This is a genomic window from Halalkalirubrum salinum, assembly GCF_005543295.1.
Classification (GTDB): domain Archaea; phylum Halobacteriota; class Halobacteria; order Halobacteriales; family Haloferacaceae; genus Halalkalirubrum; species Halalkalirubrum salinum.
The window spans coordinates 75,247-130,396 of sequence record NZ_SRSG01000059.1; the positions used below are offsets into that span (position 1 = coordinate 75,247).

62 protein-coding genes (1 of these 62 cut by a window edge) are annotated in these 55,150 nt (G+C 60.5%); 39 read left to right on the top strand and 23 right to left on the bottom strand.

Annotated elements, in window-relative coordinates; genetic code table 11:
- The first annotated feature begins 218 nt into the window (after positions 1–218).
- The gene (locus tag E5K03_RS15735) at positions 219–1,340 is read left to right on the top strand and encodes a putative sulfate/molybdate transporter (RefSeq protein ID WP_138007759.1); all 1,122 of its coding nucleotides are present in this window, start codon (positions 219–221) and stop codon (positions 1,338–1,340) included.
- A 21-nt stretch (positions 1,341–1,361) separates the two neighbouring features.
- Here the strand turns inward: E5K03_RS15735 and samp2 are convergent, their stop codons facing one another.
- A complete protein-coding gene (samp2, locus tag E5K03_RS15740; RefSeq protein WP_138007760.1) occupies positions 1,362–1,562 on the bottom strand; it encodes a ubiquitin-like small modifier protein SAMP2 in 201 nt (66 codons plus the stop codon).
- 87 nt (positions 1,563–1,649) lie between these two features.
- Between samp2 and E5K03_RS15745 the strand changes: the two genes are divergently transcribed.
- From E5K03_RS15745 to E5K03_RS15755, 4 genes are all read left to right on the top strand, one after another.
- Positions 1,650–2,624, top strand: a complete 975-nt coding sequence (locus tag E5K03_RS15745) for a replication factor C small subunit (RefSeq protein ID WP_138007761.1) — start codon at positions 1,650–1,652, stop codon at positions 2,622–2,624.
- A 96-nt stretch (positions 2,625–2,720) separates the two neighbouring features.
- Positions 2,721–3,233: a metallophosphoesterase gene (locus E5K03_RS15750; protein WP_138007762.1), complete on the top strand. Its 513-nt coding sequence runs from the start codon at positions 2,721–2,723 to the stop codon at positions 3,231–3,233.
- Positions 3,234–3,327: 94 nt separating this feature from the next.
- On the top strand, positions 3,328–3,462 hold the full coding sequence (locus tag E5K03_RS17780; protein WP_265338742.1) for a DUF7859 family protein: 135 nt from the start codon (positions 3,328–3,330) through the stop codon (positions 3,460–3,462).
- A 64-nt stretch (positions 3,463–3,526) separates the two neighbouring features.
- A complete protein-coding gene (locus E5K03_RS15755) occupies positions 3,527–4,720 on the top strand; it encodes an inorganic phosphate transporter (protein ID WP_138007763.1) in 1,194 nt (397 codons plus the stop codon).
- Between the two features lie 3 nt (positions 4,721–4,723).
- Here E5K03_RS15755 and E5K03_RS15760 read toward each other — a convergent pair whose 3' ends face one another.
- Positions 4,724–6,118, bottom strand: a complete 1,395-nt coding sequence (locus E5K03_RS15760; protein ID WP_138007764.1) for a hemolysin family protein — start codon at positions 6,116–6,118, stop codon at positions 4,724–4,726.
- 138 nt (positions 6,119–6,256) lie between these two features.
- On the opposite strand from E5K03_RS15760, the gene E5K03_RS15765 reads away from it, so the two are divergent.
- From E5K03_RS15765 to E5K03_RS15775, 3 genes are all read left to right on the top strand, one after another.
- Positions 6,257–6,568, top strand: coding sequence for a glutathione S-transferase N-terminal domain-containing protein (locus E5K03_RS15765; RefSeq protein WP_138007765.1), 312 nt, complete (start codon positions 6,257–6,259; stop codon positions 6,566–6,568).
- On the top strand, positions 6,568–7,083 hold the full coding sequence (locus E5K03_RS15770; RefSeq protein WP_138007766.1) for a redoxin domain-containing protein: 516 nt from the start codon (positions 6,568–6,570) through the stop codon (positions 7,081–7,083). Before E5K03_RS15765 ends, E5K03_RS15770 begins: the two co-directional genes overlap by 1 nt.
- Positions 7,084–7,148: 65 nt before the next feature.
- The gene (locus E5K03_RS15775; protein ID WP_138007767.1) at positions 7,149–7,793 is read left to right on the top strand and encodes an L-threonylcarbamoyladenylate synthase; all 645 of its coding nucleotides are present in this window, start codon (positions 7,149–7,151) and stop codon (positions 7,791–7,793) included.
- Positions 7,794–7,898: 105 nt separating this feature from the next.
- On the opposite strand, the gene E5K03_RS15780 is transcribed toward E5K03_RS15775, so the two are convergent.
- The 3 genes from E5K03_RS15780 to E5K03_RS15790 form a co-directional block, all read right to left on the bottom strand.
- Positions 7,899–8,573 carry a CRISPR-associated protein Cas4 gene (locus E5K03_RS15780; protein WP_138007768.1) on the bottom strand — a complete coding sequence of 225 codons (675 nt, stop codon included), beginning with the start codon at positions 8,571–8,573 and terminating at the stop codon, positions 7,899–7,901.
- A gap of 52 nt (positions 8,574–8,625) precedes the next feature.
- Positions 8,626–9,225: a conditioned medium-induced protein 4 gene (locus E5K03_RS15785; protein WP_138007769.1), complete on the bottom strand. Its 600-nt coding sequence runs from the start codon at positions 9,223–9,225 to the stop codon at positions 8,626–8,628.
- 164 nt (positions 9,226–9,389) lie between these two features.
- The gene (locus E5K03_RS15790; RefSeq protein ID WP_205743020.1) at positions 9,390–9,893 is read right to left on the bottom strand and encodes a DUF4870 domain-containing protein; all 504 of its coding nucleotides are present in this window, start codon (positions 9,891–9,893) and stop codon (positions 9,390–9,392) included.
- A gap of 122 nt (positions 9,894–10,015) precedes the next feature.
- Here E5K03_RS15790 and E5K03_RS15795 point away from each other — a divergent pair, with 122 nt between their 5' ends.
- The 4 genes from E5K03_RS15795 to E5K03_RS15810 all read left to right on the top strand — a co-directional run bounded on the left by E5K03_RS15795 (position 10,016) and on the right by E5K03_RS15810 (position 14,366).
- The gene (locus E5K03_RS15795) at positions 10,016–10,615 is read left to right on the top strand and encodes a biotin transporter BioY (RefSeq protein ID WP_138007770.1); all 600 of its coding nucleotides are present in this window, start codon (positions 10,016–10,018) and stop codon (positions 10,613–10,615) included.
- 9 nt (positions 10,616–10,624) lie between these two features.
- Positions 10,625–11,380 carry an energy-coupling factor ABC transporter ATP-binding protein gene (locus E5K03_RS15800; protein WP_138007771.1) on the top strand — a complete coding sequence of 252 codons (756 nt, stop codon included), beginning with the start codon at positions 10,625–10,627 and terminating at the stop codon, positions 11,378–11,380.
- Positions 11,377–12,084 carry an energy-coupling factor transporter transmembrane component T family protein gene (locus E5K03_RS15805; protein WP_138007772.1) on the top strand — a complete coding sequence of 236 codons (708 nt, stop codon included), beginning with the start codon at positions 11,377–11,379 and terminating at the stop codon, positions 12,082–12,084. Before E5K03_RS15800 ends, E5K03_RS15805 begins: the two co-directional genes overlap by 4 nt.
- 77 nt (positions 12,085–12,161) lie before the next feature.
- Positions 12,162–14,366: a 4Fe-4S dicluster domain-containing protein gene (locus E5K03_RS15810; protein ID WP_138007773.1), complete on the top strand. Its 2,205-nt coding sequence runs from the start codon at positions 12,162–12,164 to the stop codon at positions 14,364–14,366.
- Between the two features lie 143 nt (positions 14,367–14,509).
- Here E5K03_RS15810 and E5K03_RS15815 read toward each other — a convergent pair whose 3' ends face one another.
- Complete coding sequence (locus E5K03_RS15815) at positions 14,510–15,007, bottom strand: Tfx family DNA-binding protein (protein ID WP_138007774.1); 498 nt, start codon at positions 15,005–15,007, stop codon at positions 14,510–14,512.
- 127 nt (positions 15,008–15,134) lie between these two features.
- Positions 15,135–15,581: a TRAM domain-containing protein gene (locus E5K03_RS15820; protein ID WP_138007775.1), complete on the bottom strand. Its 447-nt coding sequence runs from the start codon at positions 15,579–15,581 to the stop codon at positions 15,135–15,137.
- A 125-nt stretch (positions 15,582–15,706) separates the two neighbouring features.
- Between E5K03_RS15820 and E5K03_RS15825 the strand changes: the two genes are divergently transcribed.
- Positions 15,707–16,378, top strand: coding sequence for a hypothetical protein (locus tag E5K03_RS15825; RefSeq protein WP_138007776.1), 672 nt, complete (start codon positions 15,707–15,709; stop codon positions 16,376–16,378).
- Here E5K03_RS15825 and E5K03_RS15830 read toward each other — a convergent pair.
- Positions 16,371–16,718, bottom strand: coding sequence for a hypothetical protein (locus E5K03_RS15830; RefSeq protein WP_138007777.1), 348 nt, complete (start codon positions 16,716–16,718; stop codon positions 16,371–16,373). The two genes, E5K03_RS15825 and E5K03_RS15830, sit on opposite strands and share 8 nt — an antisense overlap.
- A gap of 70 nt (positions 16,719–16,788) precedes the next feature.
- Between E5K03_RS15830 and E5K03_RS15835 the strand changes: the two genes are divergently transcribed.
- From E5K03_RS15835 to E5K03_RS15845, 3 genes are all read left to right on the top strand, one after another.
- On the top strand, positions 16,789–17,916 hold the full coding sequence (locus E5K03_RS15835) for a tRNA (guanine(26)-N(2))-dimethyltransferase (protein ID WP_138007778.1): 1,128 nt from the start codon (positions 16,789–16,791) through the stop codon (positions 17,914–17,916).
- Positions 17,917–18,166: 250 nt separating this feature from the next.
- Positions 18,167–19,501, top strand: coding sequence for a YihY/virulence factor BrkB family protein (locus E5K03_RS15840; protein ID WP_240730056.1), 1,335 nt, complete (start codon positions 18,167–18,169; stop codon positions 19,499–19,501).
- A 64-nt stretch (positions 19,502–19,565) separates the two neighbouring features.
- Complete coding sequence (locus E5K03_RS15845) at positions 19,566–20,477, top strand: phosphatase PAP2 family protein (protein WP_138007779.1); 912 nt, start codon at positions 19,566–19,568, stop codon at positions 20,475–20,477.
- Between the two features lie 37 nt (positions 20,478–20,514).
- Here the strand turns inward: E5K03_RS15845 and glnA are convergent, their stop codons facing one another.
- A complete protein-coding gene (gene glnA / locus E5K03_RS15850; protein WP_138007780.1) occupies positions 20,515–21,885 on the bottom strand; it encodes a type I glutamate--ammonia ligase in 1,371 nt (456 codons plus the stop codon).
- A gap of 125 nt (positions 21,886–22,010) precedes the next feature.
- On the opposite strand from glnA, the gene lrp reads away from it, so the two are divergent.
- Positions 22,011–22,469: an HTH-type transcriptional regulator Lrp gene (gene lrp / locus E5K03_RS15855; protein ID WP_138007781.1), complete on the top strand. Its 459-nt coding sequence runs from the start codon at positions 22,011–22,013 to the stop codon at positions 22,467–22,469.
- Positions 22,470–22,545: 76 nt separating this feature from the next.
- Entirely contained in the window at positions 22,546–22,851 is a 306-nt protein-coding gene (locus E5K03_RS15860) for a hypothetical protein (protein ID WP_138007783.1), read from the top strand.
- A gap of 175 nt (positions 22,852–23,026) precedes the next feature.
- Here the strand turns inward: E5K03_RS15860 and E5K03_RS15865 are convergent, their stop codons facing one another.
- Positions 23,027–24,106, bottom strand: a complete 1,080-nt coding sequence (locus E5K03_RS15865; RefSeq protein ID WP_138007785.1) for an aminopeptidase — start codon at positions 24,104–24,106, stop codon at positions 23,027–23,029.
- An 83-nt stretch (positions 24,107–24,189) separates the two neighbouring features.
- On the opposite strand from E5K03_RS15865, the gene E5K03_RS15870 reads away from it, so the two are divergent.
- Positions 24,190–25,209, top strand: coding sequence for a threonine aldolase family protein (locus E5K03_RS15870; RefSeq protein ID WP_138007786.1), 1,020 nt, complete (start codon positions 24,190–24,192; stop codon positions 25,207–25,209).
- Positions 25,210–25,243: 34 nt separating this feature from the next.
- Here the strand turns inward: E5K03_RS15870 and E5K03_RS15875 are convergent, their stop codons facing one another.
- A complete protein-coding gene (locus tag E5K03_RS15875; RefSeq protein WP_138007788.1) occupies positions 25,244–27,532 on the bottom strand; it encodes a GAF domain-containing protein in 2,289 nt (762 codons plus the stop codon).
- A gap of 160 nt (positions 27,533–27,692) precedes the next feature.
- Between E5K03_RS15875 and alaS the strand changes: the two genes are divergently transcribed.
- Both alaS and E5K03_RS15885 read left to right on the top strand, forming a co-directional pair.
- Positions 27,693–30,461 (top strand): alanine--tRNA ligase, encoded by a 2,769-nt coding sequence (alaS, locus tag E5K03_RS15880; RefSeq protein ID WP_138007789.1) that lies wholly within the window; start codon positions 27,693–27,695, stop codon positions 30,459–30,461.
- 22 nt (positions 30,462–30,483) lie between these two features.
- Positions 30,484–31,281, top strand: coding sequence for an alpha/beta fold hydrolase (locus E5K03_RS15885; RefSeq protein ID WP_138007791.1), 798 nt, complete (start codon positions 30,484–30,486; stop codon positions 31,279–31,281).
- A gap of 25 nt (positions 31,282–31,306) precedes the next feature.
- Here E5K03_RS15885 and E5K03_RS15890 read toward each other — a convergent pair whose 3' ends face one another.
- The 3 genes from E5K03_RS15890 to E5K03_RS15900 all read right to left on the bottom strand — a co-directional run bounded on the left by E5K03_RS15890 (position 31,307) and on the right by E5K03_RS15900 (position 33,637).
- Positions 31,307–31,960, bottom strand: a complete 654-nt coding sequence (locus tag E5K03_RS15890) for a hypothetical protein (protein WP_138007792.1) — start codon at positions 31,958–31,960, stop codon at positions 31,307–31,309.
- Positions 31,957–32,565: a hypothetical protein gene (locus E5K03_RS15895; protein ID WP_138007793.1), complete on the bottom strand. Its 609-nt coding sequence runs from the start codon at positions 32,563–32,565 to the stop codon at positions 31,957–31,959. The genes E5K03_RS15890 and E5K03_RS15895 overlap by 4 nt, the downstream gene beginning before the upstream one ends.
- Before the next feature lie 70 nt (positions 32,566–32,635).
- A complete protein-coding gene (locus tag E5K03_RS15900; RefSeq protein ID WP_138007794.1) occupies positions 32,636–33,637 on the bottom strand; it encodes a metal-dependent hydrolase in 1,002 nt (333 codons plus the stop codon).
- A gap of 243 nt (positions 33,638–33,880) precedes the next feature.
- Here E5K03_RS15900 and E5K03_RS15905 point away from each other — a divergent pair, with 243 nt between their 5' ends.
- Positions 33,881–34,621 (top strand): type 1 glutamine amidotransferase, encoded by a 741-nt coding sequence (locus E5K03_RS15905; protein ID WP_138007795.1) that lies wholly within the window; start codon positions 33,881–33,883, stop codon positions 34,619–34,621.
- Positions 34,622–34,646: 25 nt separating this feature from the next.
- The gene (locus tag E5K03_RS15910; RefSeq protein ID WP_138007796.1) at positions 34,647–35,006 is read left to right on the top strand and encodes a 4Fe-4S dicluster domain-containing protein; all 360 of its coding nucleotides are present in this window, start codon (positions 34,647–34,649) and stop codon (positions 35,004–35,006) included.
- Between the two features lie 34 nt (positions 35,007–35,040).
- Here E5K03_RS15910 and E5K03_RS15915 read toward each other — a convergent pair whose 3' ends face one another.
- Positions 35,041–35,337 (bottom strand): DUF7091 family protein, encoded by a 297-nt coding sequence (locus E5K03_RS15915; RefSeq protein WP_138007797.1) that lies wholly within the window; start codon positions 35,335–35,337, stop codon positions 35,041–35,043.
- A 175-nt stretch (positions 35,338–35,512) separates the two neighbouring features.
- Here E5K03_RS15915 and E5K03_RS15920 point away from each other — a divergent pair, with 175 nt between their 5' ends.
- From E5K03_RS15920 to E5K03_RS15930, 3 genes are all read left to right on the top strand, one after another.
- The gene (locus E5K03_RS15920) at positions 35,513–36,442 is read left to right on the top strand and encodes a replication factor A (RefSeq protein WP_138007798.1); all 930 of its coding nucleotides are present in this window, start codon (positions 35,513–35,515) and stop codon (positions 36,440–36,442) included.
- Positions 36,443–37,069: an RPA family protein gene (locus E5K03_RS15925; RefSeq protein ID WP_138007799.1), complete on the top strand. Its 627-nt coding sequence runs from the start codon at positions 36,443–36,445 to the stop codon at positions 37,067–37,069.
- 64 nt (positions 37,070–37,133) lie between these two features.
- The gene (locus tag E5K03_RS15930; RefSeq protein WP_138007800.1) at positions 37,134–37,547 is read left to right on the top strand and encodes a ribbon-helix-helix protein, CopG family; all 414 of its coding nucleotides are present in this window, start codon (positions 37,134–37,136) and stop codon (positions 37,545–37,547) included.
- Positions 37,548–37,582: 35 nt separating this feature from the next.
- Here the strand turns inward: E5K03_RS15930 and E5K03_RS15935 are convergent, their stop codons facing one another.
- Positions 37,583–38,038, bottom strand: a complete 456-nt coding sequence (locus tag E5K03_RS15935) for a DUF5814 domain-containing protein (RefSeq protein WP_138007801.1) — start codon at positions 38,036–38,038, stop codon at positions 37,583–37,585.
- A gap of 730 nt (positions 38,039–38,768) precedes the next feature.
- Between E5K03_RS15935 and E5K03_RS17645 the strand changes: the two genes are divergently transcribed.
- The 3 genes from E5K03_RS17645 (at position 38,769) to E5K03_RS15950 (ending at position 40,079) form a co-directional block, all read left to right on the top strand.
- Positions 38,769–39,236 carry an HNH endonuclease gene (locus tag E5K03_RS17645; RefSeq protein ID WP_240730057.1) on the top strand — a complete coding sequence of 156 codons (468 nt, stop codon included), beginning with the start codon at positions 38,769–38,771 and terminating at the stop codon, positions 39,234–39,236.
- A 206-nt stretch (positions 39,237–39,442) separates the two neighbouring features.
- Positions 39,443–39,841, top strand: coding sequence for a DUF7344 domain-containing protein (locus E5K03_RS15945; protein WP_138007803.1), 399 nt, complete (start codon positions 39,443–39,445; stop codon positions 39,839–39,841).
- A 13-nt stretch (positions 39,842–39,854) separates the two neighbouring features.
- Complete coding sequence (locus E5K03_RS15950) at positions 39,855–40,079, top strand: HalOD1 output domain-containing protein (RefSeq protein WP_138007804.1); 225 nt, start codon at positions 39,855–39,857, stop codon at positions 40,077–40,079.
- A gap of 252 nt (positions 40,080–40,331) precedes the next feature.
- Here E5K03_RS15950 and E5K03_RS15955 read toward each other — a convergent pair whose 3' ends face one another.
- Positions 40,332–41,510: a CBS domain-containing protein gene (locus tag E5K03_RS15955; RefSeq protein ID WP_138007805.1), complete on the bottom strand. Its 1,179-nt coding sequence runs from the start codon at positions 41,508–41,510 to the stop codon at positions 40,332–40,334.
- 54 nt (positions 41,511–41,564) lie between these two features.
- Between E5K03_RS15955 and E5K03_RS15960 the strand changes: the two genes are divergently transcribed.
- From E5K03_RS15960 to E5K03_RS15970, 3 genes are all read left to right on the top strand, one after another.
- On the top strand, positions 41,565–41,969 hold the full coding sequence (locus E5K03_RS15960; RefSeq protein WP_138007806.1) for a cupin domain-containing protein: 405 nt from the start codon (positions 41,565–41,567) through the stop codon (positions 41,967–41,969).
- Between the two features lie 107 nt (positions 41,970–42,076).
- Positions 42,077–44,134: a DEAD/DEAH box helicase gene (locus E5K03_RS15965; protein ID WP_138007807.1), complete on the top strand. Its 2,058-nt coding sequence runs from the start codon at positions 42,077–42,079 to the stop codon at positions 44,132–44,134.
- A gap of 147 nt (positions 44,135–44,281) precedes the next feature.
- Positions 44,282–44,761 carry a DUF302 domain-containing protein gene (locus E5K03_RS15970; protein ID WP_138007808.1) on the top strand — a complete coding sequence of 160 codons (480 nt, stop codon included), beginning with the start codon at positions 44,282–44,284 and terminating at the stop codon, positions 44,759–44,761.
- Between the two features lie 166 nt (positions 44,762–44,927).
- Here the strand turns inward: E5K03_RS15970 and thsA are convergent, their stop codons facing one another.
- Entirely contained in the window at positions 44,928–46,574 is a 1,647-nt protein-coding gene (thsA, locus tag E5K03_RS15975; RefSeq protein ID WP_138007982.1) for a thermosome subunit alpha, read from the bottom strand.
- Positions 46,575–46,748: 174 nt separating this feature from the next.
- Complete coding sequence (locus E5K03_RS15980) at positions 46,749–47,291, bottom strand: KH domain-containing protein (RefSeq protein WP_138007809.1); 543 nt, start codon at positions 47,289–47,291, stop codon at positions 46,749–46,751.
- A gap of 83 nt (positions 47,292–47,374) precedes the next feature.
- On the opposite strand from E5K03_RS15980, the gene E5K03_RS15985 reads away from it, so the two are divergent.
- The 4 genes from E5K03_RS15985 to E5K03_RS16000 all read left to right on the top strand — a co-directional run bounded on the left by E5K03_RS15985 (position 47,375) and on the right by E5K03_RS16000 (position 51,226).
- Complete coding sequence (locus E5K03_RS15985) at positions 47,375–48,163, top strand: hypothetical protein (protein WP_240730058.1); 789 nt, start codon at positions 47,375–47,377, stop codon at positions 48,161–48,163.
- Between the two features lie 99 nt (positions 48,164–48,262).
- Complete coding sequence (locus E5K03_RS15990) at positions 48,263–49,309, top strand: zinc-dependent alcohol dehydrogenase family protein (protein ID WP_138007811.1); 1,047 nt, start codon at positions 48,263–48,265, stop codon at positions 49,307–49,309.
- 45 nt (positions 49,310–49,354) lie between these two features.
- Complete coding sequence (locus tag E5K03_RS15995) at positions 49,355–50,023, top strand: type 1 glutamine amidotransferase (RefSeq protein WP_138007812.1); 669 nt, start codon at positions 49,355–49,357, stop codon at positions 50,021–50,023.
- 207 nt (positions 50,024–50,230) lie between these two features.
- Complete coding sequence (locus E5K03_RS16000; protein ID WP_138007813.1) at positions 50,231–51,226, top strand: ferritin-like domain-containing protein; 996 nt, start codon at positions 50,231–50,233, stop codon at positions 51,224–51,226.
- 124 nt (positions 51,227–51,350) lie between these two features.
- On the opposite strand, the gene rio1 is transcribed toward E5K03_RS16000, so the two are convergent.
- Positions 51,351–52,208, bottom strand: a complete 858-nt coding sequence (gene rio1, locus E5K03_RS16005) for a serine/threonine-protein kinase Rio1 (RefSeq protein WP_138007814.1) — start codon at positions 52,206–52,208, stop codon at positions 51,351–51,353.
- 130 nt (positions 52,209–52,338) lie between these two features.
- Between rio1 and E5K03_RS16010 the strand changes: the two genes are divergently transcribed.
- A complete protein-coding gene (locus E5K03_RS16010) occupies positions 52,339–52,866 on the top strand; it encodes a winged helix-turn-helix domain-containing protein (protein WP_138007815.1) in 528 nt (175 codons plus the stop codon).
- The gene (locus E5K03_RS16015) at positions 52,867–53,304 is read left to right on the top strand and encodes a hypothetical protein (RefSeq protein WP_138007816.1); all 438 of its coding nucleotides are present in this window, start codon (positions 52,867–52,869) and stop codon (positions 53,302–53,304) included.
- Positions 53,305–53,374: 70 nt separating this feature from the next.
- On the opposite strand, the gene eif1A is transcribed toward E5K03_RS16015, so the two are convergent.
- Positions 53,375–53,659 carry a translation initiation factor eIF-1A gene (gene eif1A, locus E5K03_RS16020; RefSeq protein ID WP_137197891.1) on the bottom strand — a complete coding sequence of 95 codons (285 nt, stop codon included), beginning with the start codon at positions 53,657–53,659 and terminating at the stop codon, positions 53,375–53,377.
- Positions 53,660–53,813: 154 nt separating this feature from the next.
- Here eif1A and E5K03_RS16025 point away from each other — a divergent pair, with 154 nt between their 5' ends.
- Complete coding sequence (locus tag E5K03_RS16025; protein WP_137197890.1) at positions 53,814–53,999, top strand: DUF7470 family protein; 186 nt, start codon at positions 53,814–53,816, stop codon at positions 53,997–53,999.
- Between the two features lie 37 nt (positions 54,000–54,036).
- Here the strand turns inward: E5K03_RS16025 and E5K03_RS16030 are convergent, their stop codons facing one another.
- Both E5K03_RS16030 and E5K03_RS16035 read right to left on the bottom strand, forming a co-directional pair.
- Positions 54,037–55,020 carry a tyrosine--tRNA ligase gene (locus E5K03_RS16030; protein ID WP_138007817.1) on the bottom strand — a complete coding sequence of 328 codons (984 nt, stop codon included), beginning with the start codon at positions 55,018–55,020 and terminating at the stop codon, positions 54,037–54,039.
- Positions 55,021–55,118: 98 nt separating this feature from the next.
- Positions 55,119–55,150, bottom strand: the 3' portion of a protein-coding gene (locus E5K03_RS16035; RefSeq protein ID WP_138007818.1) for a DUF460 domain-containing protein. The gene runs 1,939 nt beyond the window's last position; only the last 32 of its 1,971 coding nucleotides appear in the window; the start codon falls outside the window, past its right edge; the stop codon is at positions 55,119–55,121.

The following is a 55,150-nucleotide window of genomic DNA, read 5'->3' on the forward strand; positions in this document are numbered from 1 at the left end:
GTCGCTCGGTCGGACGATCACGAAGTTCGCGAGCGCCGCCGAACAGACAGACGATCCCCACCGCGCCCGTGATCTGCTCAAAGCTGCCCGTGAGGCGGCCGAGACGCTCAACACGCTTCGGTAGCCATAGTGTAATGTAATTTAGTTTCTTTTTCCGACAATATATTGAATTTTGCTTTCTACGAAACCTAAAGTACACACAGCCACATTACTTCGTAGTGGCTGATCCCGTGTCATCGAACCGATCGATTTCGATCAGCTGGGGTGAACTGACTGGTGCAGTCGGCGACTCGTTAACCGTGTTGCCGATCGTCGTCGCGCTGGCGGTCGTCACCGAAATATCCTTGCCGCACGTGCTCATCGCATTCGGGATCTTTCAGATCGTCTGGGGCGTTCTGTATGGGGTCCCGATGTCCGTCGAGCCAATGAAGGCGCTTGCGGCGCTCGCGATTGCCGGCGCACTCAGCTACGCCGAACTCGCGCTCGCGGGCGTCGTACTGGGTATCGTACTGTTGGCGATCGGTGCGAGCCAAACGCTGTCGCTCGTCGAACGCTGGATCGGCAGGCCGGTCATCCGCGGCGTTCAGTTCGCAGTCGGGCTGGTGTTGCTCGAAACCGCCGTCGATCTGAGTCTCTCCTCGCCAGCACTCGCGGCGATCGCCGTCGTCGTGGCTGCCGTCTTTACGTTCGCTGGCCGCCAGAATGCAGTCGCGATTGTCTTGCTCGCGGCCGGACTCGCGATCGCGTTCGGAGCCACGGGCCTTCCAATGCCCCGATCGCCCGGACTTCCGGCAATCCCAGAACTTACTGCAGGCGTTTCTCGATCGGCCGCTGACGGAATTGTTGCCCAGTTGGCGATGACGATCGGCAATGCGGCGCTGGCGACGTCCCTTCTCGTGTCGGATCTGTTCGATCGAGATATTTCCCCCGATCGGCTCTCGGCCAGTATGGGCGCGATGAACCTGCTTGCGGTGCCGATCGGCGGCATTCCGATGTGTCACGGCTGTGACGGCGTCGCCGGCAAGCACGCCTTCGGCGCACGAACCGGTGGGGCGAACCTCATTCTCGGCGTGCTGTACGTCGCCGCGGCGTTCGCGCTCACCACGGCAGTCCTGACAGCGTTTCCACTTGCGATTCTTGGCGTCCTCTTGGGCGTGGTGTCGGTATCGCTCGCGAGCCACGTCCGCGAGTCCGATCGACTGTGGCTTTCGGTCGCGATCGGCCTCGGTGCGCTCGTGACGAACCTCGGGATCGCCTTCGTGGTCGGGGTGATTGTCGATCGGCTCGTCGACCGCTACCGCGCTGAGAAACCACTAAAGACAGCTGTCACTCCAGAGTGATCGTCGTCGCGATCGCCGGGACTACCCGCCTTTGATTAGCCGAAGCACCGTCACCGAGTCTACGGTCACCGGCTGGTCTTCCGGCACTGGCGAGCCGTCGACGAGGACCGTTACTTCCTGGGGGCTTCGACCGATCGCCCGAACCAGATCCGCATACGTTTCTCCGTCGTCGACAACAACCTCGCGGGTGTCCTCGCCGACGACTTCCACGGTCACGTCCATATCGAGGGTCCGATCGGCCGCGACAAAAGCCGGTCGATCGGCGCGTATCTCGGGGAGTTTATTGGTGATCCGATCCGACCTGTGTCCATGAGCGACGCAGCGGAGACGACCGCGCCCGGGCGGGAGATCTGGATCGAGAAGTACCGCCCCCAGCGGCTCGCGGAGATCTCCGGACAGACAGACATCGTCGAGCGGCTCGAAAGCTACATTTCGCGACGAGAACTCCCACATCTGTTGTTTTCGGGACCCGCGGGCGTGGGCAAGACGACCGCGGCTACCGCGATCGCCCGCGAACTGTACGGCGAGGACTGGCACGGGAACTTCCTCGAGTTGAACGCCTCAGACGAGCGCGGGATCGACGTGGTCCGCGATCGAATCAAAAATTTCGCGCGATCCTCGTTCGGCGGTGCTGATTACCGGATTATATTCCTTGATGAAGCCGACTCACTTACATCTGACGCACAATCTGCACTCCGTCGGACAATGGAGCAGTTTTCGGACAACACCCGGTTCATCCTCTCGTGTAACTACTCTTCGAAAATCATCGATCCGATCCAGTCGCGGTGTGCGGTGTTTCGGTTCTCGCCGCTGTCCGACGAGGCGGTCGGCGAACAGATCGATCGCATCGCCGAGGCCGAAGGAATCGAACTCACCGAAGACGGCCGCGAGGCACTCATTTACGCCGCGGGCGGGGACATGCGCCGTGGAATCAACTCCCTGCAGGCGGCGGCGACGACCGGCGATATCGTCGACGAGGAGGCCGTCTACGCGATCACCTCGACTGCCCGTCCGGAGGTGATCGAGTCAATGATCACCGACGCGATCGACGGCGACTTCTCGAAGTCCCGTTCGACCCTTGACACCCTGTTGACCGAGACCGGCATGGCCGGCGGCGACATCATTGATCAGCTTCACCGATCGGTCTGGGAGTTCGGCCTCACCGAACGCGAGGCGGTCCAACTCATGGAGCGAATCGGCGAGGCCGACTACCGGATCACCGAGGGCGCGAACGAGCAGGTCCAACTTGAGGCGTTGTTGGCCTCGCTCGCGATCGAAGAGTAACCGTCAAAACCACCAGCGACCACCCACAACACCGAAACCACCAATTGCCGCCCACAGCACCGAAACCGCTTACTGCGCGCCGATCGCACCGTGACTATGCTCGTTGTTCTCTCCGATACGCACAGCACCGGGGGGCCGCAGTTGACCGATCACCTCCGCGAGATGATCGAGGCGGCTGATCTCGTGGTCCACGCCGGCGATTTCATGCGTGAACCCGTTCTCGACGCCTTCATTGCTCATGCCGAGACGTTTCGCGGCGTCTACGGCAACAACGACGACGAGGCGATCCGATCACGGCTTCCAGCGGCCCGAACCGTCACCTACGAGGGATTTCGATTCGCCGTGACCCACACCCAACGTGGAGGCCAAACAGCCCTGGCACTTTTTGGCCGCGAGCGCGATGTTGACGCAGTGCTGTTCGGTCACAGCCACAAGCCAACGTTCGAGGCGACGGGACCAATCCCGCTTTTGAATCCCGGGAGTCATGCCCAGCCGCGGGGGTATCGCCCCGGCTACGCGGTACTGGAACCGATCGGCGATCGACTCCGCGGCCGGCTCCGAACCCCAGCCGGCGAGACGTTCGAGACGTTCGAACTCCGACGACAATAGCGCAATAGTGTCATCGCCAAGAACCCGCGACAACTCGTACACTGGCCCACCGCGGTGTCGAAACGCATTTCATCCTTCCCAGTATACCGGTGGTATGGTGCTCGATCGGATCGACCCGATCTTCGTCGGGATTTTGCTGGTCTTAGTGGTGTTTTTCTTTTTTGGCTACCTGCTGGTCCGTCGAACCGTGCTCGGGCTTCGGGAAGGCTACAGAGACGGACAAAAATAACCGTGGCATCTATTGTAGCACACCAGTGCGCCGGTCGTCTCGATCGCAGTGGTGAGAGACACCCATGACAAGTCCCGAAGCGATCGCCACGTTCGCCGTCGCTGCGATCGCCAGCCTGTTTATGGCCTGGGCGATCGGCGCGGGGTCCTCAGGGTCGACCCCGTTCGCCCCCGCGGTCGGCGCAAACGCGATCTCGATCATGCGTGCGGGGCTGGTCGTCGGCGTATTGGGATTTCTCGGGGCGGTGTTGCAGGGGGCAAACGTTACCGAAGCCGTCGGCGCAGAACTCGTCGGCGGGGTGACACTCTCGGCGAGTGCGGCGATCATTGGACTGCTCACCGCTGCGATCCTCGTCGCGATCGGCGTCTTCGCCGGCTACCCGATCGCAACCGCGTTCACGGTCACTGGTGCGGTCGTCGGCGTAGGACTTGCGATGGGTGGCGACCCCGCGTGGGCAAAATATATCGAGATACTAATTCTGTGGATACTGACTCCGTTCGTGGGTGGCGGCGCAGCGTTCGCGACGGCCCGACTCCTCCGCAAAGAGTCGGTTCCTGAACGACTTGTGACTGCTGGGCTCGGGGGGCTGATCGGCGCGATCATCGCTAATATCGGCTTTGCATTCCTCGGACCGCCAGACGGACAGGGTTCAATCGCCGGCACGCTTGGGGCTGGGCTCGGTCTGCCAGCAGTCGCAGATATCGAGGTCGGTCGAATCGTCGTAACTGCTGCGATCGCCGCGATCGCAGCCGTTGTCCTGTGGGCCGATCTCAACCGCGATCGTGCCGTCGGCCAACGACATTTTTTGTTGGTGTTGGGGGCGCTCGTCGCCTTCTCGGCGGGTGGCAGTCAGGTCGGATTAGCGATCGGCCCGCTTGTGCCGATCATGGGTGACACAGGAATTCCGCTGTGGGCGCTTCTCACTGGCGGTGGCTTTGGGTTACTATTGGGCTCGTGGACGGGCGCGCCGCGAATGATCAAAGCGATCGCCCAGGATTACGCCTCGATGGGACCACGCCGCTCGATCGCAGCGCTCATTCCCTCATTTGCGATCGCCCAGATCGCCGTCGCGTTCGGCATCCCTGTCTCGTTCAACGAGATTATTGTCTCTGCGATCGTCGGCAGCGGCCTCGCGGCGGGTAATGCTGGCGTCAGTCGGACGAAGATGGTCTATACCGTTCTCGCGTGGATTGGATCGCTGGTACTGTCGTTCGGGCTGAGTTTTGGGATATACACCGCCGTCGCAGCGATCGTGTGAGACTCACTGAGCGTCGGCTTCTGCGTCTTGGGTATCGTCGATTGTTTCTGCTTGCTGAGCGGGATACTCTTCAGTCACCGTCACGCGGGCTTTCAGAATCCGCGTGTTATCCACCTGTTCGATCCGAATCACAACCCCATCGTACTCGAACTCCTCACCCTCTTCGACGAGTCGACCAGCGCGGTTGAATATAAAGCCTGCAAGCGTCTCGAACTCTTCGCCTTCAGGCAGATCGATCCCCAGAAGCTCGTTGACCTCGTCGATGTTAATTTCTCCGCGGATGATCGTCGTCTGTTCGTCGACCCGTTCGAAGGGCTCTTCTTCGTCGCCTTCGAGGATATCACCGACGATTTCTTCGACCATGTCTTCGAGCGTGATGAGTCCCTCCGTGGTCCCGAACTCGTCGATGACGATCACCATCTGAAGCCGGTTTTCCTGCATTTCGGTCATCAATTCGTCGACGTTCTTCGACTCGGGGACGTGTAGCGTCGGCTTTACCACGTCAGTTAGATCCGCCTCACCTTCCCCGTAGTAGCGCTCACGGACGAGATCACCCACGTTGACAATACCGACGATGTTGTCGAGGTTTCCCTCGTACACGGGGACGCGAACGTGATCGTACGAAACACAGGTCTCGATCGCCTCCTCTAGGGTTGCGGTCTTTTTTACTGCGGTCATGTCCAGCCGTGGGGTCATCACTTCTTTGGCGATCGTCGAGTTGAACCGGAAGATCCGATCGAGCATCTCCCGTTCTTCTTCGTCGATAACACCTTCGCGCTCGCCGGTTTCGATAATATCCTGAATTTCGTCGCGAGTGACGTACGGTGACTCGATCGCCGTATCGCTGCCGGTGAACCGATTGACGAGTCGAGTCAATCGATCGAAGATTACGACAAGGGGAAAGAGGGCGTATTCGGAGTACTTCAGCGGCTTCGCAATCCGTAGCGCCCACGATTCGGTGTGTTCGACCGCGTAGGACTTGGGGGCACTTTCGCCGAACAGTAACACGACTGCGGTGATCCCGAACGTCGCCGCGAGGACTGCCTGTCCTTGGCTGAGGTAGATCGCAAACAGTGTCGTCGCGATTGACGACATCGCGATGTTGACGATGTTATTCCCAACGAGGATCGTCACGAGGAGGCGATGAGGATTCTCTTTGAGCGCTCGTACCGTCTCAGCGTGCGGAATGCCCTCTTCGACCATCGAGTCGATCCGGTGCTGTGGCAGCGAAAAGAACGCAATCTCGGAGGATGAAAAGAACCCAGAGAGCGCAATAAGTACGACGATTGTCACTGCGCCGATGATCGTCAGTGTGCCATCGTCGATCGACGCGTCGAGAGAAGTCTGCAGCGCGATCGCACCCAGGTGAACGACGGTCGAAGACAGCAATAACCCCATATACCCTACATCGTTTTCCGCGGCCGGAATTAAGGATTGCCCTCCATTCTGCCGGAACGACTCGCGACCGACGAACGAAGACTGTCCGGCGTTGCCCAGAGCGAAGCGATTAGGGGGCTCTGTCTCCAATCTGTGGCTATGTCAGCGCCACAGATTACCCTGTACCGACTGCAGGCGTGTCCATTCTGCGAGCGGGTCGTCCGAAAGCTCGAGGAGTACGAGCTGTCGTACCGTTCGCGCTTTGTCGAGCCGATGCATTCGGAGCGGAACGTCGTCAAACGCGTCAGCGGCAAGCGATCGGTGCCGGCGATCGTCGACGAGGCCACCGGCGTCACGATGTCCGAGAGCGGAAATATCGTCGACTACCTCGATCGAACCTACGGCGCACAAACCGACGGGGGTCGCGTCGACGACTCCGATCGCGACGTGACTGATGGGGGTGCGGCCTGATGGTCGACCTCGATTTCGACGTCGTCGAGTTTGAACCGGCGGACCACCCCGCCATTGGCGAGACGGCCCCTGATTTCACCCGCCCGTTCGTTTCTGCAGAGTACTGGGAAGACACCTCGCTGTCGTCGGTCACAGCAGAGGGCCCGACATTGCTCGTTTTCTACTCGATGAACGGCGCGTTTCCGGCGACGTACGTCTGGAACGAGATTCGCGATCGCGGGTGGGCCGACCTGCTCACAGTCGTCGGGGTGACGATCTCGACGCCGTATGACCACAAGACGTTCCTCGACGACCGCGAACTCGACGTGTCGCTGTTTTCGGACCCGTCAAACGAGGTCGCTGAAACGTACGGCATCGCCCACGATCTCGACGGGATGACCGGCGTGAGCGAGCCTCGGCTGTCGTTTTTCCTTCTCGACGCCGATCGAACCGTCGAACACGCCTGGGTCGCCGCCGAGTGGCCAGAGTTCCCTGATTACGACGAACTCGAAGCGGCGATCGAGTCCGCTGTCTGACGGAGGCGCTGCTAGCGACACCCGGGTTTCGCTACGCTTTTTCATCCCGACGCCCACCGGGAGGTATGCAACCGGACGACGGATCGGCACCCGACGAGCGCCCGCAGACGGCTGTTCCTCGACATGAAATCGTCGCCGCAGCCGAGGCGGTAGCAGAGGGCGAGGCGATCGTCTATCCGACCGAGACGGTCTACGGACTGGGTGCGGATGGCAGCGATGCCGACGCCGTTTCACGCGTGTACGAACTCAAGGGCCGATCGGCCGACAAGCCGCTGTCGATCGCCGTCCCAGATATCGAGACTGCCGAGCACTGGGCACACCTGACCGATCGAGATCGATCGTTCATGCGATTGTTCCTCCCCGGCCCGGTGACCGTCGTCGTCAAGCGAAATTCCTCCTTACCACCCCAACTTACCGGCGGCGGCAATCGCGTCGGCATCCGGATTCCCGATCACCCGGTTGCACTCTCCCTCTTGGAAGAAACCGCGCCGACACCCGTGACCGCAACGAGCGCAAACCGAAGCGGTGAGCCGAGCATCAGAAATCCCGAAGATCTCCCAGCGCCAATTCGTGCGGGCGTCGCGGCGATCGTCGACGCCGGCACCACTCCCGGCGGTGTGGGGAGCACTGTTGTCGATATCGAGCGGGCGACGATCCACCGTCGTGGGGCGATCGCCGACGATGTCGAGCGGTGGCTGGCCGAGCGGTAGCTGGACGTTCCAGTAGCTGGCCGAGCGGTAGCTGGTCGAACGGTAGCTGGCCGAGCGGTAGCTGGTCGAGCGGTAACTGGACGTCTCTATTGTCTGTGTGCGCGATCACAGTCCGAGTAGCGACGAGAGCGATCGTGTCCGAACGCCGCAGGTATCCCGATACGAACAGGACGTACAGCGATCGTCGTCGACCCGTGGCGGCGGGCCATCCATCGATCGAACCGCCCGCAGCGTCCGTCTGTACGTTGCCTTCCGGCGGACGGTGAGTCGAACCTCCCGGACGACGCCGTGAGCGGGATACTCAACCAGACACCGGTCGATCGACTGCTCGCGCTCCCAGGACAGTGCCAGCGCGACGGCAACCGCACGGACCGATTGCGGTTCCCAGACGCCCGACTCCGGCGGTGCACCCGGCGTTGCGATCGTCGGCACCGCTGTGTCGCTGGCTGGCAACTGCGTCGGCTCGAGGATTTTCGTTGCTACGCCGTGGCAGTCACGGCCCGAAAGAAAGACCTCGGTCCGATCGGGCTCGGCGATCGCCGGCCACCACGGTCGGTCGCGGAGCGATTCGAGTCGGTGACGATACGTCTCAACGGACACGTCGACCGGCACCTCGGTCACGCGGTTCGGCGCAGCGAGGAGTTCCCGGTAGCGAAACGCGAGTTCGATTCGGGCGGTTGCATCCGCAGGGAGCGATCGATCGTCTGACTTGCGGGCGTAGTAGAGCTGTCTGGGGCAGTACGCGGCGCGGGCGAGGTCGCTGAAGCTGACAGTGTCCACGGGCGGCGTGGAGCCGCCATCGTATTTGAACCGCAGCCGGCAGTAGCCCCGGTTACAACGAGACGTCGGTCTCGATATCTTCGGTGGCGTCTCGTAGTCCGTCTTCGCGGGCGTCCCGCGCGAGCATCCCAGCCAGATCTGCGTCGGTCAAAAGCTCCCGGAAACCGTCGCGGAACCGATCGTTTGCCCGCGTAGACTGGAGGTCTGCCTCGACGACGGGGCTGTAGTGTTCGACTGTGTCGACCGAGGCGTCGAGTTCGGCTGCACAGTCGTCGATCGACTCCCCTGCAACGATGCGCTGTCTGAGCGTGTCGATCTCGAAGGGTGCGTCCCGATCGTCCTCGCGGACGAGGTGGAGATCCAGCCGCGCAGTCCGGATCGATTCGGCCGACACGTCGAGGCGATCGGCGAGGTCTGTGTCGCTGTCCCCATCGTGGAAGCCGTAGACGATCGTCTTGCACGCCTCGTCGTCGAACTCGGTCTGAAAGTCGTAGCGCTCTCGCATGGTTTCGATCAGTTCGGAGACCCGATCGTCGATGTCTGCGGGCTCGTCGGTGAGCGATCCCGGCGACTCCGCCTGTCGTTCTGTCACCTCCTCGGCGCCAGTTGCGTCGACGAAGATGTCCCGTAGCTCCGCCGTTTTGTCATCCATGGGTAGTGTTAGTAGTTGTTGATAATACGATTTCTTTACTCAGTGACGATCCGGTAACAGGCCGTGATACGCCAGCAGTACATTGCTCGTGTTGATTAATAAAACCGTATTTTCGACTACTGATATGTGAGTCTTCGATCGGCTGTCGTCTCATTGGCTGTCGATCAGACCGCATGTTCTGATGACTCCGTGGCGTAGCGCTCAGCGTATCGCCCGACGACTGGCACGGCGTACCGTTCGTTATTGTAGGCTTTGTACATAAGGAACGCCCACACGACAAGTCCGATCGGCGCAAGCAGGAAACTCCCGAGTCCCAACACGATTCCAATAATCCAACCAATACCTGGAACAAGCGATAATGCGCCCAAGACGACGCTCAATACGATACTCAGGACAAAGAAACCCCCAAAGACGGCGATACTCTGGACTGCGTGGAACCGGACGAACTCGTCGTCAGGTTCGAGCACGTAGAATGCGATACCCGTGATCGGTCCCAACAGATACGCGAGCGCGCCCGCGACGTTTGAATCCAATCCCGTGCCAGAGGGCCCAGTGGTCGCGTCCACCGATCTGTCCGTGGTCGCCGATCGATCAGTCTCCACAGATTCACTCGAAGACCCCGACTCGGTCGAGGCCATCTCATCATCGGAAGGTGACTTTGTTGACATGTGAGTTCTGATAGTTTTGTGGTACCTAACTGGATAGTTATAGAGCACTTATCACCGCGACAATTGGTTGTCGTAGCTCGTAAACCAGTACAGTAATATGGGTTGACGAAAACGATCGACCGATGGCAACCAATACGGAGTCGGTCGATCTCGTCGGTGACGAAACGGTCGCAAACATCGCTCGCGCGGCGCTTTTTGCCGCACTCATGGGCGCGTTTGCGTACGTCTCGTTCCCGAATCCGCTCGCTGCGGGCGTGCCGATCACGCTACAGGTTCTGGGGGTCTTTCTCGCGGGGATTATGCTCGGACCGGTTTGGGGTGCGATCGCGATGGTGTTGTACCTCGTTGCTGGGGCAATCGGCGCGCCGGTCTTTTCGGGCGGTGCCGCAGGTATTGGCCACCTGATCGCCAGTCCGACGCTTGGCTTCCTGTGGTCGTATCCGATCGCCGCAGCGGCCGTTGGCCTCGTCGTTCACCGCGGCGTCGGGCTCACCGAGTACAAATCCGCCTCGACCCCGACGCTCGTCGGCGCGATGGTCCTTGGAACCGCGATCATCTACGCGCTCGGCACTGTCGGCTTCGCGGCTATCCAGTACGATCCGTGGTACGCATCGCTCGGGCAGGCGTTCGTTGTCTCCTCGCTTCCGTTCATTCCGGTCGAGGCAGTCAAGATCGCCGCCGCGGTCGGGATCGTCAAAAGCGACGCGATCGCCGCGGCCTGACTTCTGCGCGTGATCTCTGTCGATAACCTCACCCACGCCTTTGGCGAGACAGTCGTCCTCGACTCGATCTCGCTGTCGATCGATGACGACGAATTCGTCGTTCTCACCGGACCAAACGGCTCCGGAAAGACCACGCTCGTGCGCCATTTCAACGGCCTCCACACGCCGACAGCTGGCGACGTTCGGGTCAACGGCGCGCCGGTCGAGTCAGATCTCGTCGCGGCGCGGACGGCTGTCGGTATGGTATTTCAACGCCCGGAAGACAGCTTCGTCGCGGCGACGATCGCTGCCGACGTTGCGTTTGGCCCGGAAAACCTCGGGCTATCGCACGATGAGATCGATCGGCGGGTCGAAACCGCACTCGCTGCGGTCAACCTCTCGGGGCGCGGCGACGAGCGGATTGATACGCTTTCGGGCGGCGAACAGGCGCGGGTCGCGATCGCCGGTGCGCTGGCGATGGAGCCCGATCAGCTGGTCCTCGACGAGCCCTTCTCGGGACTTGACGAGCCGGCCCGTCGATCGCTGTTGTCGCACCTGGATTCGCTGTCGGCGGACGGGACGGGGATTATCGTCGTCACACACGACTTACGTGGGGTGCTCGAACGGTGCGATCGGGTCCTCGCGCTGTCAGCAGGATCGATCGTCCTCGACGCGCCGCCGGCAATGGCGCGACAACAGCTTCCGTCGCTGGATGTGTACGTCCCGCTGACCGCCGATTCCGATCGCGAGCACAGTCGAGACTCCCACGAATCAGCGGGTCGATGATCGGCTACACGCCCGGCTCGACGATTGTCCACCGCCTCGACCCACGAGGAAAGCTCGCCGTCCAGTTGGCGTTCGCGATCGCGGCGTTCGCCCATACCACGCCGCGCGGACTGGCCGCACTGACGATCCTCGCACTCGCGATCGCGCGACTCGCGTCTGTGTCTGTAGTCCGAGCGATCCTGTCCGTTCGCGTCCTCGCGCCGTTTCTCATCGCTGCGCCGCTCGTCGCGGCGATCAGGCTCTCTCCGCCCGCGATCGACCCCAGCGCAGCTTTCCAACCGGCGCTGGCGAGCTATCGGGTGCTTCTCGTTTTTGTCGTCGCCGCGGCGTACGTCCACACGACCGCGGTTCGAGAGTCGCGCGCGGCGATTCAGCGAACGATACCGAGCCGCCCGGGTGTGCTCCTCGGCGTCGGTGTCTCGCTCGTGTTCCGGTTTCTGCCGGTGCTCCGCCGCGAGCTAACGACGGTTCGGGCCGCATCTGCCGCCCGACTTGGAACTGAGCGCCCGCTCGTTGATCGAATCCGCCGGCTCGTGGTCGTGGGCGTCAACCGATCGTTCACCCGCGCCGATCGGCTCTCGGCCGCGCTCTCTGCGCGCTGTTTCGCGTGGAATCCGACGCTTCCACAGCTATCGTTCACACGGCTCGATATCCCTGTTTTTGCGACGGCGATCGGGCTCCTCGCTGCTGCAGTCTTTGTCTGATCAGGGTCTAGCTCAGTAATAATCGCCCGGACGTTCTAGCAGGAACTTTTAAGAGCTTCGTATCCGCCCAATTAACTATGACGGTTCTACAGGCGACCCGAGAGACGTTCTGGCTGATCGGGCCGACGGGAAAAGCCGCCTTCTACTTTCTGGCGTCGGTTGCGATTCTCGTCTTTCTGTACGGCGTGTACGAGCGGTTTACGAGGTACACCCGAGGGAGTGAGGAGCCGATCGATCGACTGAGCGAGTTGCCCGCGCGGTTCGTGAGCGCCGTCAAAATCGTCGCCACGAATGAGAAACAGTTCGATCGAGACGTCTACGCCGGCGTGATGCACACGTTCATTCTCTGGGGCTTTCTCGTGTTGGTCGTCGCAACGACGATCCTTGGGATCGACATCGACCTGTATCGTCCACTAACCGGCGAGTCATTTTGGGTTGGGGACTTCTATCTCGCCTACCAGTTCGTCGTTGACGCCTTCGGGCTGTTGTTCGTGATCGGCATCTCAATGGCGATGTACCGCCGCTACGTCGTTGGCAACGCCCGGCTGTGGGGCAAACACACGGCCCGCGAGGACGACTTCTTTGTCTGGTCGCTATTCCTGTTGGGCGTTGGCGGCTTCCTCGTACAAGCGGTGTCCATGGTTGGCCAACCGCAGCGATCGGCCGAGACGGTGAGCTTCCTCGGCTACGCGATGGCTGAAGCCCTCCGCGCGATCGGGTTTGACGCCGCGATGGCCGCAACAACATACCCCGCGCTCTGGTGGAGCCACTCGATATTAGCGTTCGCATTCATCGCGTGGATCCCCTACGCGAAGCCGTTCCACATGCTCTCGTCGTTCGCGAACGTCGTCGTTCGTGACGAGAAGGCCGGTTCCCGGCTGCCGGGCGTGCCAGCCGATCTGGATCACGCCAACGCTGACTCGATCGACGATTTCACGTGGAAAGAGTTGCTCGACCAGGACGCCTGCACGAAGTGTGGTCGCTGTTCGTCGGTGTGCCCGGCCAAGGCCTCCGGGCGACCGCTCGACCCCCGAGACGTCATCCTTGATCTGAAAGCCTATCGCGAGGCGCTCGACGCCGGCAGCGAACAGCAACCGATCATCGCCGACGGCGGAACTTCGGTTATCGACGCCGAGACGATGGAGTCCTGCATGGCGTGTATGGCCTGCATGGACGCCTGTCCGGTCGAAATCGAACACCTCTCGAGCTTCACGCGAATGAACCGCCAACTCACCGACGAGGGGGCGATCGCCCCGAGCATGCAGGACGTCTTCGGCAATCTCATGCAGAAGGGCAACACGTTCGGCGATCCGCAGGCCAAACGGGCCGACTGGGCCGACGAACTCGACTTCGAGATCGACGACGCCCGAAAGACCGAGGTCGAGTATCTGTGGTACGTGGGCGATTATCCGAGCTTCGACGACCGAAACAAGCGGGTCGCGCGATCGCTCGCGCGGATCTTCGAGGCCGCAGACGTCTCCTACGGCATCCTCTTCGACGATGAAAAGTACGACGGCAACGACATCCGCCGGGTGGGCGAGGAGTTCCTCTACCTCGAACTGGCGGGCCACCACGTCGAGTCCTTCGAGGCCTGCGACTTCGAACACATCGTCTGTACGGATCCACACTCGTACAACACGATGAAAAACGAGTATCCCGAGATCGACTTCGCGGCGTTCGCCGACGATCCGGTGATGCCCTTCGAGTACGACGACGCGTGGAACGAAGACGGCGAGATTGGCGTGTTCCACTGGACGCAGGTCGTCGAACGGCTTGTCAACGATGGACGGCTCGATCTCTCCGGGACTGAGCTCGATTACACCGTCACGTATCACGATCCGTGCCATCTTGGCCGCTACAACGGCGAGTACGAGGCACCCCGCGAACTGATCCGTGCGACCGGCGCAGAGTTACACGAGATGCCACGCAGCCACGAGGACTCGTTCTGTTGTGGCGGTGGCGGCGGTGGTCTCTGGATGGACATCGACGAGGAGACAAAACCGAGCGAAGAGCGCCTGCGTGAAGCGCTCGAAGACACCGCCGCGGGCGATCGCATCGAGAAATTTGTCGTTGCCTGCCCGATGTGTACGACGATGTTCGAAGACGGCCGCAAAACTGGCGGCTTCGAGGACGATCTCGAAATCGTCGACGTGGCCGAACTCCTGTTGGAGGCGCTGGAAACGAAGGGTGCGATCGGGCCAGCCGGCGCAACTGACGCGGATGGCGGGGACGCCGCTGACTCGTCAACTGAAGACGGCCCGGGGCCAGCCGCTGCGGACTGATCGGCCAGCACCGCTGCGTAAAGCTACCTGCGCACGCGGACGGTTCCGTCGCTCTACCTGCGCACGCGGACGGTTCCGTCGCTCTACCTGCACACGCGGGCGGTTCCATCGCTCTACCTGCACACGCGGACGGTTCCGTCGCTCTACCTGCGCACGCGGACGGTTCCGTCGCTCGTGACCCCGATCGACACCCGTTGTTTGATTTCTCGGCCTTCGACAGCCTTGCCGGCAGCGTCGCTGACGACCTTCATGAGGTCCGGCGCGGTGTAGTTGACCTTCACGCCGGCTTCGTCGCAGGCGTCGTACACCTGTTTCGGCACGTCGTACAGGTCCGTCCCGGCCTCGATCGTCAGCCGGACGGGTGCTGATAACGCCTCCGAGAAGGCCACCGTTTCTTTCGCTTTCTCGATGTTCTCGCGGGCGCTCGATTCCACGCTCGAGACGTTCGCCCGCGAGGTGCCGAGCATCCGGGCGATCGTCTGCTGTTTGATTCCCTGTTCGCGCAGCGCGAGCACCTCCGCCTGTCGTGCTGTGAGCACGTTCGTCTCCGGATCGAACCCAACCGCCGCGAGAAGTTCGTCGACATCGACGTCAACGCTCTCGTCGGAGGCCACCGTTCGATCGCTCCCGCCATCTGCCATAAAGCAAGCTACGAGGTACACGCTGAAAAAGCTACACAAGTACCGACTGTGTTCAACACATCCGAGTACCGAAACTGCACAAAGAATTGACTGTCCATGGGAACGACCGGGATCGCAGGTCGTTCGGTTATTTGCCCCAGAAGTTATCCCGGCTGCCGAGTGCCTCACCACGGCGATCGCGGCGGTCGTCACGGCCCTGATATCCGGATTCTTCTGCTTCCTCGTCCTCGTCGTCTTCCATTGGGAGGCGTTCGACGACGACCTTCGATCGAGCGTGGTTTGATTTGACCTGATCGATCCGAACCTTCGCTCGGGCGTCAGGCAAAACGCCATCAACGAGGACAATGAAGCCGTCCTCTGTTCGGCCGACGCCGGCACCGCTTTCGTGGATGTCTGTGATGTCGACGACGATCTCCTCACCGGGTCGGACTGGCTGTTGTTTCAGCTCCCGGATCGGCATCTCGTAGTGGTTACACCACTCTGCACCGCCTTTGTCGCCGTAGTGTTGACAACCCATCCCGTTGATTTGTTCAGAGAACTGCGGACAGTCTTCCGCCAATGGACAGTTAGCCATGCCAGCCGATACTGGAGGAGGCGACTTTACGCTTCCGTCTGCACAGATTCGACTGCAGTAGCCGATCCACCGTCCAGCAGTGGCCGTAACACGAGGTATTTCTGCGATCGATTCCAACACCGAGTATGGCCGATCGCGCCCCCGAATTGGTCCTCCTTGTCGGGTTGGTATTAGGGACGACCGCGCTCGCAACAGGGTTGGCATTCGGTGCAGGTCCCGGGCGATCGATCCTGCTGTTTGCGATCGGCTGTTATCCCTTTGCCGCGTACGCAATACACCACGACGATGATCCGGCGGCAATCTTGCTACCGCGCGTCATCGTCGGACTGGGTGCGATCGCAGGCGTGATCGTTTTCGTCGATAGTGCCCGTCGCTTGCCGAGCACAGCCCTCGTCTACGCGTTCTCGCTCGCGCTTGTGGTGTGGCTCCCGCCGACAGCCTACGGCGCGCGGTACGGGACCCCGCCAGCAGCGCTTACCCCGTGGATCGGCGCGGCCACGGGCCTCCTCGTCGGTGCAGTTGCGCTGGTCGCAAACGCCGTGTTTGGCGGCCCGCCTGCAGGCGCGATCGCCGGCGGCCTTCTCATCATCGCCGGGCTTCGATACGGGAGCCGCCGCGGACCCGTTATCGCCTATCGCCGCCGACTCATCGTCCCGATCGGCATTGGATTCGCGGTCGTCCTCCTCGCACTCGGGATCTGGACTGCCGGCCCGCTCGACTCGTGGCTCGCGGCCGCTGTCGTCTCGATCGCCGCGCCAGCAGTCGGGTATGCGACAACGATCGACGCGGTCAGATGAACTCTCGTACTTCCGAGTACCACATATCGTGGTGATCGACCGCGTCGATCGCCTCGGCGATGTCGACTGCGATCGCGTGCCAACACCGCTGGTCAGGGTCGGCCTGATCGAGGTTGTACATCGAATCCTCGCAGGTACAGCCGCCGTCCTCGACGACGTACTCGTCGCCGTAGCCGACCACGACGACAAAATCCAGATAGCGTTTGATCCGTCGTTCCGAGACCGCTTCGATCGCCCGCTGTCCCCGGTCGCCGTGTGCGGAGAGAATCGCCTCGACGGCGTCGGGGGTCAGCTCGCCGGCGGTTTCGAGCCGATCGAGCCACGGCGGGGTCTCTCGCATACAGGGCATTCTCACGGCGTGAGCAAAACAGGTTCGATGGATCTTTCGCGCCCGCCACGGGAGGACAGGTATGCGAATTACCGAGGGTGGAATCGATATCGAAACCCCGAGCGAGCGCGACGGCGCCAGTCAGGGCAGCGGTGACGACGTCTTCTACAACCCGACCCAGGAGCTGAACCGCGACATCACGGTCGGCGTTCTGCGGGCCTACGCCGATCGCGAGCCGCGCGCGAGCACCTACCTCGATGCCATGGCGGCCTCCGGCATCCGCGGCGTCCGTGCGGCCGCAGCGGGCTACGACGTCACCTGCGCAGACATCGACCCCGACGCGATCGCACTCGCAGCACGTAATCTCGAGGCGAACGATTTCGACGGCGAGACGATCCACGGCGACGCCAATGCCGTCATGCATCAGGGGTACTTCGATATCATCGATCTCGATCCTTTTGGGACTCCCATCCCGTTTGCGGATGCTGCGTTTGCGAATGCTCGCGATCTGGTCTGTGTCACTGCGACTGACACTGCCCCGCTGTGTGGTGCCCACCAACGAAGCGGAATCAGAAAGTACAGTGCGGTCCCACAGAACACCGACTATCATCCCGAGATGGGACTTCGGACGCTCATCGGTGCGCTCGTTCGGACAGCCGCGCGATACGACACCGCGGCAACGCCAATCCTCTCGCACGTAAGCCGTCATTACGTCCGTACGTACCTCGAACTCGACAGCCGCGCCACGCAGGCCGACGCGGCGATCGACGACCTCGGCTACATTCACCACTGCGAAGACTGTCTCGAACGCGACCACGAGTATGGGCTGATTTCGACGGCCGTCTGGGAGTCGTGTCCGCACTGCGGCGGCAATCGGACACTCACGGCCGGCCCCGTCTGGCTCGGCTCGATTGCCGAACGGGAGTTCGCCTCGGCGGTTCGATCGGCCCTCTCGGCGGAGATGGGCACACAAAAACGGGCCGATCGACTTCTTGAGACGATCGAAGGCGAAATCGACACGCCAACGCACTACGATCAACACCGACTGTGTGAACTGTGGGGCGTCCCCGCCAACAGTATGGACGAATTTATCGGCTCGCTCCAGGCGGCAGGCTACGAGGCGAGCCACGCCCACTATCGGGGGACGGCGTTCAAGTGTCCCGAATCGATCGAGACGATCCGACAGGCAGCCGCACCGCGTCCGGATTGACCCGGCGGTTCATCAGCGATCGGTCCAACGGTAAGCAGCGATCGGTCCAGCGGTGAGCAGGGATTGCCCCGTCTGCTCAGCAGCGACCAACCGAGTGGTACGCAGCGATCGACCCGTTGGCTCAGCAGCGACCAACCGCGTGGTGAGCAGCGATCGGCACTTCATCCAATGCCGTTCGCTCTGTTCGGCCGCCACGCCTGCTGTCGAAACGGTCCGAATTACTATTTATCGGTGTGACGAAGTAGCGGTCGTGTCAGATTCGCGTTCTTCCCCAGTCGAACAGCTCAAGACGATGGCCGCCGTCGCACAGCGGACTCAGATTACTTTTCTCGCGGCCAGCATCGCCTACTACGCGTTTGTCTCGTTGGTCCCGTCGTTACTCTTGGCGTTTATCATTGCGAGCACCATCGGCGGAGACGCCTTTGCCAACAGCCTCCTGTCCGCGACGCAGGGCGTTCTTACCCCTGCGGGACAGGAGACCATCGTGACTGCGCTCGAAAGTACCGCTGGGCGTGGGGGCGTGACGATCGTCGGCGTCGTCCTCCTCGTGTGGGGGACGCTCAAGGTCTTTCGGGCGCTTGACACCGCCTTCCTCATGGTCTATGGACAGACACAGACCGCGTCAATTCTCGACCAATTTCGCGATGCCATCATTGTGCTCGCCTCGATCGGTATCGGCGTTCTCAGTATGATTATCGTCGGCGTCGCAATCACCACGATTCCGCTCGGGGAGTTCAGTCGACTCGTCGGGGTTCTCGCGCTTCCAGGTGTGTTGTTTGTCGTCTTTTTACCGCTGTACCGGCAGTTTCCGAATCCCTCGATTTCGACCCGCGCTGCGGTGCCCGGCGCGATCGTCGCGGCGATCGGCTGGACGCTCTTGCAGGCGGGCTTTCAGCTCTATGCGGTGAATGCCGCACAGTATCAGCTCTACGGCGTACTCGGTGGGATCTTGTTGCTCGTCACCTGGTTGTATCTCGCGGCGACACTCGTTATGATTGGGGCGGTCGTCAACGCGGTGCTCGGTGGCAACGTCGGCATGGATGCAGAGGACGTGATCGGTCCCGCAGGCGAGACGGATCGGCAACTACAACAGGGACCGCAACGACGTACCGGGTACATGGGCCGCGAGCGAACGGATCGCGAATCGACGACCGATATCGGTGGCGACGAGGAACCGTCCAACGAACGTGAGAACGTCTCCCCGTCGGGAGCGCCGGACATTGCGGACCTTGACGAACAGCTTGCCGAACTGCGAGCGGATCTTGACGCGTTCGAAGACGATGTGACGGATCGGACCGTCGAGAAACCCGCCCTCGAAGCGGAACTCAAACGCTACGTTCGCCGGCGAATGCGCCGCGGCCACGCCAGAGGCTGGGGGCCGTATCTCGTGTTGCTGTACGGCACCACGCTCACCCTCGGGGCGTTTTATTTCTTTTCGAGCGATCTGCTCGCGATCGTCGCTATGCTCATCATCTTCCTGTCGACACTGGGGCTGTACGTGCTGTTCGTCCTGTTCGGTGTCGGGCTGAACCTCGCCGGGGGACCCCGCCGGGTCATCGAGTTTGTTCGCGATCGACGGAACTGATCGCCGGCGGTCTCCGGTGATCGTCGATCGTCGGAGTTAATTGAGCGGTCCCCGTTCGACCCCTATGACCCGCGGAATCGGCGAAGCCGAACTCGTCGCCGCTCTACCCGACCCGATTGTCGCGTTCTTCGTCTTCGTGACACTGCTTGGCGACGCAGTCGTGCTCCTGGTGAGTTTGTCGCTCTTGTACTGGTTCGACCCGAAATGGATCCCTGACGGTCGCCGTGTCGCGCTCATTGTGGTTGCCCTCGCGGTCGCTGGATTCGGGATGGTTGTTGCCAGCAAGGCCACATTCGCACTCCCTCGTCCACCTTACGAGCCAGCCACGTCGGTCGGCATTCCGATCGTCGAGCAAATTGTTGCCAGCGAAACAGCCGCCGATGGCTTCGGCTTTCCGAGCGGTCACGCGATCGCGTCGACCCTGTTTTACGGCGGGCTCGCGCTGTTCGCCAGGGTGTGGTCTGCCCGTCGGCGCGCCGCGATTGCCAGTACACTCATCCTCGCGGTGAGCACCTCACGGGTACTCATCGGCGTTCACTACGTCGTCGACGTCGTTGTCGGCATTGCGCTGGGTGCAACGCTGTTGGCGGTTGTGTGGGTTGTCGCCCGATCGGCTGACGGCGAGCTTCGTCCCGATCGCGCGTTCGCCGTAGCCGCAGTCGCCGCGTTTACTGGACTGGCGATCGCCTGGTCGACCGGTCACGCAGACGAGGTCACACAGGCGTCGGTCGCGGCCGGCACGGCGATTGGCGGCGTCGTTGGCTGGGCTCGCTACGGTGCGAGCACGATCGCTGCGCCCGCACTCGGACCGCTGTCGGTGCTCGGCGCGATCGTCGTGTCTGGCGGACTATGGGCGTTTGCCTACGTCGGAGCGTCAACGGTCGCTGTCGCCGTGGCGGCGAGTGCACTCGGCATGTTTCTCATACTGGTCGCGCCGCTCGCGGTCGATCGAGGTCGGCAAAAAATAAGCGGGTGAACGCGGCTCGAGCCGAAGCGATCGTATCGAGGCCGTCTCAGAACGTTTCGAGGTACTGGTCGAGTTCCCACTGAGAAACTTCGACGATGTACTCGCTGAACTCGTGAGTCTTGGCCTCGATGAACTTCTCGGCGATGTGTTCACCGAGCGCGTCGAGGACGACCTCGTCTTCTTCAAGCGCGTCGATCGCCTCACCGAGGTTCGATGGCAGCGTGGTGATGCCGTACTCCTCGCGTTTGGCCTCGTCGAAGTCGTAGATGTTCTCGCGGATTGGGTCGTCGCAGTCGAGTCCCTGCTCGATCCCGTCGAGACCAGCGTTGATGAGCGCGGCGAACGCGAGGTACGGGTTACAGGACGGGTCAGGGAACCGTGCCTCGACCCGACTGGCCGCAGGGACGCGGGCGGCTGGCTTGCGGATAAGTGCCGAGCGGTTGCGATCGGACCACGCGACGTAAACCGGGGCTTCGTACCCGGGAACGAGCCGCTTGTAGCTGTTTACTGTCGGGTTGGTGACGGCGGTGATCGCCGGGGCGTGTTCGAGGATGCCGGCAATGAACGATCGAGCCGTCTCCGAGAGGTTGAACTGCCCGTCATCGTCGTGGAACACGTTTCCGTCTTCGTCGAACAGCGACATGTGGGTGTGCATCCCCGACCCGTTGATCCGCGCGATCGGCTTGGGCATGAACGTCGCGTGCAGGTCGTGCTGGGCGGCGATTGCCCGGACGACCGTCCGGAACGTCCCGACGTTGTCCGCCGTCGAGAGTGCGTCGTCGTACGTGAAGTTGATCTCGTGTTGGCCTTGGGCGACCTCGTGGTGGCTGGCTTCGACCTCGAAGCCCATCGATTCGAGCCCGTAAATGATGTCACGGCGCACGTCCTGTGCGAGGTCCTTCGGCGCGAGATCGAAGTAGCCGCCGGCGTCGTTGGTCTTCGTCGTCGCACGGCCGTCTTCGTCCTCTTCAAAGAGGAAGAACTCCGGTTCGGGTGCGGCGTTGACGGTGTATCCCATCTCTTCAGCACGTTTGAGCGCCTGCTTGAGGACGTAGCGCGGATCGCCCTCGAACGGCTCGCCCGTCGAGGTGTCGATCACGTCACAGATGAGCCGTGCGGCGGCACTGTCTTCTTTCTGTCTCCACGGCAAGATCGCGAACGTGTCCGGATCCGGTTTGAGCCGCATGTCCGACTCCTGGATGCGGACGAACCCCTCGATCGAGGAGCCGTCGAAGTAAATTCCCTCAGTAAAGGCCTTCTCGGCCTGTCGGGCCGGGACAGAGACGTTTTTCACTGTTCCGAGAATATCCGTAAACTGCAATCGAAGGAAGTCTACCCCTTCTTCCTCGATTTTGTCAACTACTTCCTGTTCTTTTGTGGACAATCCTCCATCTGGTTCGACGTTTTTGTCCGTCATCTTCTGAACAACTACTACGAAAACTGCCAGTATAAAGACCTTGTCGCTTGGTGCAATTACCCCGGTTGCGCAATGAAATTGGATATTCGTAAAATTCTAAACCCCTCGGTGAGTGTCAAAGTGTAATGACGTATGAAAATCTCGATGCGAAGCTGATCAACGCGCTGTTGGGTAACGGACGAGCGAGCCTTCGGAGCCTCGGCGAAGAGCTCGATGTCTCGGTGACGACCGTCTCAAATCACCTTCGAGATCTCGAATCGGAGGGTGTCGTCCGCGGGTACACGCCGATCATCGACTACGACGCGATCGGCTACGACGTGACGGCGATCGTCCAGCTGAAAGTCGAAGGCAGTGCCCTGCCGGAGATCACCGAACGGCTCCGTGAACAAAAACAGATGATAAGCGTCTACGAGGTGACTGGCGACTACGACATCATCGCGATCGGAAAGTTCACCGACACCGATGGGATGAACCGCCAAATCAAAGAGCTCCTCACGGACGCCGACATTCGTGAGTCGAACACGAGCGTCGTGTTGAACGCGGTCTCGGAGAACGAGCAGTTCGATCTGGACGTCCGCGAGTAGCTCCGGAGCGATCGACACGAAAGCGCCTGTCGTCCTGGACAACACCCATTTCTGCGGCGACTTCGTAGATGTACGTATGTCGTTTACCGTTCCGGCGTACGCGATCGTCGCGCCGTTCTTTTTTTCGCTCCTGTTCGTTCTCATCGGCTTTTGGATGGGGGTGAAGTACATCGAAAAGCGGGCGGCAGCGGTCGAGCGCGCAGAAGACGTTCCCGAACACCCGTTTGGCCTCGACGAGGCGATTAAAGCAGAGCACCGACGAAACATGGCGCTTGGTCCCGACGATATCGACGCGATCTACGGTACAGATAGCGACACCGAATCAGATACGAGCGTTGACGAGCATCATACTGACGACGACGAGCCAGCCGATCGCCGCTGAACAATAGCCAGCCGATCGCCGCTGAACAATAGCCAGCCGATCGCTACTCAGCGATAGTCGTCCGATCGCTACTCAGCGATAACCGTCCGATCGTCACTGAGCAATAACCGTCCCGATCGACAGCGATCAGCGTGCTACCCACAACCGGGCAATCAGGTCTCTGGGTCCGATCGGCTCAAAACTCGTCTTCGAACACGAACGTCCCGTTTCGTTGGACGACCTCGCCGTCGACCTCGATCGTCGAATCCCCGCTCATGTCGACAATCATATCGACGTGTTCTGCAGACTCGTTCAGTTCGTTCTCCTCGCCGACCGTCTCTGGGTACGCCGCGCCGACGGCCATGTGGACGGTGTCGCCCATCTTTTCGTCGAAGAGCATGTTGTACGTGAACTGGTCGATCGCCCGATTCATCCCGATCCCGAGCTCGCCGAGGAATCGTGAGCCGTCGTCGGTGTCTAAAATTCCCGTCAACAGCTCCTCGTTGCGTCCGGCGCTGTGAGAGACAACCTTCCCATCCTCGAATCGAACGCGAACGTCTTCGATCTCGCGGCCGTAGCGGTACAGCGGCATGTCAAAGTAGACGGTACCGTTCACGCTGTGTTTCACAGGCGCGGTGAAGACTTCGCCGCCAGGGAGGTTCTTTTCGCCGTTGTCGTTGATCGTCTGGTTGCCGGCGACGGACATCGTCACGTCAGTCTCCTCGCCAGCCGTGATTCGCACCTCGTCGGCAGGATCGAGGATCTCGACCATTTGCGCCTGGAATGCTTGCTGTTCGTCCCAGTCCAACGAGACCGCGTCCCAGACGAAGTTCTCGTAGGCTTCGGTGCTCATACCCGCAAGCTGGGCGTGTCCGCTCGTCGGGAACTGCGTCAGACACCACCGTTTCGAGAGCCGTTCGGTCTGGACCGGCTTCATCGCCCGCCGGTGAGCCGCGTTCGCCTCCGGAGGCACGTCGCTCGTTTCGGTCACGTTCGAGCCGCCGCGGGCGATAATGAACGCGTCCGTCTGTTCGTAGAACGCAAGCTGATGCTGTGGCGTTTCAAAATCGTCGGCCGCCAGCAGGTGGGCCCTTGCGGCCCGATCGCTGTAGGCGATCCAGACGGGATTCGCACCGATGTCACCGCACAGCTCGTAGAGGGCGGTCGCGAGGTCCGCAGCCTCGGGAGGCAGTTGAATAACGACGTTGTCACCCGCCTCAAGACTCACAGAGTGCTCGACGATCGTTTCCGCGTGGTCGCGGATGCGTGGGTCCATGCATGTGACCAGCAAGCACGCTGAGGAAACCCTTTCGATGCGCCGACCGCTGGGTATTTGCCCGCTGATAGAGTGGGTTTGGTATGATCGATCTCCGCAGCGACACCGTGACGCAACCGAGCGACGCCATGCGGGAGGCCGCACGAGACGCCGACGTCGGCGACGACGTCTACCGAGACGATCCAACGGTGAACGAACTGGAGCGCCGGGCCGCCGAAGCGGTCGGCACTGAGGCAGCGCTCTTCGTTCCTTCGGGGACGATGGGCAACCAGATCGCCGTTCGGGTCCATACCGATCGCGGCAACGAGCTCCTCTTGGATTCGGAAGCACATATCTACCGCTGGGAGCTCGCGGGCGCAGCGCAGCTCGCACAGGTACAGACTCGGATCGTGGATGCGGGCGATCGTTGCGTCCCAACTCCCGCACAGATCCGTGAAAACTACGTCGCCGAGGATCTCCACCGGCCGGGTACGGGACTGCTCGCGCTCGAAAATACCCACAACTACCGCGGCGGGATCGCCGTCGAGAAAGCCCACATTGATGCCGCTGTAGACGCAGCCCACGATCTCGGCGTGCCCGTTCACCTCGACGGCGCGCGGCTTTTCAACGCCGCTATGGCACTCGATACACCCGCCCCGAAGCTTGTCGAATCAGTCGATTCGGTTATGTTCTGTCTCTCGAAGGGCCTCGGCGCGCCGGTTGGCTCGATTCTCGCCGGCTCGTCGGCGTTCATCGACGAGGCGCGACGGATCCGAAAGCTGCTCGGCGGCGGGATGCGGCAGGCTGGCATGATCGCTGCACCCGGCCTGCTTGCGCTCGAAAACGTCGATCGCCTCGAAATCGATCACACCAACGCGTCAGCGCTGGCAGCAGGACTCGACGCGATCGACGGTCTCTCCGTTCCCGACCCGGAGACGAACATCGTCGTCGTCGACAGCAGTGAGGCAGGGCTGCCCGCCGAGGAATTTGTCGATCGCTGCGGGGACGTCGACGTGCTGGGTGGCGCGTTCAGCGAGTACACCACGCGGTTTTGTACGAACTGGGATGTCGATCGCGGCGATGTGGAGACGGCGGTCGATCGGATCGAAACCGCGATCGCGTAGGCACAAAAACGAACTGTCTCCGCGGACGGTTCACTCACCGATCGTCGAACCGAAACACAAACCGAGCGCCACCACTGTCGCTTTCGGTGATCGTCACGTCCCACCCGTGCGCGTCAGCAATCCGTTTTATGATCGCCAATCCAAGCCCAGTCCCATCGTTATCGGTCGTGTATCCCGTTTCGAACACCTTCGAGCGCAGTTCGGGATCGATCCCGGGACCATCATCCTCGAAAAAAAATCCGTCTTTATCCGGCAGCGAGCCGACAGTCACCGTGACAGTTGCTCCTGCATGTTCGATTGCGTCGCCGGGCGGAGCCCGGTTGCCCGTAGAACCGTGTTCCACGCTGTTGCGAACGAGATTTTCAAAGAGCTCAGTGATCCGGCCGGGATCGGCGTCGAATTCGATCGAATCCGTAACCGAAAGCGTCGCATCTTCGGTCTCCACGTTCGCCCACGCCCGCCGTACGATCGTCTCTAAGTCGACCGGAATGGCCTCGTTGATCGCCGATCCCTTCCGCGCGAGCAACAGTAGGTCAGAGACAAGCGAGTCCATCCGCTCGATCGCCTCGGCGGCCTGCGTGAGGTGGTCGGTCTTTCCGGTGGTGAGCGCCAACTCGATGTAGCCGCTCGCGACATTGATCGGGTTTCGGAGGTCGTGGCTGACGATCCCGGCGAACTCGTCAAGTCGTTCGTTTTGGGTTCGAAGCTCCTCCTCGCGCTGTTTTTGTTCTGTAATATCCGTGTATATTGCGTAGCCGCTGACGTTCGCCTCACCCAACTGCAGCGGGATCACATGTAACAAAAAGTGTCGGGGACCGTCGGCAGTCTGGCGAGTGACCGCGGCTTTAACACTCTCACCGGACTGCAGTTTCTGGTTGAATTGATCGGCCTCTTCGCGGTTCGCCTGCCCGTCGGCCGGCAGTACGTAGTCGTCGATGCTCTCGCCGCGAACTGTTGATTCCGGGTAGCCGAACGTCTCCTCGAAGGCGGCGTTCGTCCGTCGGACGATCGGTTCGTCGTCGACAAATTCGAAGGCGATAGCCGCATCCGGGATGTTCGCAAACAGCGCCGCGAGCCGATCGTGTTCGGCGTTTCGTTTTCGCTCGCTGATGATTCGCTCGATCGTCTCGCGGACGTGCATCGCGAGCAACTCCGTGAGTTCGAGGTCTCGCTGATCAAAATCAGCCGTGCTGGTCGAAACCGCCTGGAACACACCAAACTCACCGATCGGGACGCTGATCCCCGAACGATACTCGTCTTTGGCTGGTTCGGACTTCTCGGACTCGGAGACGCTTTCGACGATCTTCGACTGGCCGGTCCGGTGGGTCCACCCGGCGAGCCCCTCGCTGATGTGCATCCGCCGCGCGTCGTCAGGTTCGGCATCCGACGAGTAAGCGGCAGGAACGAGGTACTCGCCCTCTACGCGCATCACTGCACAGCGAGCGAGCGAGAGGATCTCTTCGGCAATTTCGGCCATCTTCTCGAAGGCAGTCTGCTCGTCGGCGATCGTCGCCAGCTCGGCGGCACCGCTTTGGAGCCGCTCGATTCGAAAGCGGCTTTCACGGAGTGCGTCCTCCGACTCGATCCGCGATAGCGTCGCGGTCACGTATCCGACAAGCAGTTCAGTCAGCTCGAGATCCCATTCGGTGAACGCGTCCGGTTCGGTCGAGATCACCTGAAATACGCCGAACTCGCCGATCGGGACGCTGATTCCCGATCGGTACGTTCCGTGCGTCGGATTCGCCTCGGTGTCCGCGGTGAAATCGCTCACGAGCGACGATTTTCCCGTCCGAAACGTCTTGCCCATCATTCCATAATCGAGCGGTTGGGGCTCTTCGTCCCTGTGGGTGGTGATCTTCGGTACGAACTGGTCGTCTTCGACGATCGCGAGAAAACACTGCTCAAACGCGAGCACCTGCTTTGCGACGCGTGCAGTTCGCTCGAACAACTCCTCGCGGGATTGTGTCGAAACGAGTTCCGTCGCAGCCTCGTGAAGCGCACCGATGCGGGACCGCTCGGGGCGATCGTTTCGGATCGCGACCTGGTCGACGATGGCGGCGGGGTTGTCTAACCGCGTGAATCCGTCAATGCGGTATGTGCGATCAATGTCAGTCGGGTCGGTGTCCGCACAGTACACGATCGGAGTCTCGACATCGGTCTTGATCAGCTCTGTGGTGACGACACAGTCAACGCGAACGAGCGTCGACCGATCGATCGGACAGTCCGCTGAAAGCACTGTGTAGCGCTGCTCAAGTTGCGTTTTGAGACGCTGTTTGGCTGGTTCCGACGCGACAAGAAGCACGCGCGTGGTGCCATCGGACATGTAGGTTCCCTTACGAGAGTGACCGATGAGAAGAACGTTTATAATCGTTTCGTCCGCTTTCACGATGTTGAGAATTGGAGCAGCTTACGGGGTGCTGAACCAGCGCAGGAGGATCGTCACCTCGAAAGTTCTTTGCACGCTGATGAGCCAAAGAGAGATAATGAGCACGTTAGCGGAGGAATATCGCCTCGAGTACTTCGCGGAGGAAGGCTTCGAACGAAAGGAGTGTTCCTCCTGTGGAGCGCATTTTTGGACTCGTGATCACGATCGCGAGCTCTGCGGAGAACCGCCCTGTGAGGACTACAGTTTCATCGACAACCCGGGCTTCGACGAGTCGTTCTCGCTCACCGAGATGCGCGAGGCGTTCCTCTCGTACTTCGAAGACAACGGCCATACTCGCATCGACCCCTACCCAGTCGCGGCAAACCGCTGGCGTGACGATGTGTTGTTGACACAGGCGTCGATTTACGACTTCCAGCCGCTGGTCACCTCTGGGCAGACGCCGCCGCCGGCGAACCCGCTTGCGATCTCCCAGCCGTGTATCCGGATGCAGGATATCGACAACGTCGGGAAAACCGGCCGTCACACGATGGCCTTCGAGATGATGGCCCACCACGCGTTCAACGTTCGTGAGGACGCAGACGACGAGTACGCCTACGAGGGCGAGGTGTACTGGAAGAGCGAGACGGTTCGCTACTGTGACGGGCTGTTCGAATCACTCGGGGCAGATCTCGAAGAGATCACCTACATCGAAGATCCGTGGGTCGGCGGCGGCAACGCCGGGCCAGCGATCGAGGTCATCTACCGCGGCGCGGAACTCGCCACCCTCGTCTTCATGTGCATGGAACAGGACCCAGACGGCGAGTACGAGATGAAAGACGGCAACCGCTACTCGTACATGGACACCTACATCGTCGACACCGGCTACGGGCTCGAACGGTGGACCTGGATGAGCCAGGGAACACCGACCGTGTACGAGGCCGTCTATCCCGAGACGATCAGGTTCCTCAAAAATCACGCTGGAATCGAACACACTGACGGGGAAGAGCAACTCATCCATCGCGCCGCTAAGCTCGCCGGGCGGATGGACATTGACGAAGCAGAGGACATGGAATCTGCTCGCGGTGACATCGCCGAAAAGCTCGACGTGCCGGTCGATGAGCTCGAAGCGCTGATGGAGCCGCTCGAAGACATTTACGCGATCGCTGACCACTGCCGGACGCTCGCGTACATGTTCGGCGATGGCATCGTCCCCTCGAACGTCTCGACTGGCTACCTCGCTCGGATGGTGCTTCGGCGGACGAAACGGCTCGTCGAGAGCGTCGGAGTCGACGCGCCGCTCGACGAACTGGTCGACATGCAGGCCGAACGCCTCGGCTACGAGAATCGCGACACGATCCGCGAAATCGTCCGAAGTGAGGTTCAAAAATACGAAAAAACGCTCGAACGCGGCGGCCGGAAAGTCGAGGCGCTGGCCGACGAGTACGCCGCAAGCGGCGAGGCGATTCCGCTCGACGAACTGATCGAGCTGTATGATTCCCACGGCATCCAGCCGGACATGGTCGAAGAAATCGCCGAAGAGCGGGGTGCCACCGTCGAGATTCCCGACGACTTCCACTCGCTCGTCGCTGCCAGACACGACGACGCCGGCGGAGCCGCAAGCCGGACGGAGGAAGACGATCGCGTCGCAGACCTCCCCGAGACAGAGAAGCTGTACTACGACAACCAACAGCGCACGGAGTTCGAGGCCGTCGTGCTCGACGTCTTCGAGCGCGAGGATGGCTACGACGTGGTGCTCGACCAGACGATGTTCTACCCCGAAGGCGGTGGGCAACCGGCCGATCACGGGACACTTGTCACCGACGACGTCACCGCCGAGGTGACAGATGTCCAGCTCGTCGACGACGTGATCCTGCATCGGACCGATCGCGACCCCGGCACCGGCGAGTTCGTCCGCGGGTACGTTGCTGGCGATCGCCGCCGCCAACTCATGCGACACCACACCGCGACGCACGTTATCGGCTACGCAGCCCGACAGACCCTCGGCGAGCACATTCGACAGGCCGGCGCACAAAAAGGGACGACAAGCTCGCGGCTCGACGTTCGCCACTACGAGCGGATCACCCGCGAAGAAATAAAAGAGATCGAGGCGGTCGCAAACCGGATCGTTCGTGAGAACATTGCTGTTACCCAGGAGTGGCCCCACCGAAACGACGCCGAAGCTGAATACGGATTTGACCTCTATCAGGGTGGTATCCCGCCGGGAACGAACATCCGGCTGATCCACGTCGGCGACGATGTCCAGGCCTGTGGTGGAACCCACGTCGATCGGACCGGCGATATCGGCGCGATCAAGATCCTGAAAACAGAACCCGTTCAGGATGGCGTCGAGCGGATCGTCTTCGCAGCCGGGGATGCAGCGATCGAAACCACCCAGCGAACCGAAGACGCGCTCTACGACGCCGCGGACGTGTTGGACGTTGATCCACTCGATGTCCCAGAGACTGCTGAGCGCTTTTTCACCGAGTGGAAAGCTCGGGGCAAGGAGATTGACCGACTCACCGAAGAGCTTGCGGCCGCCCGAGCCGCAAGCGGCGACGACGAGGTGACGATCGACGGCACGCCAGTCGTTATTCGCCGTGTCGACAGCGATCCCGATGAGCTGCGGGCGATGGCGAACGCGATCGTCGACGATGGAACCGTTGCGGTGCTTGGCTCCGGTGCAGGCGGCAGTGCACAGTTCGTGGTTGGCGCACCGGAAGCATCTGGAATCAACGCCGGCGAGGTCGTAAGCCAACTTGCCGCGATGGTTGGCGGCGGTGGTGGTGGCCCGCCAGACTTCGCACAGGGGGGAGGGCCGGACGTTGACGCGCTCGATGACGCGCTCGAAAGCGCCGAAGAGGTGCTCGCGCGTCTCCTCGACGCATAGCCCCGCACAGCACTTCGCTTCCATGCCAACGGTCCAATCGAACGGTGCAACCCTGTACTACGAGGCCAGCGACGGTATCGACGAGCGTACTGACCGCGCGGATGATCCGGTCGTCTTTCTTGGCGAGATCGGCCTCGGCGTGTGGGCGTGGAGTTGGCAACACGACGCACTAACGGGGCCATTTCGGACGATCGCCTACGACACTCGCGGCTGTGGGCGATCGAGCGCACCAACGGGTCCGTTCACGATCGATGATCTCGTCGCCGACCTCGTCGAAGTGCTCCGGGCGGCAAACGTCCAGCGGGCACATCTCATCGGCTGTGGGCTCGGCTCGGCGACGGCAATGCAGGCGGCCGCGGACACGAACCGAGTGCGATCGCTTACTCTCATCGGTGCTGCGAGCACCGGCGACGCGTACGATCTCCGCCACCTCCGTGCATCTCCCGATGACGAGACGGCGATTCGGGAGACGACCCGATCGGCCGTCTCAGCTACTTTCGCCGAAGAGACACCGACTGCGATCGACGACATCGTCAACATGCGCGCCGACGAAGATGCGCCGCTCAGTGTGTGGGACGACCTCGTTGCCGCGCTCGAAACGTACGATCCCGGGCCACTCTACGAGGTAACTGTGCCGACGCTCGTCGTCCACGGCAGCGAGGACGCGATCGTTCCGATTGAGGCTGGCCGCTCGCTGGCCGACGCACTTCCTCGCGGAGAGTTTTTCGGCGTCGATGGGGCTGGTCACTTTCCACAGATCGAGCAACCACAGGCGGTGGCCGATCGGCTGTTTGGCTTTCTCGTGGCCAGCGATGAGTGACTGCCGGTCACACCGAGAACAACTGTCAGTCGGCACCGAACCGCGCAGCGAGACTCGCAGAGAAATCCGTGAGGTAGATTCCGCCCCAGATCGCGACGATGAGTCCGCCGATGCTGTTGAAAAGGAGGTCCTTGAGCGTGTCTGTTGCGCCGTATTGGATCAACACCGACTGCAGCCCCACTGCCCCAGACACGATCACGAGAGTGAACTCAAGTAGCTCCCAGAGAACGCCAAACGCAAGAATAAAAATCAGGATGACGATCGGCATAAACCTCGGCGGGATATGAACCGTGTCGGAGTGTAGTTCCATCGCCCGCACAGTCGCGTAGCCGGCAGCGGCGACAACCGATGCCGACAGTGCATGAGTCATATGATCCCACCACCAGATCTGCACGTAGAGGTTCACGTTGGCGCCGGGAATGCCGGCGGTACCGATCGTATGCAAAAAGGCGGCGCTCGTGATCCAAAGCGTCAGTCTCGGGTCCATCGGCAACCCATAGTCACGCTCAAGAATCTTCGGGAGCTGCGTAACGGTGAGTGCGACGATCGAGTTGACGATCACTCCGATGCTGCCGCGTTCGAGCCCGATGAAAAACAATCCGACCAGACACAGCTCCATACCGTATGAGAGCTGCTGCTGTCGTCGTTTGGACAATCGAAGAGAGCCAAATCGGGTCATGATTCCTCGAAAATCTCGGATTTCACCGACGACGGGAGCCGGTCCCTTGCAGAGACGAACCGCCGAAAATACCCCGCGAAGATCAGCCCTGCACCGATTCCTGCGATCATCGAGTAGAAGAACTCGAGCATCAACGCCTCGTTTGTGATCACGAATGGTCGCGAAAAGACTACGTCGAACCCCCAGCGAACGAGCGCCCACAGGCCCGCGGCAGCCATGCTCGAGGCGGCCACGAGGATGATCGCAAAACCTGTCGAGAACCGGACCGCAGTAAACGACTGTAATTCGACCGCGACCACGAGTCCGATCGCCGCGACTGCCAGGTACGTCCACACCGGACCGGTGAACAGCTCGGTTCCAATCGCTAATCCTAACACCGGCAGCGCTGCCAGTACAAGCACCTCCCACGGAAGCATCACGTACCACGATCGGTACGCAATCGGCGGGACGATCGCCAACGCTGTAACGACCAACGAGAACGCCGACCAGAGGAACCGACCCGTCAAGACCTCACCAGACCAGACAGCAAGAAGCACGAGCACCACCAGCCACGAGAGCGCCGCGTTCCGGCGGCTGTCGGCGAGAACGTTGTCGATCGCACTCATACGCGCTTGGTAGCCACCCGAAACAGGTAAATCGGCCGGTCAAGAGAGCTATGCGCCACTGCACAAGCGATCACAGCGCGAGGTAGGCGGCTCCGTACCCGACGAGGGCGATCGTCGTGCCGGCAAGCGCCGTAACAATAGCGGTCAACGCCGGGGTCGACCACCCGATGAAGAACTTCGTCCGCATCGAGCGAAGCGATCTGCCACGTGGCGATCGCCGTTTCGATCGTAGCCACGACACCGTCCCACAGAGGATGCCAACCAAGAGAATCGAGAACACGAAGTGATACGACACTTCGAGTGTCGGCGGGACCAGTACGATCGCCGCGAGGCTGTAGGTAGCCCCGATCGACGCGCTCGGATCCGAGTGGATCCACAGCGACCAACCCGCGACGTGTGCGAACGCGAGAACGGCCGCCCAGATGATCGCAAGCTCGATCGAAAACGCTGCAAGGAGGTGCAGCGTCGGGTCGGTGTGCAACATCACCCGCGTGCCAACGGCGGCGACGTCGAACGGATACAGGAGCCACGGCGGCTCGCCAGTGACCAGATCGCCCCACGGATGGCTCGCGAGCCCGATGATCGCCGCAAGTGCGATTGCTAGCGGCGACAGGTCGGTTCGTCGTCGTGCGGCGATCGCGATCGCTGCGCCGCCGAGTGCGAACGCACTCATCACGAGTGCGCCGACCGGCCCGCTCACAGCGGTTGCGACGACGACAAGCCCTCCAAGCGTAACGGTCCCGAGCAGGCGGCTCCTGTCGATCGACTGATGCCCAGCCCCTCGAGAGACGAGCAGCGCGAACGCGGGTGCGGCAACGGCCGCAATCACGATCGAATGCGTCATTGCGCGGTGGACGCCCTCACTAGCGGCCCAAAAGACCGTTGGGTCCGCCCCGATCAGCAGCTGACCGGCGTCGACCGTCGCAACCGCGTACACGATATCGACGTCCGGAAGTGCCCCGAACGCCCCTGCGAGGACGCCGAAGGCGAGCGACCGCTCGCTTGACCAACCGAACCGGTTGGCACAGACCGCAGCGATCGCAAACGCGAGGAGGGCGTGACCGATAAACACGGCGGCTATAAACGGTGCACACGAATAAGCGCCTCGCAAGTGACGTGATTCCGTGGCTCCCAGAGTCAATGTGGCTGTCTGAGCGATCGCAGGGATTGCAGAATCAACGCGGGAATCTAAGCGATCGCTGGCCCACAAGAATCAACATGGCTGTCTGAGCGATCGCTGGCCCACAAGACTGCCAACACGCGTAGCGGCCGCAAGGCATTTACTCACGAGCGGTAGATGAACATAGCATATAATATGAAACCGCGATTCGCGCTGTTGAACGCCGCCCACGGGGGCGACAACACCCGACGGAACTTCCGCCGGGAGCTGGACGCTGATCTCGTCGAATTCAACGTGACTGAGGGAGAACGACCGAGGGGATTTGACTACGACGGCGTTGTCGTCACTGGCTCGCGATCGTCTGTCTACTGGGACGAGCCGTGGATCGACCCGCTGGTCGAGTACGTCGCTGATGCAGCCGATCATGGCTTGCCAATTCTCGGGGTCTGTTACGGCCATCAGGTGCTCGCAGAAGCGCTCGGCGGCCACGTCGCGGCAATGGATGGCTTCGAGATCGGCTACAACACGATCGAACGGCTCACCGATGACGAACTGTTTGACGGACTGGAGCGTGAGTTCACCGCCTTTACGACTCACGGCGACGCAGTCGTTGAATTGCCGCCAGGCTCACAGGCGATCGCCCAAAACGAGTATGGCATTCACGCGTTCCGCCGCGGGCACTGCTTCGGCGTCCAGTTCCACCCTGAGTACGACATGCAGACCGCTCGGACGGTAACCGAGGGGAAAAAAGAGCGAATTGCGGCCGATCGGGTTGCACAGACCCTCGAAGAGATCACGCCCGAGAACTACGCGGCTGCCTGCGAGGCGAAGGTTATTTTCGACAATTTCACCGAGTACGTCCGATCGCTTACCGACGCAGATACAATGACACGCGAACGTGCGGCGATCGAGGACAGCACGAACGCGGGCGCTTAAGTATCCGTCCGCCCGAGTACCGCTGATGGGAATTGATCCGAACTTCGACGCGAACCGCGACCGAGCCGACGACGAGGATCTGCTGAAGTTCACCGAGGCGGGTGTCGAGTTCGATTCAGATGTCGACGTGTGGGGACCGATCGAACCACCCGAGAAGCTTGGCATTCACGGCACTCACGTTGCGGTCGACTATGACATCTGTTTGGCCGACGGGGCCTGTCTGGAAAACTGTCCGGTGGACGTGTTCACGTGGGTCGAGACGCCCGACCACCCCGAGAGCGAAAAGAAGGTTGAACCAACCCGCGAGGATCAGTGTATCGACTGTATGCTCTGTGTTGATATCTGTCCGGTCGACGCGATCGACGTGGACGCAAGCCGAAAGTAGCCTCCCGAATCGGCCTGCACGCAGACTGTGGCGCTCACCACACTTCGATCGAGCCGTCGTTGATATCCTCGACACAGCCCTGACAGTCTGGATGATCGGCGTCGTAGCAGGCGGGTCGGCCGGCCTCGTCGACCGGAACTGCTCGCCGCTCGGCGTGGCGGCGGCAGACAATCTTCGATCGGCCGGCGTCGTCGACTGGCAGCCGCGCTGTCGGATCCGATCCGCTCGGATCGTTGGTCTTTCCGTCGACGTAGGCGTGTTTGGCCCGCTCGTACCCACGGCCGGCCTCGCGGATTCGATCGCGGAGGAACTTGCCGATCCGATCGCTCATCGGTTCGGATTTGGGCTGGATCGACATAGGTCCGTTGCCCAGGAGCGGGGTGTTTTCGTGGCTCGTCGGAACGTCGTCGAGTTTCACTTTCACTGTCCTTGCGGTACCTTTTATGCGATGAGGCTCCAACCGTCATATGTCTCCCATTGAAAAACACCGCGGAGGCAGTGAGACCATGAGCGAATTGCAGACACACGCAGCCGAGATTGCGGCACAGTTCTCAGACCACTTAGACGTATCCGAAGCCGAGGTCGAGGAGAAACTCGACAACCTCGTCACGCAGTACAAGGTACCGATCGACGAGGCCCGACGAAGCGTCACGAACAGCTACCTCAACGAGGCCGGACTCGATCGCGAAGAGATCTCCGCAGGCGGCACCGAGGAAGTCCTCGTGAACGACATCGAGGAGGACGAACAGTGGGTGGACATCACCGCGAAGGTCGTCGATCTCTGGGAACCCGGCAGCGAGGCGATCTCGCAGGTCGGACTCCTCGGTGACGAGTCGGGAACGATCAAGTTCGTCTCGTTTTCGACCTCCGAGTTACCGTTGCTCGAAGAGGGGTCCGTCTACCGACTGGGTAACGTGGTGACCGACGAGTACCAGGGACGGTACTCAGTGAAGCTCAACCGCACGACCACGATCACCGAACTTGAGGAGGATATCGAGGTCGGCGACAATGCGATCGAAGTCGAGGGCGCGATGGTCGACATCCAATCGGGCTCGGGGCTAATCAAGCGTTGCCCCGAAGAGGGCTGTACCCGCGTGCTCCAGAATGGTCGGTGTTCGGAACACGGCAACGTCGACGGCGAGTTCGACCTCCGAATCAAAGCCGTCCTCGATGATGGCACAGCGGTGCACGAGGTGATCTTCAACCGCGAGCGAACCGAGGAGCTCACTGGCATCGAACTCAAGGAAGCAAAGTCGATGGCAATGGACGCGCTCGACACGTCAATCGTCGCCGACGAGATGCGCGGCGCGCTGCTCGGACGGTACTATCGAATTACTGGGCCAACGCTCAGCCGATACGTGCTCGCTGACGAGTTCGAACGCCTAGGTGCGCCGACAGATCATGAAGAGACGCTCATCAAAGCGAGGTCGATCTAAATGAGCGCCCAAGACGAATCCGTGCCGACCCGAGAGGTCGCTCGGCGCGTGTTCGCTCGTGAGTTCAACGACGCGAGTTACACGTTCAAAGAGTCTGACGACGATCGCGCCCCGCTGTACCTGCTGTTACCGACGGGTGAACGCGCCAACCGGGTGTTCGTCGTCGGGACGCTCACCGAGACCGAGGATGTCGGCGAGGACAGCGAGTACTGGCGTGGCCGGATCGTCGACCCGACGGGGACGTTCTTTGTGTACGCCGGCCAGTACCAACCAGAGGCCGCGAGCACGCTGCGTGAACTGGAGTCGCCTGCCTACGTGTCGATCGTCGGCAAGCCACGGACGTACGAAACCGACGACGGCACAGTGAACGTCTCGCTGCGACCCGAATCGATCACCGAGGTCGACGACGACACCCGCGATCGGTGGGTCACAGAGACGGCCCAGCAGACGCTCGAACGGATCGAGCACGCCGACGACGAGGCCAACGAGTACGGCCGGATGGCCGCCGAGCAGTATGAACTCGACCTCGAGTCGTACAAGACGATGGCGTTGTCGGCGCTGGAAAGCCTCGACGAAGAGTCAGATGTTGACGCTGACGCTGATGCCGGGACACATGAATCGATTTGAGGCGTATCCGCAGGCAGTCTGTCTGACGAACGTTTAAACCGATTGCCCGACATATTCTGGTGAGATGGGCAACAAAAACAAGACAATCTCCTTTCGCGTCAACGAGGACACCTTCGAGCGACTCAGAGAGATCGCCGAAGCGCGCGACCTGTCGCTGTCGGCGGTGTTCCGCGACTACGTCGACTCGCTCGTTGCCCACGACGGCCGAGTCCGAGTCGTGCCCGAAAACGACTACGAGGCCGTCGAGGACGAAGACGCCGAGCCGTTCCCGCCGCGGGTGGAGGTCCCAAAGAGCTTCGTTCGCGAGCATGAGCGGTTAGAGCTGGAAGCCGAACACCTCCGTGAACAACTCGACGAGCACAAGGCGTACGTGAACTACTTACAAGAACAGCTCGCCGAGATGGATCGCGACGAGGAGGTCATCTTCCTCGAAGAACTCGATGGGGACGACGGCGATCAGCCCTACCAGCTCGGCTGACCGTGGCAATTTCTTGTCTCGATCGACGCGCCGAATCAGCCGGTTAGCTCGCGCTTTGCTCGACGTGCCCGCTCGGACATCTTCCGATCGCCTTCCACATCAGCGAGTGTCTCGACGGCCTCGAGCGTCCGGACGGATTGATCGAGAAACGAGAGGATATCTCCAGAGTACGCATACAGCATGTACTCGTCGCCCATGACGTCGACGATCGCGTCCGGCCCCAACCCCTGTGCACGCAACTCGAGCAGGTAGGAAATGAACTTGCGCTCCGCACAGCCACAGTAGGGATTCGACTGACAGTCGCAGTCCAGAAAGTCCTCGGCAAAATCGAGCGCTCGATCGCGAGTCGCGCTGTCAAGCTTCGAGAGGCCCTCTCCGGTGAATAACACGTCAAGCGTCGCTCCAGCGAAGGCGCTCTTCGGGAAGCCCGTCTCCAACTGGGAGGCGATCTGGCGGTGATTCTTGACGTAGATCTTGTCGGTGATGGCCACAGGTAGTTGGACGTAGTCGATCGGACGACAAAAGCGCCGCGGAACGGTGCGTGTGGGTTGCGTGGCGATCGTGTATCGATTTTGTTGGCGATCGGATGTCGACACAGAGGCGATCGGTGTGTGCCGTGTGAGGGCGGAGTGTGTGAGTCTGCGGCAGTGGCGATCGGAGTCGTAACGAATATACAGTCTGACGCAGTAGATCAAATTGCGTGTCCGGATTGGGGTAATGGTTATCCTTCAGCCTTGTGGAGGCTGAGAAGTGGATTCGATTTCCGCATCCGGACTATATAAAATATCTGACACTAATTCTCCTACGAGACTGTCACCAATTCGAATTTACAGCAGTATTTTCCGATATCCAAACCACTAGATAAGTATCCCGCGATCTATATTTGTGCCGTTTGATTGCCCCTCCTGCAACAAGCAGTACAGCACACATCGAGGACTCTCAGTACATCACACACGAGTTCACGACGAGAAACTTCCAAACCGAACCTGTGAGCACTGTGGAACAAAGTTCCGATCGGACTATCAGAAAACATACTGTTCAGAAGATTGTTATCAGAGTGCAGTATCGCGTGCTGGCGAAAATAATCCGAACTACCGCGGTGGAAAAGAGACCACTGACTGCGTTATTTGCGGCGCATCTTTCGAATATTATCCGTCTGCAAAGAAAGGATTGTATTGTTCCGACTGTGTTGAGACGGCGCAGTGGCGACATATACCGGAGTTGCGTGGAAAAAAACACCCACGCTGGAACGGCGGCAAACTCGATCTCCAGTGTGAAACCTGCAACGCACCCGTGAAGCGGTACCCGAGCAACGTCGGCGAACACGGCGTCTTCTGCAGCGACAAGTGCCGCGGCGACTGGATCGCCGAAACCTACGTCGGCGAAGATCATCCACACTGGAAGGGCGGAACGATCGGCTCCTACGGCTCATCCTGGACTCGCGTCCGCCGTCGGGCACTCGAGCGGGACGACTATACCTGCCAACACTGTGGGGCGACCGCCGAGGAGTTAGGCCGAAATCCTGACGTTCACCACATCGTTCCCGTTCGTGCGTTCGTCGAAACGCCGGTAACGACCGTCGAGGACGCACATTATCTTGAGAATCTGATCTCGCTGTGTGGCTCGTGTCACCGGAAGGCGGAGTTCGGTGCGATCGATCGGACCGTGTTGTCAAGTGCGATCGCGTGAGAGTCTGTTTTGTGTTTTTGTTCCAATTTTGCTTCCCCTCTCGGCTTTTAATGAAAAATAGCGACACAGTCCGCGCTGGATCGTTTGGCGGGTGACACAGATGATAAAAAACTCGTTTTAAACGCTGTAAGTCGTCCCGTGAAAGCATCTTGCATAAAATACGTTCCGCACCAACATTTAATTCATTTCACATTTTGTACAGACACATGGTAATTGATTCATCCAGATGGGACGGATCCGCGATCGATCGATGGAATCTGCTCCACGAGGCTCTTGCCTCTCAGGAGCGCCGAATGATACTCTACTCGTTGTGCGATGTGCCAGGTGAGAGACGAATCCCGCTCCCGGAGGCTGCGATGACGCCTGAGTCGTCGTGGGACCCAGAGAAAGCGAGTATCCGCCTCCAACACCACCATCTCCCGAAACTGGCCGACGCCGGCTACGTCCGCTGGGAGCGCGACCCGTTCTGTGTCCAACGTGGACCCCGTTTTGAGGAGGCCGAAGTGCTTTTTATGCTCATCCACGAGTCGATCGGTCGGTTTCCTCAGTCGCTGATCACCGGCTGTGAGATCTATGAGGAACTGTACTCTGACACCAGACAGTAGTATCGTCGTTGCGGTGATCGAAGCGATAGCCCACGCAGAGAAGCGCGATCCATCAGCAGTCGATGTTATCCTTGCGGACTATATCGATCCCAACGTGTTGGAGAAATTAGCCGACATGGATGAGGGCGTCTGGGAATTCACGTTTCGTGTCTCCGACCACCAGGTGCGACTAACGCATGATGGAACAATATTTGTTGACGGTGTGAAACACGATCTCGGTATCGTACGGCAAGAATGAGGATGAGCAAAATAACCACCTCTGTTGACATTGCCCAGCAGTACGGCGGATACAGATCGCCACGGTGGGGCCTGATTTGGGGTGGGCCGCGATCGGTTGGAAAACGGCAGCCCAATCTAGCTGTCTCCGATTTTGTTGGATTCCTTCTCTGTATATTTGCCGGTTGAAGTCACCTTCGTACGTAGCACTGTCAGGAGGATATGTGCCCGTCCCAAAATTAGCTGATCGCTTTTTTTATTGGTGTCCGCACAATCACCGGATCGACGTGAGTGAGCCGGGATCGTTCCGCTGGAGTAACGACACACTGCCGCCGGATTGGATGATGTTGAACGCCGTCATGAGGTCGGTTCGCGAGAGGATACCCACCAGCTCGCCGTTGGCGTCGACGACGGGCAATCGGCCGACATCGTGTTCTTGCATGGTCCGTAGCGCGACGATCGCATCGGCGTCGGGCGTGACACTTGCGATGTCATTCGACATGATCTCTTCGACGATGTAGGCGTCGCGTTCGACTTCACGGACCGTCCTAGCGTCGTCAAGCGTTACCATTCCGATGAGGTCGCCGTTCTGCAGTACTGGATAGCCCGTGTGACGCTCTTGGAACATCCGGTTGAGGAGTTCAGCAACCGTCGTCCGGGGATCGACCGTTTGTAGCTCTGCTCCGGGCGTCATGATGTCCCCGACCGTGATGTCCTGAAACGCCGCTTTGAGCGTGGACTGCTGGGCCTCTCCAGAGGCAGCCATGTAGATGAAAAACGCCAGGAGGATCAAGAATAGTTGGAACGTAAACAGTCCAAAGATCCCCATCAAAAACGCGAATATCTTCCCAACCTCGGCAGCTTGCTGGGTTGCCTTTGCGTGTGGGCGATTGCGGGCGAGCAGTGCCCGCAGGACGCGACCACCGTCCATCGGGAAGCCTGGAAGCATATTGAACCCCGCGAGGGCGACGTTCATGAACGCCAAATAGCCGAGCACGAACTTCGCTTCGGGGAGCCCTGTTGGGGTGAGTACAAACCCACCGTAGGAAATAATCCCGACGAGCACGCTCACGACCGGCCCGGCGATCGCAATGTTGAACTCCTGTTTCCAGTCTTCGGGCATCTCACGGAAGCTCGCGACGCCGCCGAGCAGCCAGAGTGTGATCGACTCAATCTCGAAGCCATACCGCATCGCGACCAGTGAGTGGCCGAACTCGTGGAGCAACACGCCAAAAAACAGCCCCACAGCTGCGCCGATACCGAGGAGCCACCGAGTGTTTCCGGTCGACAGTGCCTCAGCATCGAGGGAGGTCCCAAATGCGAGGGTCAGAAGCTCGGTAATCTGTCCGATACTTCCCCCGATGATCCACGCGAAGATCGGGAGGATCAACAGGAACGTCCAGTTGAGCTGAATCGGAATGCCGAACGCGGTTCCGATCCGTATTCCACGCATGCCTGAATCTTCTCGTCCCATCCTCTTAAGCGCGGCCCGTCCGATAATCTCTACATGGACAACACGGACACCCCTTCGGGAGCATTTGTCAGAGGGGCCGACGAGATCGACTACGAGACAGTTGACGCCGCCGAGGGACTACGCAAAGGCGTGTTGATCGACGAATCCGACGGCGCACCGACCTTTGCGATTCGCCGATTTACGATCGATCCGTCCACTGAGGTGCCGAAACACACGAACGCGGTTGAACACGAACAACATGTCCTCTCGGGCACGTACACTGTCGGATTTCGCGATCCCGAGACTGGCGAAGAGATAGAACAGACTGTCGCTGCCGGCGATTCAATCTTCGTTCCCGCTGGGACAGTTCACTGGTATCGCAACGAATCGGAGACGCAGGGATCGTTTCTGTGTGCGGTTCCGAACGGCGAGGATTCGATCGCTGTCGTCGACAAGTAGCAGACGCCGATTTCTGTCGCGTAAAATAGCCGGCTAGCCCCTGTCACCGCATCCCGTAGCCGTAAAGAGCCGAACATCTGAAATACCCGCTTCGCGTACGATCGATCGTGTCTCAGCAGGTCGCACGCGTCGGAACGTTGTTCCTCCACGAAGCCCGCGACAACTACCAGGTCGTCGTCATGCAGGACGGCGATCGGGTGTTCCGCGGTCAGCTCGACGTCAAAGAGACGAGTGCCGGGCCGCGGCCTGGAAAGTTCAAAAAAAAACAGGGCTCGACCGAAGAGCCGCGTCGACCCGAAGAGTTCGTCGAACTGGCCAGAAACGCCGATCGGATCCGAATCTCCCAGCAGACCTCTCCAACGGGTCGAAACGAGCTACAGGAGCTACTGGATGGTTACCAACTGGAGGCGCTCGTCGTCCGGACGTGCCGGCTCTGTGCGCGCAACGGGCGGTACTCACCGATCACTGACGAGACAGCGATCGCGACTGATCACGAGTACATCTGTCCAGACTGTGCAACCCGCGAACTCGAACGCGAACTCTCGTACAAAGGAGAGTTCACAGCCGCAGCCCAGGAGCGTCTCGAAGACCTCCTGTTTGAGGTGCAGGATCTCGAGCGGATCGTCAACCTCCTTTCGGGCCAACTCGACCCCGAGCTCACGAAGTTCGACGAAATTTCGGCGACGGTAGAGGACGTCGATCCGTATCCAACGAGTGATCTCGATCTCCATCCGAAGCTCCAGTCGATGCTCGAAGATCGCTTCGACTCGCTGTTGCCCGTCCAGAGTCTCTCTGTCCGCAACGGACTGTTAGACGGTAACGATCAGCTGGTCGTGAGTGCGACCGCAACCGGCAAGACGCTCGTCGGTGAGCTTGCAGGGATCGATCGTGCGCTGAAGGGCAACGGAAAGCTGCTGTTCCTCGTGCCGCTCGTTGCCCTTGCGAATCAGAAACACGAGGATTTCACCGATCGGTACAGCCAGCTTGGTCTCAACGTGACGATCCGGGTCGGCGCGAGCCGGATCAGCGGCTCGGGGAGCAGTTTTGATCCGAGCGCGGACGTGATCGTCGGCACGTATGAGGGGATCGACCACGCGCTACGAACCGGAAAAAATCTCGGGGACATTGGTACCGTGGTCATTGACGAGGTGCACACACTGAAAGAGCCTGAGCGTGGCCACCGCCTCGACGGGCTGATCTCGCGGCTGAAGTACTACGCTGAGCGGCGTTCGGCCCGATCGGACGGCTATGACGGCGCGCAGTGGATCTACCTGTCAGCAACGGTTGGCAATCCGGAGTGGCTTGCGCGACAGCTGGAGGCGACGCTGATCGAATTCGAAGAGCGGCCCGTGCCGATCGATCGTCACGTCACCTTCGCAGACGCCTTAGAGAAGACCCGCATCGAAAACCGGCTGGTCAAACGCGAGTTCGACACGAAATCCTCGAAAGGCTACCGCGGGCAGACGATCATTTTCACTAACTCCCGACGTCGCTGCCACGAGATTAGCCGAAAGCTGCAGTACAGCTCCGCGCCGTATCACGCTGGGCTCGATTATAAGCGCCGAAAGCAGGTCGAACGACAGTTTGCCGACCAGGATCTCGCGGCGGTCGTCACGACCGCAGCGCTGGCGGCCGGTGTCGACTTCCCCGCCTCGCAGGTGATTTTTGACACGCTTGCGATGGGGATTGAATGGCTCTCCGTACAGGAGTTCAGCCAGATGCTCGGACGGGCCGGCCGGCCGGACTACCATGATCGCGGCACCGTCTACATGCTCGTCGAGCCGGACTGTTCGTACCACAACTCGATGGAGATGACAGAAGACGAGGTTGCGTTCAAACTCCTGAAAGGCGAGATGGAGGACGTCAAAAACGTCTACGACGATCACGCCGCCGGCGAAGAGACGCTCGCGAATATCGTCGTCGCCGGCAAGAAGGCCAAGCGACTGAACGACCGAATGCTCGGCGAGATAGACACGACTCGAGCCGTCGGCCGACTGTTGGAGTGGGAGTTCATTGATGGCCTTGCGCCGACACTGCTGGGGCGAGCCGTCTGTCGACATTTCCTCGCACCGGATGACGCGTTTCGGCTGCTCGATGGGATCCGAAACGGGCTTGATCCGTACGCGATCGTCGCCGAGCAGGAACTGGCCGACGACGATCTGTAGGGATCGCTTCGAAACACCAGCAGTCAGGGATGACTGAGAATTACAGCAGTCTGAGATGACTGAGAATAACGACTGTCTGGGTTGACACCGCGTGGGGGCGCGTCGATCGACATCAACGTTTATATTCACAAACGAGACAGAACAAGTATGAGTGACCAATCGGTTTCGGGTAGCAATCGCTCACCCACCGCTGAGGAGGCGATGCATCTTACACTCGATATGCCGTTTGAGGATGCAGTCCCCTTCGTCCAGCTCGAACACGAACTCGCGGACTTTGAGACCGTCAAACTCACGCGACTTGATGAGATGATCGCGGGGATGCTCGGAGAGGAAGTTGAACGGACCGCGTTACTTGTCGTCTGTCACCCGGAGATCGCTCGCGACGCGCTGGCGATCGACCAGACGCTCGCTGGGATGCTTCCGTGTACGACAGTCGTCTACGAGCGCCCAGACGATCCGTATGTCCATGTCCACCACGTCTCGGCGACGAAGGCGATCCGCGATCTCGGCTGTGCGGATGCCGAGGCAGCCGGGGATGTCGAGGAACTCGTTTCGTTCACCGGCGATCGGATGCAGGCGGTCTGGGAAAATATCGAAGCGAACGCCGAGATCGCGACGGCTGTCTGAGCAGTCCCGCCTTTTCTACACATGTTGTAATCACGAGCGCTGTAGCTCCCGCTTCGAGGAGTAGCCTGCAAAAAATTCGATCGGAACTGACGCGTGTGCGTCGTAGGCCGACGATTGAAAACCGATACGCGAAATGAGGGTGTGGTGTAGGCTCGTGTGGCCGCGCTTACATCGCGCCGCCCATGCCGCCCATGCCACCCATACCGCCCATACCACCCATACCGCCGCCGGCTGGCATGTCGTCGTCATCGTCGTCAGTCGACGCGCGGAGGTCGCCCGCGGCGATGACATCGTCGATTCGGAGAATCATGACGGCTGCCTCGGTGGCCGATTCGATCGCCTGGGTCTTGACACGGAGCGGCTCGACAACGCCTTCTGCCTCCATGTCGATCACGTCGCCGCTGTACGCGTCGAGGCCCGCACCAAACTCGCCGGCGTCGTGGCGCGAGCGCAGATCAACGAGCGAGTCGATCGGGTCGTGACCCGCGTTCTCTGCGAGGGTCCGTGGGATGACTTCGAGCGCGTCGGCGAACGCCTCAACAGCGAGCTGCTCGCGACCGCCGACAGAGTCTGCGAAGTCGCGAAGCTGCAGAGCGAGTTCGGTCTCAGCTGCGCCGCCGCCGGGCAGAACCTTGCCGTCTTCGAGCGTGGTGCGAACGACGCCGAGGGAGTCCTCGATCGCGCGTTCGACCTCGTCAACAACGTGTTCGGTGCCGCCGCGGACGACGAGGGTGACGCTCTTTGCGTCCTCGACGTCCTCGACGAAGAGCCGCTCGTCGCCGCCGATGTCCTTCTGGGCGACCGAGCCCGCAAAGCCGAGGTCGTCCTCGGTGATGTCGTCGAGGTTGGCAACGACGCGAGCGCCGGTCGATCGCGCGAGTGCCTTCAGGTCAGAGTCCTTGACGCGGCGGGCCGCGATGATGCCCTCCTCGGCGAGGTAGTGTTGGGCCATGTCGTCGATCCCGTCGCCAACGAAGACGACGTCAACGCCGACATCAACGAGCTGATCGACCATCTCCTTGAGCTGGGCTTCCTCCTGGTCGAGGAACTCCTGCAGCTGGGAGGGATCGGTGACGTTGACTTCGGCGTCGATCTCGGTCTCTTTGATCTCGAGTGCGCCATCGAAAACGGCCACGTTGGCGTCCTCGACGCCGTATGGCATGTTGTCGTGAACGCGCTCTTTGTCGACGACGACACCCTCGATGAGCTCGGAGGTGTCGATCGAGCCGCCGACGACCTTCTCGACATTGACGTTGTCGGTGTCGATCTCGTCGTCGTCCTGCACGGCCAAGACAGCGTCGACGACCAGATCGGCGAGTAGGTCTTTCGCGCCTTCGGCGCCCTTGCCGGTCATCGCCGTCTTTGCGATCTCGACAAGCACCTCGCGGTTGTCGGTGCCGACGTCGATCGCTTCGTTCTCGACGATCTCTTTGGCCTTCTCGGCGGCCTGTCGGAACCCTTGCGCGATCGTTGTCGCGTGGATGTCCGAATCGAGCAGGTCTTCTGCCTCATCGAGGAGTTCGCCGGCGATGACGACAGCGGACGTGGTCCCGTCGCCGACCTCGTCCTCTTGGGTCTCGGAGACCTCGACGATCATGTTCGCCGCCGGGTGGTCGATGTCCATCTCTTTGAGGATGGTAACGCCGTCGTTCGTGACGACGACCGATCCCCCCGAGTCAACGAGCATTTTGTCCATTCCTTTCGGTCCGAGCGTGGTGCGGACCGACTCCGCGACGGCCTTGCCCGCGGAGATGTTCATTGTCTGCGCGTCTTTACCGGATGTGCGCTGGCTGTCCTCCGAGAGTACGATCATGGGCTGGTTGCCCATCCGCTGTCGCTGAGACATAATCACTCACCGATTGTTTGTGCTTCTATAAAAAAGCTTCGAAAAATGGTTCGCTAATCGCCATACGTGGGCGTGGTTACCTATGGCATGGATAGGCATCTATGTATGGTATGTATTGACTAGATCCAATCGCCGGATACGTTATCGAGGCTGTCCGAGATCGGGCCCGCCTGTGAGCTCGTTGTGTTTGCGTTCGAGGAACGAGTACACGGCACCGTGCGGCGCGCCGTCGAGGATCATCGAAACCGCCTGTCGAACCGCCTCAACTTCTTCAGGGTCGCCGATAATCCCGAGGGTTGAGCCGTAGATCACGACGTGTGCGCCGGTGAGTTCCTCCATCAGTTCTCGGGTACGACCGTTCTCGCCGATCAGCCGACCCTTCTGTCGACGGAGGTCGTTTTTGTTTCGGGTCTGGGCGTCGAGTTTGATCAGATCGAACATCCGCAGATCGCCGTCCAGAAGCGTCAAGGCGGTTTCAGGTTTAAAACCGCGCCCGATTGCCCGGACGATATCGGGTGCGTCAAGCGCCGTGACGGGATCGCCGACGGATTCAACCGCGACGGAGCCAGATTCCGAATCGATGTCGAGACGGACCTCCGCGCGGGATTCAATTTCCCGCATCGTCTCACCACCCTCGCCGATGAGGACGCCGATCCGGTCCTGCGGAATCGTGACGTGTTGCATGGGTGTAGTACCGCTCGGACCCGTTTAACGCTGTTTACTTGCTATCCCAACAAGTATATATTATCGTGTAGACATTCATGGATATGGATAAATTGTATCGCCGTCGACAGCTGTTAGCCGCTGGTGCAACCGCCGGTGCCGTCGCTGCTGCCGGGTGTCTGGGAACACGTGAGGGGGCGGTCCCGGCGCCGACCGTGACCGACGATCGGATCGACGACGAGTGGCGGGTAGTCGACGAATCAAACGACCAGGTCTTCGAAGAGTCCTACGGCCCGATCACCGTCCAGGCGCTGTCTCGATCGACAGTCTACGAGTACGTAAGCGTGGCCGAATCGATCGCCGAAACGCTTGACGCCGAAGGGTCGCCAGTCATGTTTTTCACGACCCGGATCGACCTCCGTCCAGCGATCGACTCGCTTCCGTTTGGTGTCGGCCGCGATCGTATCATGACAGAAGTCGAAACCGCCGCCGAGGAGGCATTCCGAGCCGAGCTCGAAAATAGCGGGATCGAGAACGTCGATACAGCCGATACGCGGACGATCGAGGTCGACACAGGACACGAAGCCACACTGTTCGAGTTTTCGGGGACGTATCCGGTCGCTGGCGAACTCTCGTTCGGCGGACTTTCTCAGTCGTTCGACGACGAGATCGAGATCGCCGCTCACGTGGGTGTATGGCACGACGGAACTGACGTGTTACTCGCTGGCGGTGCGTATCCCACCGACCCGCTCGTCGAACCGTTCGAAGAGACGATCGAAGACGCACCCGTCGAAGTCGGAGACGTACTCGACAGTGACACCGAAGAGGCGCTCTCGACTGATCCCGAAACGTTCGAGGAAGACATCGATGCGTTGCTCCGCTCTGTCGAGTAGACGCATTGCTCCGCTCTGTCGAGGTGGCACGGTTGACCACACGCAGCCTTAACTTCCGGGAACGGCGTGTTTTTGCGAGACTCGACCGAACGATTGGATATGCGTGCTGCTATCTTTCATGGCCCCGGCGAGATTGGCGTCGAAGACCGACCGCGACCGACGATTGAGTCGCCGACCGACGCGATCGTCCGCGTGACCCACACCGCAATCTGCGGCTCTGACTTGTGGTTTTATCGCGGCGACAGCGATCGCGATCCAGGCACTCCGGTCGGCCACGAACCCATGGGAATCGTCGAGTCGGTCGGCGACGATGTGGTCTCGGTCGCGCCGGGTGATCGCGTGCTCGCGCCGTTCGCGATCTCCTGTGGCTCCTGTGAGTTCTGCCGGAAGGGACTGCACACCTCCTGTGTCAACCGCGACTCGTGGGGCGGCGATAACGGCGGCGGGCAGGGCGAGTACGTCCGCTCGACGCACGCTGGCGGAACGCTTGTCCGCGTCCCTGATCGCTACGCCGACGACGAGGGCGTGCTTCGATCGCTCCTCCCCCTCACAGACGTGATGGGAACCGGCCACCACGCCGCCGTGAGCGCAGGTGTCGAGGCTGGTTCGACCGCAGTTGTGATCGGCGACGGGGCGGTGGGCCTGTGTGGTGTGCTGGCCGCTCGTCGGCTCGGGGCTGAACGGATCATTGCGGTCGGCCACCACGAGGACCGACTTGAGATCGCCCGCGAATTCGGCGCAACCGAGACTGTCTCTGCGCGCGGTGACGCGGCGATCGATCGGATCACAGCGCTCACCTACGGCGGCGCAAATCACGTGATGGAGTGTGTTGGCGCGGCGAGCGCGATGAACACGGCGATCGAGGTCGCCCGGCCAGGTGGAACGATCGGCTACGTCGGCGTCCCGTACGGCGTCGAATCCGAAGGACTGGATGTCTTCGGCTTGTTTGGCGACAACATCACACTCCGCGGCGGCGTCGCGCCCGTCCGCGCATACGCTGACGAACTGATGGCAGACATCCTTGGCGGGACGCTCGATCCCTCCCCGATCTTCACTGAGACGATCGGCCTCAGCGAGGTCGCAGAGGGCTACCGAATGATGGACGAGCGCGAGGCGATCAAGGTGCTCGTCAAGCCACAGGAGTGACCGATCGCCGAAACGTACAGGCCGATCGAGCCGAAACAGTCGAGCATGTCCCTCGAAACGTCCGATCGACCGCAGCTATACGTCGTGAGAAACGAGGTCGATCCGGACCACGAGTATCACTGTGATGCACTCGCCGCTCGGTTCCCCGACGCAATCGAGGTCGACTACCCCGCTGGCGAGCGCGTTTCACTGGATGACGCCGACGGCGTCGTGCTGACAGGCAGCACCGCCGGCGTGTACGAGGCCGATCGGCATCCGTGGATCGACGAACAAAAAGCGCTGGTCCGCGAACTCGTCGATCGGCAGATCCCCACACTCGGGGTGTGTTTCGGCCACCAGATCGCAAACGCTGCTCTCGGTGGGCGCGTCGAACACGTTGGAACCGACGCGACACTCGTCCAGGCCGAACTCGACAGCGATCCACTCTTTTCGGGAATCGAATCGGTCGTCGTCTCGCTTCACGGCGATCACGTCACGAAGGCAGGTGCGAAAATGGACGTGATTGCGTCGGCCGAGCACTGTCAGATCTACGGCACGCGACACCGATCGGCTCCCCTCTGGACGGTGCAGTTTCACCCCGAAATCACCGCGTCCCTTCGCGATCGGCTGATCGAGGATTTTGAGTGGCACTCCTCACAATACTCGTTTGCGGATGTCGATGCTGAGGGGCTGTTTGATAACTATCGCGCGTGCGTCGATCGTGGGGACTGCTGACGTTGGCGGCGATCGTGGTGTGGTGGCGGACCGTATGCCTACGTGTTTTTATTAGATTACTTTGGACTGTTCGACCTTACCGCAGGAGTACGGGTACACGCGCATTCACCCAGATAATGTGTAACACAATATCGCTGTGTTTGGTAAGCCGATCGGGTTTTCAAAAACTCATATATAACGATACAGCGCCTGGCCATAGGGAGCGTTGTGGTACATCCAAGCGAAGACACTAGCGAACGGTCATTGAAGAGTACGTTCAACAACACACGACGGCAGTTCGTTGCCGGGACAGTAGGCGTCCTGGCGGCTGGAGGCGCACTTACTGGATCTGTGCTCGCAGATGAGCACGAAGATGACGAAGACAACGAGGAGAACGGCGAAGAAAACGGCGATGAGGAAGTACCCGAGTCGGAGTTTGAGGACGATGTGGCGATCCTCAACTACGCCCTGACGCTCGAGTACCTTGAGGCGCGGTTCTATCAGGAGGGCCTCGACAACATCGGTGAGGATGCGCTCTGTAACTGCGAAGCGCTTGAAGAGGACAGTTATTTGGGCGAGAATGCGTACAGCGAACTCCGTACGATTCAAGAGCACGAGGAATCCCACGTCGAGACGCTCGTTGAGGCTATTGAGAGTCTCGATGGAGAACCGGTTGAGGAACCCGAGTTTGACTTCGGACTGGCAGTAGAGTACCCGATGGCGTTCCTCGGGACGGCTGCCCAACTCGAAGATATCGGAGTATCTGCCTACGCGGGCGCGGCACCGTACATCGAAAACGAGGATCTGGTTGCGCCGGCGCTCGGGATCCACAGCGTCGAGGCACGGCACGCTTCGTTCCTGCGGACACTGACCGGCCAGACCAGCTTCCCAGACGTAATCGACGAGCCCCGATCACGGGCAGAGGTTCTTGAACTTGCCGGACAGTTCATTGTTGATGCGGAAGAGGACGCAGATGACGAGGACGATGAAACGTCTGACGGTGAGGACGACATGCCAGACGACGAGGGGGACTCCGGGAACGGAAATGGCGACGGCAACGAAACGGACACGGATAACGGCACTGGAAACGAAACGGACACCGGGAACGGAACCGGCAACGAAACGGACACCGGAACCGGCAACGAGACGGATACCGGGAACGGAAATGGCAACGAAACGGACACCGGGAACGGAAATGGCAACGAAACGTCCGATTCGTCATAATCCTTAAGAATTACATCACTAGCTGCTGGTAGTTGTCGCTGAAACGCGACACTACCGGTTCCTAAGGGTGAGATACTGTCGGTAATTTCACGCTACACAGAACATCGCATTCGATCGCCCCGACTCACGGCGTCGGATCGGCCGTCGTCACGAACTCGTGGAGATTCGAAGCCTCGACAGTGAGTCCCTGCCTATTGAAAAACGAGGCGACATTCTCGCAGTCGCGATCGAGGAAGTCTCCTGCGTTTGGGTGGTGAACTGTCACGGCCTGTCCGAGGTCGATTACGACGAGTTCACCGTCGTGGATGATGAGGTTATACTCCGAGAGATCACCGTGGACGAGTCCCGCACTGTAGAGCCGCCGCATGTACTCGCGGACGACCTCGTAGGCGGTCTGTGGGTTCTCGACAGTCACCTCAGCGAGCCGGCGGGCCCGATCGTCCGCCTGCCCGACGAGTTCCATCACGAGAACGTTGCGCTGGACGGCGATCGGTTCGGGCACCCGGACACCGGCCGCCGCCGCGCGTTCGAGGTTCGCAAACTCCTTTTTTGTCCACGCAAGGACAGTCTTGCCCTTGTCGTTGCCAATTCCACGAAAGCGTGGATCGCCCTCTAAGTACTCGCGCATCTGCCGGAAGTCCGATGCGTTGATCCGGTAGATCTTGATGGCGACCTCCCGGTCGTCTGCACCCAACGCCTCGTAGACGTTGGCCTCCTTGCCAGTCGAGACGGGACCGCCGAAGGCGCTAACGTAGCCGTCCTGGACGAGTTTATAGATCGCGGCGTAAGTGGCGTCGTCGAACACGGACTGTTCGACCTTCAGCCGTTCGTTGTCCTTGATCCGCTTTCTAAACTCGTCGAAGTCCCGATCGCGCTGTCGGGCGATCCGGTCGGCGTCGGTGTCGGAGACGTCGATCTCCTCCCACTCGTCGCCGAAGCTTTCGGCCTCCGTCGGGTCGACCATCCCGAACTCGTCAGTCATTCGCATTGGACTACGAGAGCGAGACCCAAAAGCCCCGCTGGTGACGATCGACTAGTCGCGAGCAGCCCCTCAATTCACAGATATATGCACAAACAAAACATATATTGAGAGTAAACCCGTACACCTTGGCATGGCACCGTTCGATCCGGCTCCTGATACCGACACAGCGACACCCCGGTGGCAGGACGGAACAGAGACATTCGATCGAGTCTACGATGTCGTCCTCGGGGTGACATCCCCAACGCCGTATACAGACATCGCGGAACTCGCAGATTGCTCTCCGAATGCGGCAAAAAAGCACCTCGATCGCTTAGTGGAGATGGGTATCGTCCGAGCAGATTCCGACAGCCGACCCGCAACATACGAACGTAACGAGGGATACCTCGAATGGCAAGACGCGAGCCAAATCGCGGCTGATCTCTCGGTAACAGAAATCATCGACCGGGTAGCAAAACTCGAAGAGCGCCGCACAGCGTACGAGGAACGGTTCGGGACAACTGATCCGACGACCGTCTCCGCCTTTGACACACCTGACCACGATAGCCTCCACAAGCGGATGATCGCGGTACATGAGTGGCAGGGCGTGATTCGGGACCTGCGATTGTATGAACTTGCCCGCCAGCTCGCCGAAAACGATGGTCACCTGATTCCGGCGTGAATGTCACCGCCGACAGATTCACCGCCGGATTCGACGGGCCCACCCGATCGACAGACGCTTCGGCTACTTGAGCGCCACCTGGCGTCTGATCCGTTAGTCAGCACCACCGCATTCGAGCCAGATTCGTACGAACCGCGGCTGCTTTGTGGCCGACTCGACGTCGAACAGTATCCCACGTCGGTGACTGCTGCCCGAGTCGACGTTCGATGGTTCACCACTGGTGATTTCTCGTTTCACTATCTGGAAATAGGGGCCAACGACGATCGGTGGGAGTGTCGCTGGGATCGACACCCAAATAGCCAGGATATACGGCTGCACTTTCATCAGCCACCAACTGGCAAGGAGATCAGCGATCTTCACGTGGAATCCACGCACCCGCTTTCGGTTTACTCGACGGTTTTCACGGCGATCGAACAGCGAATCGAACAGTTGTGGTGATAGCCTTACCGACGCTGCGATCGTCGAGCCGCGCCGCTCCCGGATGGTGCGATCAAAATACAAAAACGGGCTACTGAATGTGGCCTTCGCGGCGGAGCTGGTCAGCTTCGGACTTCTCGTAGCGCCAGGCGATGTCGCCCTTCTCGTCTTGCCAGTCCCACGGCTCGACGAGGACGATGTCGCCCTCGCGGATCCAGATACGCTTTTGCATTCGTCCGGGGATCCGGGCGGTCCGCTCGACTCCGTCCGCACAGCGAACTCTCACGCGATTCGCCCCGAGCATGTCCGTGACCTCCGCGAACACCTCGTCCTCGTCAGGCATTCGGAGGTCGCGGCGGCCGTCGTTCTCCGTCATGTATCGGCTCGTTCGTTGGCGTTGGGGTTAAATTCGGGGGATTCGCACCACATGTGGACCGTTACCGGCGGCCGTCGGAAGTGTTCGTGTTCGAAAACAGACCGAATCACCGTCGATCGACAGCGTTTACAGGATCCTGCAAGCAGATGCGGACATGAACGCGATTGACACGCTCGGCTACGTCGGTATCGTTGGCATCGTCTTGATTCTCGTGGGCGTTGGGGTGATTTCCGTCCGCGATCCAGTCATCGGTGCGGGAATGATGTTCGCGCTCGCGGGCGTTGCGCTCGTCGCCCGCGGGATCGCTGCGAACGTCATGCGGCTGTTTGGGATGGGCTGATGGATAAAGCGTATAAGAACGAAAATACGGCGTGATGCTACGCTTCGAGCTGTTTTCGACCGGGTTCGATGAGCCGATCGAGCGCGTCAGCGAGCGCACCCTTCGCGTCCATCGGGTGCAGTTCACCGGACTCCATGTCGGCCTCCAGCGCCGCGTAACTGTCGTATTCGAGATTTCCACCGTACTTGTCGGGACGTTCGACCGTTACCGTCTCGAAGCGCGGGAACACGTGATATTCGAAAATCTGCAATACCGGATTTTCGCGTTCGCGACCCTCCTCGTCGGGATCTGGATCGGCCGTCGGCGGACAAAAGGCGGCGTTGACTTTCTCTTCGATCGCGTCTGTGGAGTCCTCCATCGAGATTGTCGTTCCTGCGCTCGAAGACATCTTGCCAATCCCTGTCTCTAAGTCGGCGATAAGCGGCGTGTGCAGGCTGGTTGGCGCGTCCTCGCCGATCGATGGCAAGGTGTCGCGGGCGAGCATGTGGACCTTCCGCTGTTCCATCCCGCCGACGGCAAGATCGACGTCAAGGTAGACGATGTCGAGCGCCTGCATCAGCGGGTACACCGCCTGTGAGACCCTGACCGTGTCCCCGCTTTTGATCTCAGCCATTGCCCGTTCGGCCCGCGACAGCGACGTTTCGAGTTCGAGTGCGTGCAGATCGAGGATGTACTCACGATCGAACTGGAACGTCGATCCAAGGACGAACTCAGTTTTGTCCTCGTCGAGCCCGTAGGCGATAAACTGCTCTTTCATCCGCTCGGCGGTCGCTTCGATCTCCTCGAAGGTGCCCTTGCCGTTGAGGTAGGCGTGAACGTCCGCAAGCAATACGGTGATGTCGAAGCCAGCTTCCTGGAGGTCGATCAGCTTCGTCGCGGTGAGCATGTGGCCGATGTGGAGGACGCCCGAGGGCTCGTAGCCGACGTACGCCCGTTTTCCGTCCGCGGCAGCTAGCGCACGCACCTCCTCCTCGGTGACGACCTCGGAGGCGTTTCGCATGATCAACTCGTAGGCGTCCATGTGTTTCGTTCAGCCGGGGTTGGTCATATGACTTCTGGATGTGTGCGACTGTGTCGATCGGGGTCCGATCGATCGGTCACCGCCGACAAGAGCCCGTCTCAGCCGCTGCGGCCGTCCGCACGGTGTTCGC

Bases quoted from the DNA above. Each gene is read 5' to 3' on its own strand.
- E5K03_RS16010 (WP_138007815.1), top strand. From the start codon at position 52,339: ATGGCACCGTTCGATCCGGCTCCTGATACCGACACAGCGACACCCCGG.
- thsA (WP_138007982.1), bottom strand. From the start codon at position 46,574: ATGATCGTACTCTCGGAGGACAGCCAGCGCACATCCGGTAAAGACGCG.
- E5K03_RS16015 (WP_138007816.1), top strand. From the start codon at position 52,867: ATGTCACCGCCGACAGATTCACCGCCGGATTCGACGGGCCCACCCGAT.
- E5K03_RS15895 (WP_138007793.1), bottom strand. From the start codon at position 32,565: ATGAGTGCGATCGACAACGTTCTCGCCGACAGCCGCCGGAACGCGGCG.
- alaS (WP_138007789.1), top strand. From the start codon at position 27,693: ATGAGCACGTTAGCGGAGGAATATCGCCTCGAGTACTTCGCGGAGGAA.
- E5K03_RS15790 (WP_205743020.1), bottom strand. From the start codon at position 9,893: ATGTCAACAAAGTCACCTTCCGATGATGAGATGGCCTCGACCGAGTCG.
- E5K03_RS15995 (WP_138007812.1), top strand. From the start codon at position 49,355: ATGTCCCTCGAAACGTCCGATCGACCGCAGCTATACGTCGTGAGAAAC.
- E5K03_RS15910 (WP_138007796.1), top strand. From the start codon at position 34,647: ATGGGAATTGATCCGAACTTCGACGCGAACCGCGACCGAGCCGACGAC.
- E5K03_RS15845 (WP_138007779.1), top strand. From the start codon at position 19,566: ATGACCCGCGGAATCGGCGAAGCCGAACTCGTCGCCGCTCTACCCGAC.
- E5K03_RS15985 (WP_240730058.1), top strand. From the start codon at position 47,375: ATGGATAAATTGTATCGCCGTCGACAGCTGTTAGCCGCTGGTGCAACC.
- E5K03_RS15930 (WP_138007800.1), top strand. From the start codon at position 37,134: ATGGGCAACAAAAACAAGACAATCTCCTTTCGCGTCAACGAGGACACC.
- E5K03_RS15755 (WP_138007763.1), top strand. From the start codon at position 3,527: ATGACAAGTCCCGAAGCGATCGCCACGTTCGCCGTCGCTGCGATCGCC.
- E5K03_RS15745 (WP_138007761.1), top strand. From the start codon at position 1,650: ATGAGCGACGCAGCGGAGACGACCGCGCCCGGGCGGGAGATCTGGATC.
- samp2 (WP_138007760.1), bottom strand. From the start codon at position 1,562: ATGGACGTGACCGTGGAAGTCGTCGGCGAGGACACCCGCGAGGTTGTT.
- E5K03_RS15970 (WP_138007808.1), top strand. From the start codon at position 44,282: ATGAGTGACCAATCGGTTTCGGGTAGCAATCGCTCACCCACCGCTGAG.
- eif1A (WP_137197891.1), bottom strand. From the start codon at position 53,659: ATGACGGAGAACGACGGCCGCCGCGACCTCCGAATGCCTGACGAGGAC.
- E5K03_RS15835 (WP_138007778.1), top strand. From the start codon at position 16,789: ATGCGAATTACCGAGGGTGGAATCGATATCGAAACCCCGAGCGAGCGC.
- lrp (WP_138007781.1), top strand. From the start codon at position 22,011: ATGACGTATGAAAATCTCGATGCGAAGCTGATCAACGCGCTGTTGGGT.
- E5K03_RS15915 (WP_138007797.1), bottom strand. From the start codon at position 35,337: ATGAGCGATCGGATCGGCAAGTTCCTCCGCGATCGAATCCGCGAGGCC.
- E5K03_RS16025 (WP_137197890.1), top strand. From the start codon at position 53,814: ATGAACGCGATTGACACGCTCGGCTACGTCGGTATCGTTGGCATCGTC.
- E5K03_RS15750 (WP_138007762.1), top strand. From the start codon at position 2,721: ATGCTCGTTGTTCTCTCCGATACGCACAGCACCGGGGGGCCGCAGTTG.
- E5K03_RS15805 (WP_138007772.1), top strand. From the start codon at position 11,377: ATGATCGGCTACACGCCCGGCTCGACGATTGTCCACCGCCTCGACCCA.
- E5K03_RS15955 (WP_138007805.1), bottom strand. From the start codon at position 41,510: ATGCGTGGAATACGGATCGGAACCGCGTTCGGCATTCCGATTCAGCTC.
- E5K03_RS15820 (WP_138007775.1), bottom strand. From the start codon at position 15,581: ATGGCTAACTGTCCATTGGCGGAAGACTGTCCGCAGTTCTCTGAACAA.
- E5K03_RS15865 (WP_138007785.1), bottom strand. From the start codon at position 24,106: ATGGACCCACGCATCCGCGACCACGCGGAAACGATCGTCGAGCACTCT.
- E5K03_RS15770 (WP_138007766.1), top strand. From the start codon at position 6,568: ATGGTCGACCTCGATTTCGACGTCGTCGAGTTTGAACCGGCGGACCAC.
- E5K03_RS15890 (WP_138007792.1), bottom strand. From the start codon at position 31,960: ATGACCCGATTTGGCTCTCTTCGATTGTCCAAACGACGACAGCAGCAG.
- E5K03_RS15795 (WP_138007770.1), top strand. From the start codon at position 10,016: ATGGCAACCAATACGGAGTCGGTCGATCTCGTCGGTGACGAAACGGTC.
- E5K03_RS15870 (WP_138007786.1), top strand. From the start codon at position 24,190: ATGATCGATCTCCGCAGCGACACCGTGACGCAACCGAGCGACGCCATG.
- E5K03_RS15775 (WP_138007767.1), top strand. From the start codon at position 7,149: ATGCAACCGGACGACGGATCGGCACCCGACGAGCGCCCGCAGACGGCT.
- E5K03_RS15860 (WP_138007783.1), top strand. From the start codon at position 22,546: ATGTCGTTTACCGTTCCGGCGTACGCGATCGTCGCGCCGTTCTTTTTT.
- E5K03_RS15945 (WP_138007803.1), top strand. From the start codon at position 39,443: ATGGTAATTGATTCATCCAGATGGGACGGATCCGCGATCGATCGATGG.
- E5K03_RS15825 (WP_138007776.1), top strand. From the start codon at position 15,707: ATGGCCGATCGCGCCCCCGAATTGGTCCTCCTTGTCGGGTTGGTATTA.
- glnA (WP_138007780.1), bottom strand. From the start codon at position 21,885: ATGACGGACAAAAACGTCGAACCAGATGGAGGATTGTCCACAAAAGAA.
- E5K03_RS15810 (WP_138007773.1), top strand. From the start codon at position 12,162: ATGACGGTTCTACAGGCGACCCGAGAGACGTTCTGGCTGATCGGGCCG.
- E5K03_RS15785 (WP_138007769.1), bottom strand. From the start codon at position 9,225: ATGGATGACAAAACGGCGGAGCTACGGGACATCTTCGTCGACGCAACT.
- E5K03_RS15760 (WP_138007764.1), bottom strand. From the start codon at position 6,118: ATGGGGTTATTGCTGTCTTCGACCGTCGTTCACCTGGGTGCGATCGCG.
- E5K03_RS15980 (WP_138007809.1), bottom strand. From the start codon at position 47,291: ATGCAACACGTCACGATTCCGCAGGACCGGATCGGCGTCCTCATCGGC.
- E5K03_RS15990 (WP_138007811.1), top strand. From the start codon at position 48,263: ATGCGTGCTGCTATCTTTCATGGCCCCGGCGAGATTGGCGTCGAAGAC.
- rio1 (WP_138007814.1), bottom strand. From the start codon at position 52,208: ATGACTGACGAGTTCGGGATGGTCGACCCGACGGAGGCCGAAAGCTTC.
- E5K03_RS15925 (WP_138007799.1), top strand. From the start codon at position 36,443: ATGAGCGCCCAAGACGAATCCGTGCCGACCCGAGAGGTCGCTCGGCGC.
- E5K03_RS15815 (WP_138007774.1), bottom strand. From the start codon at position 15,007: ATGGCAGATGGCGGGAGCGATCGAACGGTGGCCTCCGACGAGAGCGTT.
- E5K03_RS15765 (WP_138007765.1), top strand. From the start codon at position 6,257: ATGTCAGCGCCACAGATTACCCTGTACCGACTGCAGGCGTGTCCATTC.
- E5K03_RS16030 (WP_138007817.1), bottom strand. From the start codon at position 55,020: ATGGACGCCTACGAGTTGATCATGCGAAACGCCTCCGAGGTCGTCACC.
- E5K03_RS15885 (WP_138007791.1), top strand. From the start codon at position 30,484: ATGCCAACGGTCCAATCGAACGGTGCAACCCTGTACTACGAGGCCAGC.
- E5K03_RS15960 (WP_138007806.1), top strand. From the start codon at position 41,565: ATGGACAACACGGACACCCCTTCGGGAGCATTTGTCAGAGGGGCCGAC.
- E5K03_RS15905 (WP_138007795.1), top strand. From the start codon at position 33,881: ATGAAACCGCGATTCGCGCTGTTGAACGCCGCCCACGGGGGCGACAAC.
- E5K03_RS15875 (WP_138007788.1), bottom strand. From the start codon at position 27,532: ATGTCCGATGGCACCACGCGCGTGCTTCTTGTCGCGTCGGAACCAGCC.
- E5K03_RS17780 (WP_265338742.1), top strand. From the start codon at position 3,328: ATGGTGCTCGATCGGATCGACCCGATCTTCGTCGGGATTTTGCTGGTC.
- E5K03_RS15830 (WP_138007777.1), bottom strand. From the start codon at position 16,718: ATGCGAGAGACCCCGCCGTGGCTCGATCGGCTCGAAACCGCCGGCGAG.
- E5K03_RS15920 (WP_138007798.1), top strand. From the start codon at position 35,513: ATGAGCGAATTGCAGACACACGCAGCCGAGATTGCGGCACAGTTCTCA.